Source organism: Rhodoplanes azumiensis (assembly GCF_042682915.1).
Lineage (GTDB): Bacteria > Pseudomonadota > Alphaproteobacteria > Rhizobiales > Xanthobacteraceae > Rhodoplanes > Rhodoplanes azumiensis.
In genome coordinates, this window is the sequence record NZ_JBHUIW010000012.1 from 1 (window position 1) to 57,671 (window position 57,671).

General features: G+C 69.9%; 38 protein-coding genes and 1 tRNA gene (1 of these 39 running past the window's edge). 25 read left to right on the forward strand and 14 right to left on the reverse strand.

Translation table 11 applies throughout. The annotated features are described in order from the left end of the window. Positions 1-108: 108 nt before the first annotated feature. The 6 genes from rpoC to ACFSOX_RS11765 all read right to left on the reverse strand — a co-directional run bounded on the left by rpoC (position 109) and on the right by ACFSOX_RS11765 (position 12,960). Complete coding sequence (rpoC, locus tag ACFSOX_RS11740) at positions 109-4,302, reverse strand: DNA-directed RNA polymerase subunit beta' (RefSeq protein ID WP_378478000.1); 4,194 nt, start codon at positions 4,300-4,302, stop codon at positions 109-111. A 168-nt stretch (positions 4,303-4,470) separates the two neighbouring features. Then, the gene (gene rpoB, locus ACFSOX_RS11745; RefSeq protein WP_378478001.1) at positions 4,471-8,592 is read right to left on the reverse strand and encodes a DNA-directed RNA polymerase subunit beta; all 4,122 of its coding nucleotides are present in this window, start codon (positions 8,590-8,592) and stop codon (positions 4,471-4,473) included. 293 nt (positions 8,593-8,885) lie between these two features. Next, positions 8,886-9,260, reverse strand: a complete 375-nt coding sequence (gene rplL, locus ACFSOX_RS11750; RefSeq protein ID WP_272777753.1) for a 50S ribosomal protein L7/L12 — start codon at positions 9,258-9,260, stop codon at positions 8,886-8,888. A gap of 45 nt (positions 9,261-9,305) precedes the next feature. Next, the gene (rplJ, locus tag ACFSOX_RS11755; protein WP_378478108.1) at positions 9,306-9,821 is read right to left on the reverse strand and encodes a 50S ribosomal protein L10; all 516 of its coding nucleotides are present in this window, start codon (positions 9,819-9,821) and stop codon (positions 9,306-9,308) included. A 956-nt stretch (positions 9,822-10,777) separates the two neighbouring features. Then, entirely contained in the window at positions 10,778-12,241 is a 1,464-nt protein-coding gene (locus tag ACFSOX_RS11760) for an ATP-binding protein (RefSeq protein WP_378478002.1), read from the reverse strand. Beyond that, positions 12,238-12,960 (reverse strand): response regulator, encoded by a 723-nt coding sequence (locus tag ACFSOX_RS11765; RefSeq protein WP_378478003.1) that lies wholly within the window; start codon positions 12,958-12,960, stop codon positions 12,238-12,240. Before ACFSOX_RS11765 ends, ACFSOX_RS11760 begins: the two co-directional genes overlap by 4 nt. A gap of 456 nt (positions 12,961-13,416) precedes the next feature. Here ACFSOX_RS11765 and ACFSOX_RS11770 point away from each other — a divergent pair, with 456 nt between their 5' ends. The 11 genes from ACFSOX_RS11770 to ACFSOX_RS11820 all read left to right on the forward strand — a co-directional run bounded on the left by ACFSOX_RS11770 (position 13,417) and on the right by ACFSOX_RS11820 (position 32,626). Beyond that, a complete protein-coding gene (locus ACFSOX_RS11770; RefSeq protein ID WP_378478004.1) occupies positions 13,417-14,394 on the forward strand; it encodes a GDP-mannose 4,6-dehydratase in 978 nt (325 codons plus the stop codon). A 159-nt stretch (positions 14,395-14,553) separates the two neighbouring features. Next, the gene (locus tag ACFSOX_RS11775) at positions 14,554-15,450 is read left to right on the forward strand and encodes a polyphosphate kinase 2 family protein (RefSeq protein WP_378478005.1); all 897 of its coding nucleotides are present in this window, start codon (positions 14,554-14,556) and stop codon (positions 15,448-15,450) included. Between the two features lie 177 nt (positions 15,451-15,627). Next, a complete protein-coding gene (locus ACFSOX_RS11780; RefSeq protein ID WP_378478006.1) occupies positions 15,628-17,832 on the forward strand; it encodes a tetratricopeptide repeat protein in 2,205 nt (734 codons plus the stop codon). A 188-nt stretch (positions 17,833-18,020) separates the two neighbouring features. Continuing rightward, a complete protein-coding gene (locus ACFSOX_RS11785; protein ID WP_378478007.1) occupies positions 18,021-20,246 on the forward strand; it encodes a tetratricopeptide repeat protein in 2,226 nt (741 codons plus the stop codon). A gap of 240 nt (positions 20,247-20,486) precedes the next feature. Then, a complete protein-coding gene (locus ACFSOX_RS11790; protein ID WP_378478008.1) occupies positions 20,487-25,340 on the forward strand; it encodes a S8 family serine peptidase in 4,854 nt (1,617 codons plus the stop codon). Positions 25,341-25,455: 115 nt separating this feature from the next. After that, positions 25,456-27,339 (forward strand): ShlB/FhaC/HecB family hemolysin secretion/activation protein, encoded by a 1,884-nt coding sequence (locus ACFSOX_RS11795; protein ID WP_378478009.1) that lies wholly within the window; start codon positions 25,456-25,458, stop codon positions 27,337-27,339. A 21-nt stretch (positions 27,340-27,360) separates the two neighbouring features. Next, positions 27,361-27,999: an invasion associated locus B family protein gene (locus tag ACFSOX_RS11800; RefSeq protein WP_378478010.1), complete on the forward strand. Its 639-nt coding sequence runs from the start codon at positions 27,361-27,363 to the stop codon at positions 27,997-27,999. Between the two features lie 203 nt (positions 28,000-28,202). Beyond that, a complete protein-coding gene (locus ACFSOX_RS11805; RefSeq protein WP_378478011.1) occupies positions 28,203-29,888 on the forward strand; it encodes a peptide chain release factor 3 in 1,686 nt (561 codons plus the stop codon). 80 nt (positions 29,889-29,968) lie between these two features. Further along, positions 29,969-30,202 carry a DUF433 domain-containing protein gene (locus tag ACFSOX_RS11810; protein ID WP_378478012.1) on the forward strand — a complete coding sequence of 78 codons (234 nt, stop codon included), beginning with the start codon at positions 29,969-29,971 and terminating at the stop codon, positions 30,200-30,202. Then, a complete protein-coding gene (locus ACFSOX_RS11815) occupies positions 30,180-30,581 on the forward strand; it encodes a DUF5615 family PIN-like protein (protein WP_378478013.1) in 402 nt (133 codons plus the stop codon). The genes ACFSOX_RS11810 and ACFSOX_RS11815 overlap by 23 nt, the downstream gene beginning before the upstream one ends. 116 nt (positions 30,582-30,697) lie before the next feature. Beyond that, positions 30,698-32,626, forward strand: a complete 1,929-nt coding sequence (locus ACFSOX_RS11820; protein WP_378478014.1) for an FUSC family protein — start codon at positions 30,698-30,700, stop codon at positions 32,624-32,626. 7 nt (positions 32,627-32,633) lie between these two features. Here the strand turns inward: ACFSOX_RS11820 and ACFSOX_RS11825 are convergent, their stop codons facing one another. After that, positions 32,634-33,122, reverse strand: a complete 489-nt coding sequence (locus ACFSOX_RS11825; RefSeq protein ID WP_378478015.1) for a hypothetical protein — start codon at positions 33,120-33,122, stop codon at positions 32,634-32,636. A 104-nt stretch (positions 33,123-33,226) separates the two neighbouring features. Further along, complete coding sequence (gene tpiA / locus ACFSOX_RS11830; protein ID WP_378478016.1) at positions 33,227-33,979, reverse strand: triose-phosphate isomerase; 753 nt, start codon at positions 33,977-33,979, stop codon at positions 33,227-33,229. Positions 33,980-34,322: 343 nt separating this feature from the next. On the opposite strand from tpiA, the gene ACFSOX_RS11835 reads away from it, so the two are divergent. The 10 genes from ACFSOX_RS11835 to uvrA all read left to right on the forward strand — a co-directional run bounded on the left by ACFSOX_RS11835 (position 34,323) and on the right by uvrA (position 47,878). Continuing rightward, a complete protein-coding gene (locus tag ACFSOX_RS11835) occupies positions 34,323-36,230 on the forward strand; it encodes a SurA N-terminal domain-containing protein (protein WP_378478017.1) in 1,908 nt (635 codons plus the stop codon). A 26-nt stretch (positions 36,231-36,256) separates the two neighbouring features. Then, on the forward strand, positions 36,257-37,789 hold the full coding sequence (trpE, locus tag ACFSOX_RS11840) for an anthranilate synthase component I (RefSeq protein ID WP_378478018.1): 1,533 nt from the start codon (positions 36,257-36,259) through the stop codon (positions 37,787-37,789). 156 nt (positions 37,790-37,945) lie between these two features. Beyond that, positions 37,946-38,188, forward strand: coding sequence for an AbrB/MazE/SpoVT family DNA-binding domain-containing protein (locus ACFSOX_RS11845; protein WP_378478019.1), 243 nt, complete (start codon positions 37,946-37,948; stop codon positions 38,186-38,188). 911 nt (positions 38,189-39,099) lie between these two features. Next, complete coding sequence (locus ACFSOX_RS11850) at positions 39,100-39,720, forward strand: anthranilate synthase component II (protein ID WP_378478020.1); 621 nt, start codon at positions 39,100-39,102, stop codon at positions 39,718-39,720. 8 nt (positions 39,721-39,728) lie between these two features. After that, on the forward strand, positions 39,729-40,742 hold the full coding sequence (trpD, locus tag ACFSOX_RS11855) for an anthranilate phosphoribosyltransferase (protein WP_378478021.1): 1,014 nt from the start codon (positions 39,729-39,731) through the stop codon (positions 40,740-40,742). Positions 40,743-40,788: 46 nt separating this feature from the next. Further along, entirely contained in the window at positions 40,789-41,604 is an 816-nt protein-coding gene (gene trpC, locus ACFSOX_RS11860; RefSeq protein WP_378478022.1) for an indole-3-glycerol phosphate synthase TrpC, read from the forward strand. A gap of 47 nt (positions 41,605-41,651) precedes the next feature. Then, positions 41,652-42,194, forward strand: a complete 543-nt coding sequence (moaC, locus tag ACFSOX_RS11865; protein WP_378478023.1) for a cyclic pyranopterin monophosphate synthase MoaC — start codon at positions 41,652-41,654, stop codon at positions 42,192-42,194. Further along, positions 42,194-43,411 carry a molybdopterin molybdotransferase MoeA gene (locus ACFSOX_RS11870; RefSeq protein ID WP_378478024.1) on the forward strand — a complete coding sequence of 406 codons (1,218 nt, stop codon included), beginning with the start codon at positions 42,194-42,196 and terminating at the stop codon, positions 43,409-43,411. Before moaC ends, ACFSOX_RS11870 begins: the two co-directional genes overlap by 1 nt. A 243-nt stretch (positions 43,412-43,654) precedes the next feature. Further along, a complete protein-coding gene (gene lexA, locus ACFSOX_RS11875; protein ID WP_378478025.1) occupies positions 43,655-44,371 on the forward strand; it encodes a transcriptional repressor LexA in 717 nt (238 codons plus the stop codon). A gap of 507 nt (positions 44,372-44,878) precedes the next feature. Then, positions 44,879-47,878 (forward strand): excinuclease ABC subunit UvrA, encoded by a 3,000-nt coding sequence (gene uvrA / locus ACFSOX_RS11880; protein ID WP_378478026.1) that lies wholly within the window; start codon positions 44,879-44,881, stop codon positions 47,876-47,878. A 177-nt stretch (positions 47,879-48,055) separates the two neighbouring features. Here the strand turns inward: uvrA and ACFSOX_RS11885 are convergent, their stop codons facing one another. Then, complete coding sequence (locus ACFSOX_RS11885) at positions 48,056-48,601, reverse strand: REP-associated tyrosine transposase (RefSeq protein ID WP_378478027.1); 546 nt, start codon at positions 48,599-48,601, stop codon at positions 48,056-48,058. A 335-nt stretch (positions 48,602-48,936) separates the two neighbouring features. Between ACFSOX_RS11885 and gltA the strand changes: the two genes are divergently transcribed. The 4 genes from gltA (at position 48,937) to ACFSOX_RS11905 (ending at position 53,443) form a co-directional block, all read left to right on the forward strand. After that, on the forward strand, positions 48,937-50,241 hold the full coding sequence (gltA, locus tag ACFSOX_RS11890) for a citrate synthase (protein WP_378478028.1): 1,305 nt from the start codon (positions 48,937-48,939) through the stop codon (positions 50,239-50,241). A gap of 149 nt (positions 50,242-50,390) precedes the next feature. Continuing rightward, a tRNA-Thr gene (locus ACFSOX_RS11895) sits at positions 50,391-50,464 on the forward strand. 206 nt (positions 50,465-50,670) lie between these two features. Beyond that, positions 50,671-52,626 (forward strand): malto-oligosyltrehalose trehalohydrolase, encoded by a 1,956-nt coding sequence (gene treZ / locus ACFSOX_RS11900; protein ID WP_378478029.1) that lies wholly within the window; start codon positions 50,671-50,673, stop codon positions 52,624-52,626. A 100-nt stretch (positions 52,627-52,726) separates the two neighbouring features. Next, entirely contained in the window at positions 52,727-53,443 is a 717-nt protein-coding gene (locus ACFSOX_RS11905) for an MgtC/SapB family protein (RefSeq protein WP_378478109.1), read from the forward strand. 32 nt (positions 53,444-53,475) lie between these two features. Here ACFSOX_RS11905 and ACFSOX_RS11910 read toward each other — a convergent pair whose 3' ends face one another. The 5 genes from ACFSOX_RS11910 to ACFSOX_RS11930 form a co-directional block, all read right to left on the reverse strand. Continuing rightward, on the reverse strand, positions 53,476-54,819 hold the full coding sequence (locus tag ACFSOX_RS11910) for a sensor histidine kinase (protein ID WP_378478030.1): 1,344 nt from the start codon (positions 54,817-54,819) through the stop codon (positions 53,476-53,478). Between the two features lie 341 nt (positions 54,820-55,160). Further along, the gene (locus tag ACFSOX_RS11915; protein WP_378478031.1) at positions 55,161-55,457 is read right to left on the reverse strand and encodes a hypothetical protein; all 297 of its coding nucleotides are present in this window, start codon (positions 55,455-55,457) and stop codon (positions 55,161-55,163) included. Between the two features lie 269 nt (positions 55,458-55,726). Next, positions 55,727-56,524: an SDR family oxidoreductase gene (locus ACFSOX_RS11920; RefSeq protein WP_378478032.1), complete on the reverse strand. Its 798-nt coding sequence runs from the start codon at positions 56,522-56,524 to the stop codon at positions 55,727-55,729. Positions 56,525-56,591: 67 nt separating this feature from the next. Continuing rightward, on the reverse strand, positions 56,592-57,176 hold the full coding sequence (locus tag ACFSOX_RS11925) for a Tll0287-like domain-containing protein (protein ID WP_378478033.1): 585 nt from the start codon (positions 57,174-57,176) through the stop codon (positions 56,592-56,594). A 155-nt stretch (positions 57,177-57,331) separates the two neighbouring features. Further along, positions 57,332-57,671, reverse strand: the 3' portion of a protein-coding gene (locus tag ACFSOX_RS11930; protein WP_378478034.1) for a hypothetical protein. The gene runs 251 nt beyond the window's last position; the window shows 340 of its 591 coding nt (coding positions 252-591); the start codon falls outside the window, past its right edge — the gene reads right to left on this strand; the stop codon is at positions 57,332-57,334.

The window sequence follows — 57,671 nt, forward strand, 5'->3', positions numbered from 1 at the left end:
GCCTGTCCACAAATCCCCAGCTCCTAAACCACTCAAAATCTAATGGTTGCTACGAAGCAACAACGAAGTAAAAGAGCCGCCCCGAGGGGCGGCTCTTCGTCGCTTGTCCTACTCTGCGGCGGGCAGCGCCGCCGGCTGCTCCGGCGGCTTGTCCGACGACACTTTCTCGCGCTCCTCGAGGATCAGCGAGTCGCGCTTGCTGGCGATCTCGCGCAGCACGTTCATCTGCGCGCCGGTGCCGGCCGGGATCAGGCGACCGACGATGACGTTCTCCTTGAGCCCGTCCAACGTGTCCGCCTTGCCGGCGACCGCCGCCTCGGTGAGCACGCGGGTGGTCTCCTGGAACGACGCCGCCGAGATGAACGAGCGGGTCTGCAGCGAGGCCTTGGTGATGCCGAGCAGGACCGGATGCGCCTTCGCCTCCTTCTTGCCCTCCTCGCGGGCGCGGGCATTGACCTCGTCGAACTCGACCCAGTCGATCTGCTCGCCCTGGATGAGGTCGGTCTCGCCGGCGTCGTCCACCTCGACCTTCTGCAGCATCTGGCGAACGATCACCTCGATGTGCTTGTCGTTGATCTGCACGCCTTGCAGCCGGTAGACCTCCTGGATCTCGTTGACCAGATAGGCCGCCAGCTCCTCGACGCCCTTGACCGCCAGGATGTCGTGCGGGGCGGGATTGCCCTCGACGATGTAGTCGCCCTTCTCGATGAGGTCGCCGTCCTGCAGATGGACGTGCTTGCCCTTCGGGATCAGGTACTCGCGCGGCTCGACGTCCTTCTCGTTCGGCTCGATGGTGAGCCGGCGCTTGTTCTTGTAGTCGCGCCCGAACCGCACCGTGCCGGAGATCTCGGCGATGACCGCCGCCTCCTTCGGGCGCCGCGCCTCGAACAGCTCCGCCACCCGCGGCAGACCGCCGGTGATGTCGCGGGTCTTGGCGCTCTCGGTCGGCATGCGCGCGATGGCGTCGCCGGCCTTCACCTTGGTGCCGGGATCGACCGAGAGGATGCAATCGACGGCGAGCTGGTAGCGGGCGTCGCCGCCGCGCGCCAGCTTCATCACCTTGCCCTCGTCGTCCTTGATGACGATCGCGGGGCGCAAATCCTGGCCGCGGCCGGAGGCCCGCCAGTCGATGACCACGCGCTTGGCGATGCCGGTCGACTCGTCGAGCGTCTCGGACATCGACTGGCCTTCGACCAGATCCTCGAAGCCGATGGTGCCCTCCGCCTCGGTCAGGATCGGCCGGGTGTAGGGATCCCACTCGGCGATGCGCTGGCCGCGCTTGATCTTGTCGCCCTCGTCGACCTTGACGCGCGAGCCGTACTGGATGCGGTGGACGGCGCGCTCGGTGCCGTCCTGATCGACCACCACCACGGCCATGTTGCGGGCCATGGCGATCAGCTCGCCGTCCGAGTTCCGCGCCATGCTGCGGTTCTTGATCCGGATCGTGCCTTCGAAGTTCGACTCGATGAAGGACTGCTCCGAGATCTGCGCCGCACCGCCGATGTGGAACGTGCGCATGGTGAGCTGGGTGCCCGGCTCGCCGATCGACTGCGCCGCGATGACGCCGACCGCCTCGCCCATGTTGACCGGCGTGCCGCGGGCGAGATCGCGCCCGTAGCAGGCACCGCACACGCCCGAGGTGGTCTCGCAGGTGAGCACGGAGCGGATCTTCAGCTCCTGCACGCCGGCCGTCACGATCCTCTCGACGTCACGCTCGTCGAGGAGCGTGTTGCGCGCCACGATCAGCTCGCCCGACGACGGATCGCGAACGTCCTCGGCCACGGTGCGCCCGAGGATGCGGCTGCCGAGCGAGGCCACCACGGTGCCGGCGTCGATGATCGCCCGCACCTTGATGCCGCTCGTCGTGCCGCAGTCGTCGGTCGTGATGATGCAGTCCTGCGCGACGTCGACGAGACGGCGCGTCAGGTAGCCCGAGTTGGCGGTCTTGAGCGCCGTGTCGGCCAGGCCCTTGCGGGCGCCGTGGGTCGAGTTGAAGTACTCGAGAACCGAGAGGCCTTCCTTGAAGTTCGAGATGATCGGGCTCTCGATGATCTCGCCCGACGGCTTCGCCATCAGGCCGCGCATGCCGGCGAGCTGGCGCATCTGGGCGGGCGAACCGCGCGCTCCGGAATGGGCCATCATGTAGATCGAGTTGATCGGCACCTCGCGGCCCGTCGTCTCGTCCTTCCGGACCGCCGAGATCTCGCGCATCATCTCGTCGGCGATCTGCTCGGTGCACTTCGACCAGGCGTCGACGACCTTGTTGTACTTCTCGCCCTGGGTGATCAGGCCCTCGAGGAACTGCTGCTCGAAGTCCTTCGCCTCGGTGCGGGTCTTGTCGACGATCTCCCACTTCTTGCGCGGCACCACCATGTCGTCTTTGCCGAACGAGATGCCGGCCTTGAACGCGTGGTGGAAGCCGAGCGCCATGATGCGATCGCAGAAGATCACGGTCTCCTTCTGGCCGCAGTGCCGGTAGACCGTGTCGATCATGTTGGAGATCTCCTTCTTCGTCATCAGCTTGTTGACGACGTCGAAGGGAACCTTGCGGTGGCGCGGCAGCACCTGGGAGAGGAACACCCGACCCGGCGAGGTGTCGTACATGCGCACGACCTCGTCACCGTTCTCGTCGAGGCCGATCCAGCGGTACTTGATCTTGGTGTGCAGCGTGATCGCGCGCTCGCCGAGCGCGTGCTCGATCTCGGCCATGTTCGAGAAGGCCTTGCCCTGCCCCGGCTCGTTGTCGCGAAGGAGGGACAGGTAGTAGAGGCCGAGAACGATGTCCTGCGACGGCACGATGATGGGCGAGCCGTTTGCGGGGTGCAGGATGTTGTTCGTCGACATCATCAGCACACGCGCCTCGAGCTGCGACTCGAGCGACAGCGGCACGTGCACGGCCATCTGATCGCCGTCGAAGTCGGCGTTGAAGGCCGCGCAGACCAGCGGATGGAGCTGGATCGCCTTGCCCTCGATCAGCACCGGCTCGAACGCCTGGATGCCGAGGCGGTGCAGGGTCGGGGCGCGGTTCAACAGCACCGGATGCTCGCGGATGACCTCGTCCAGGATGTCCCAGACTTCCGGCTTCTCCTTCTCGACGAGCTTCTTGGCCTGCTTCACCGTGGTCGACAGACCCTTGGCGTCGAGCCGCGAGTAGATGAAGGGCTTGAACAGCTCGAGCGCCATCTTCTTGGGCAGGCCGCACTGATGCAGCTTGAGCTCGGGTCCGACGACGATCACCGAGCGGCCCGAATAGTCGACGCGCTTGCCGAGCAGGTTCTGGCGGAACCGGCCCTGCTTGCCCTTGAGCATGTCGGCGAGCGACTTCAGCGGGCGCTTGTTGGCACCCGTGATGACGCGGCCGCGGCGGCCGTTGTCGAACAGCGCGTCGACGGCTTCCTGCAGCATCCGCTTCTCGTTGCGGATGATGATGTCCGGCGCGCGCAGCTCGATCAGCCGCTTGAGGCGGTTGTTGCGGTTGATGACGCGGCGATAGAGATCGTTGAGGTCCGACGTCGCGAAGCGGCCGCCGTCGAGCGGGACGAGCGGGCGCAGATCCGGCGGGATAACCGGCACGACGGTGAGGATCATCCACTCCGGCTTGTTGCCGGACTGGGTGAAGGCCTCGATCAGCTTGAGCCGCTTGGCGAGCTTCTTCGGCTTCAGGTCGGAGGTCGACTCGGCGATCTCCTTGCGCAGATCCGCCGCGAGCTTGTCGAGGTCCATGCCCTTGAGCAACTCGCGGATCGCCTCGGCGCCGATCATCGCCGTGAAACTGTCCGCCCCGTACTCGTCCTGCGCCCGCAGATACTCCTCCTCGGAGAGCAGCTGCCGGTTCTGCAGGGGCGTGAGGCCGGGCTCGAGCACCACGTAGTACTCGAAATAGAGGATCCGCTCGAGATCCTTCAGGGTCATGTCGAGCAGCAGGCCGATGCGGCTCGGCAGCGACTTCAGGAACCAGATGTGCGCCACCGGCGCGGCGAGCTCGATGTGGCCCATCCGCTCGCGCCGGACGCGCGAGAGAGTCACCTCGACGCCGCACTTCTCGCAGATGATGCCCTTGTACTTCATGCGCTTGTACTTGCCGCACAAGCACTCGTAGTCCTTGATCGGACCGAAGATGCGGGCGCAGAACAGGCCGTCGCGTTCCGGCTTGAAGGTCCGGTAGTTGATGGTCTCCGGCTTCTTGATCTCGCCGTAGGACCACGACAGAATCTTTTCCGGGCTCGCGATCGAGATACGGATCTGGTCGAACACCTGGGCCGGCACCTGCGGCCCGAAAAGATTCATGACCTCTTGATTCATTGCTGTCTCCACACTTGGTGGGGTTCGACCGACGCCCGATCCGCGGATCGTTCCGCAACCGCCGTGTCGTTCCTTGGAAAACCGCCCGTGACCGAACGCACGCGGGCACCGCGCCGCGGCGGGGCCGCGGCGGCGGGAGGGCCGGGTGTCACCCGGCCCGCAGGACCGTCACTCGGCCGCCTCCGCGGAGTCGCTCGGGCCGCGCTGGTTCTTGGAATTGTGCAGGTCGACGTTGAGGCCGAGCGAGCGCATCTCCTTGACCAGCACGTTGAAGGACTCGGGGATGCCCGCCTCGAAGGTGTCGTCTCCGCGCACGATCGACTCGTAGGCCTTGGTGCGACCGGCGACGTCGTCGGACTTCACGGTGAGCATCTCCTGCAGCGTGTAGGCGGCCCCGTAGGCCTCCAGCGCCCAGACCTCCATTTCGCCGAAGCGCTGTCCGCCGAACTGCGCCTTGCCGCCCAGCGGCTGCTGGGTGACGAGCGAGTACGGGCCGATCGAGCGGGCGTGGATCTTGTCGTCGACCAGGTGGTGGAGCTTCAGCATGTAGATGTAGCCCACCGTCACCTTGCGGTCGAACTGATCGCCGGTGCGGCCGTCGTACAGCGTCACCTGCCCGGAGCAGTCGAGCCCGGCGAGGTTCAGCATGGTCTCGATGTCGTGCTCCTTGGCACCGTCGAACACCGGGGTGGCGATCGGCACGCCCTTGCGCAGGTTCGAGCCGAGCTCGACGAGCTCGCCCTCGCCCAGCGACTGGATGGTCTTGTCGTCGCCGTAGACCTTGTCGAGCGTCTCCTTGAGCGGCTTGAGATCGGCGCGCGCGTAATACGCGTCGATCGCCTCGCCGATGCGCTTGCCGAGGCCGGCGCAGGCCCAGCCCAGATGCGTCTCGAGGATCTGCCCGACATTCATGCGGCTCGGCACGCCGAGCGGGTTGAGCACGATGTCGACCGGCTGGCCGTCGGCCAGGAACGGCATATCCTCGGCGGGCACGATCTTGGACACCACGCCCTTGTTGCCATGACGGCCCGCCATCTTGTCGCCGGGCTGGATCTTGCGCTTCACCGCGACGAAGACCTTGACCATCTTCATCACGCCGGGCGGCAGCTCGTCGCCGCGCTGCAGCTTCTCGACCTTGTCGAGGAAGCGCTGCTCCAGGCCCTTCTTGCTCTCCTCGTAGGACTTCCGGATCGCCTCGATCTCGCTCATCAGCTTGTCGTCGGCAGTGGCGAACAGCCACCACTGCGACCGCGGATACTCGTCGAGCGAGGCGCGGACGATCTTGGTGTCCTTCTTGAAGCCCTTCGGGCCGGCGATGGCGGTCTTGCCGTCGAGCATCTCGGCGAGGCGGCCGTAGACGTTGCGGTCGAGGATCGCCTGCTCGTCGTCGCGGTCCTTGGCGAGCCGCTCGATCTCCTCGCGCTCGATGGCGAGCGCGCGCTCGTCCTTCTCGACGCCGTGGCGGTTGAATACCCGCACCTCGACGACCGTCCCCTGGACGCCGGGCGGCACCCGCAGGGAGGTGTCGCGCACGTCCGAGGCCTTCTCGCCGAAGATGGCGCGCAGGAGCTTCTCCTCCGGCGTCATCGGGCTCTCGCCCTTCGGCGTGATCTTGCCGACCAGGATGTCGCCGGCATGGACCTCGGCACCGATGTAGACGATGCCGGCCTCGTCGAGATTCTTGAGCGCCTCTTCCGAGACGTTCGGGATGTCGCGGGTGATCTCCTCCGGCCCGAGCTTGGTGTCGCGGGCCATCACCTCGAACTCTTCGATGTGGATCGACGTGAACACGTCGTCCTTCACGATCCGCTCGGAGAGCAGGATCGAGTCCTCGAAGTTGTAGCCGTTCCACGGCATGAACGCGACGAGCACGTTGCGGCCGAGCGCGAGCTCGCCGAGCTCGGTCGACGGACCGTCGGCGATGATGTCGCCCTTGGCCACCGAGTCGCCCACCTTCACCAACGGACGCTGGTTGATGCAGGTGTTCTGGTTCGAGCGCTGGAACTTCTGCAGCCGATAGATGTCGACGCCCGACTTGGTCGGGTCGAGATCCTCGGTGGCGCGCACCACGATACGGGTGGCGTCCACCTGGTCGATGACGCCGGTGCGGCGCGCCGCGATGGCGGCGCCCGAGTCCCGCGCGACGACGCCCTCCATGCCGGTGCCGACGAACGGCGCCTCGGCGCGCACCAGCGGCACGGCCTGCCGTTGCATGTTCGAGCCCATCAGGGCGCGGTTGGCGTCGTCGTTCTCGAGGAACGGGATCAGCGCCGCGGCGACCGAGACGAGCTGCTTGGGCGACACGTCCATGTAGTCGACGCGGTCCGGCGGCATCATCAGCACGTCGCCGGCGTGGCGGCAGACGATCAGATCCTCGGTGAACTTGCCGTCGGCGTCGACCGGCTGGTTGGCCTGGGCGACGTAGTAGCGCCCCTCCTCCATGGCCGACAGATAGATCACGTCGTCGGTGACCCGGCCGTCCTTGACGCGCCGGTAGGGCGTCTCGACGAAGCCGTACTTGTTCACCCGCGCATAGGTGGCGAGCGAGTTGATCAGGCCGATGTTCGGACCTTCCGGCGTCTCGATCGGGCAGATGCGGCCGTAATGGGTCGGGTGCACGTCGCGCACCTCGAAGCCGGCGCGCTCGCGGGTCAGACCGCCCGGGCCGAGCGCCGACAGGCGCCGCTTGTGGGTGATCTCCGAGAGCGGGTTCGTCTGGTCCATGAACTGCGAGAGCTGCGACGAGCCGAAGAACTCGCGCACCGCCGCCGCCGCCGGCTTGGCGTTGATCAGATCCTGCGGCATCACGGTGCCGATGTCGACCGAGCTCATCCGCTCCTTGATGGCGCGCTCCATGCGCAGGAGGCCGATGCGGTACTGGTTCTCCATCAGCTCGCCGACCGAGCGGACGCGGCGGTTGCCGAGATGGTCGATGTCGTCGATCTGGCCCTTGCCGTCGCGCAGATCCACCAGCGTCTTGATCACGCCGAGAATGTCTTCCTTGCGCAGCACCCGGATGGTGTCGGGGCACTGCAGGTCGAGGCGCATGTTCATCTTCACGCGGCCGACCGCCGACAGGTCGTAGCGCTCGCTGTCGAAGAACAGCGACTGGAACATCGCCTGCGCGGTGTCGAGCGTCGGCGGCTCGCCCGGGCGCATCACCCGATAGATGTCGAACAGGGCGTCCTCGCGCCGCATGTTCTTGTCGACGGCGAGCGTGTTGCGGATGTAGGCGCCGATGTTGACGTGGTCGATGTCGAGGACCGGGACGTCCTTGTAGCCGACCTCGGAGAGGAGCTTCAGGGTCTTCTCGGTGATCTCCTCGCCGGCCTCGACGTAGATCTCGCCCGTGTTGGCGTTGACGAGATCCTCGGCGATGTAGGAGCCGATCAGCTCGTCGTCGGTCATTCGCAGCGCCTTGAGACCCTTCTCCTGAAGGAGGCGCGCCTGACGGACCGTGATCTTCTTGCCGGCCTCGACCACCACCTTGCCGGTGTCGGCGTCGACGAGGTCGTTGATCGCCTTGTAGCCCTTCATCCGGTTGGCGTCGAAGGGCACGCGCCAACCGTCCTTGGTCTTCTTGTAGACGATCTGGCTGTAGAAGGTGTTGAGGATCTCCTCGCCGTCCATGCCGAGCGCGTACAGCAGCGACGTCACCGGAATCTTCCGGCGCCGGTCGATGCGCGCATAGACGATGTCCTTGGCGTCGAACTCGATGTCGAGCCAGGAGCCGCGATACGGGATGATGCGGGCCGCGAACAGGAGCTTGCCCGAGGAGTGGGTCTTGCCCTTGTCGTGGTCGAAGAACACGCCCGGCGAGCGGTGCATCTGGGAGACGATGACGCGCTCGGTGCCGTTGACGATGAAGGTGCCGTTGTTGGTCATGAGCGGGATGTCGCCCATGTAGACATCCTGCTCCTTGATGTCCTTGACCGACTTGGCGCCCGTCTCCTCGTCCACGTCGAACACGATCAGCCGCAGCGTCACCTTCAGCGGCGCGGCATAGGTCATGCCGCGCTGGCGGCACTCGTCCACGTCGTACTTGGGCGGCTCGAACTCGTAGCGCACGAACTCGAGCTGCGCCGTGTTCGAGAAATCGGAGATCGGGAACACCGACTTGAAGACGGCCTGCAGCCCTTCGTCCGGCCGCCCGCCTTTCGGTTCCTGGATCAGCAGAAACTGGTCGTAGGACGCCTTCTGAACCTCGATGAGGTTCGGCATCTCCGCCACTTCCTGAATCTTGCCGAAGAACTTGCGAACCCGCTTACGACCGGTGAACGTCTCTGCCATCGTGGCCTCTCGCTTCCTCCGACGGCCGAAATGGCCGCGGGGGGCTTCCGGGCTCTCGCGAGCGTTGCCGGAAGCGGCATGCCGGTGGGCTCTTCGCGACGTCTCCCGCGACTCGTCCGCGCGCCCGCCGTTAAGGTCGGGCGGCCCGGGCTTGCCCGGACCGCACAATCGTCATGTCGATCCGGGTGCGCCCTGGAGCGCGGCGCGACCCGGATCACGCAAACCTCGTGCCACCCGTGCGGACGGCGTCGATTCCGCAATATAGGAACGGAATCGATTGACAAAGCTCACGATTACTTGAGTTCGACCTTGGCGCCCACCTTCTCGAGGGTCGCCTTGATCTTCTCGGCCTCGTCCTTGTTGACGCCTTCCTTGACCGGCTTCGGGGCACCCTCGACCAGATCCTTGGCCTCCTTCAGGCCGAGACCGGTGAGCGCGCGCACCTCCTTGATGACCTCGATCTTCTTGTCACCGGCGGCGGCCAGGATGACGTTGAACTCGGTCTTCTCCTCGACCGGCGCCGCGGCGGCGGCGGCCGGGCCGGCCGCGACGGCCACGGCGGCGGCGGCGGACACGCCCCACTTCTCCTCGAGCAGCTTGGCCAGCTCGGCCGCCTCGAGCACGGTGAGGCTCGACAGGTCGTCAACGATCTTCTGCAGATCAGCCATTGCAGTCAGTCCTTGTTGGTTTCGACTAGTTCGGGTTGGCGAGCGTCACGCCTCGCCCTTGCTGGCATAGGCCTGAACCACCCGCGCGAGCTTGCCGGCCGGCGCGTTGACGAGCTGCGCCACCTTGGTCGCCGGGGCCTGCACGAGGCCGACGATCTTCGCGCGGAGTTCGTCGAGGGACGGCAGCGTGGCGAGAGCCTTGACGCCGTCGGGGTTCAGGGCGGTCTTCCCCATCGCTCCGCCGAGGATGACGAACTTGTCGTTCGCCTTGGCGAAGTCGGAGACGACCTTCGGCGCCGCGATCGGATCACCCGAGTAGGTGAGCACGGTCGGCCCCTTGAGGAGGGGCGCGACGACCGCCGCGTCGGTGCCATCAAGAGCGATCTTGGCGAGACGGTTCTTGGCGACCTTCACGGACGCACCAGCCTGCTTGGCCTGCTTGCGCAGGGTCTGCATCTGGGCGACGGTCAGGCCGGCATAGTGAGCCACGACCACGACGTTGGAGGCCTTGAAGACCTCGTTCAGCGTCATGACGAGCTCTTTCTTTGCCGCTCGATCCACGTCTTGCTCTCTCTGGTTGATGGCCGCGAGGGCCACCGGTTGCATCGACCGCCCCTTCCCCGCCTCTCGCGAAGCGGCACCGGGACGGCGCTTCTTGCCCTGTCCCCCTCGGGCGCGAGCGCGCCGTCGGGTCAACCCGAGTCGGAACCGTACGGGGTCTCCCCCGAAACCGATCTTCCCCGTCTGTGCAGGCCCTTGCAGCGGATCCTCTGAGCAGAGAAGCCGCTCGCGGAGCGGAATTAAGCGTCTGCCGTTGCCGTTGAAGCGCGGGCGGAAGCACCTGCAGTCTCGGACAGGACCGACCGTTCGAACGGAACGGCCGCGTGCCGCGGAGAGTTGGCGGATCCGTCCCCTGGTCCCTTCAGATCGATCCCGTCGGATGCCCAAAAGGAACAGAGTCCTGTACCGCCAGATTTTCCGAGAACACGCAAGGGCGCGCCGACAAAGGGCCGGCGCGCCAGTGGGGGCTATTTAACGAGTCGAATGTGGTTTGCCAAGCCCCTCGTCTCCGGTTCGCGACGGAACCGGACGGAGCCGTGTTCGAGGTGGACCTGGCGATCGCGACACGACTCGCTCGGCGGCGCGTCGCCGCGTGTCGCACCTGGCCGTCAGGGCCGGCCCGATCACCGACCTATACCCTGGGATTATGTATGGAGTGTAATCGCCGGCAGCATAGGCGGCGTCGGCGCCGAACCGCAGCGCGTACCCGCGCCGTGTCACGGCCCCGAGCGGGGGTCGATGAGAGGCGCGGGATGGCCGGGCGAGAGATATCGACAGACAGAAGGGGTCGGCCTCCGCCGGAGCAGGCGGCGGAGGCCGATCTGTCGACCCGCGCGTGGCCACGGGAACGCCGGAGGCGTATGGGCACGGTTTAGCACGCCACCTGTTGTCCCGGTGTTGCGGAAGTCGCTAGAATTGTTTCGGTGGCGTGCTTCGGCTCATGCTCGCGCGACGGCTCATGCTCGCACGACCTGGACCGACGACGGCTCGGGCGGTCCTTCCGCCGGCGTTCGATCGTCCTCCGATGCCGTGGCCGAGCCGCCGTTCGGGCCGTCTGCCCGGGCCCGCACGATCACGTCGCCCGGCAAGGTGATCCGGGCGAGCAGACCGTGTGGGCTCGCATCCAGCAGCGCAAGCGAGCCGCCATGCGCAGCCGCGACCACCTGGGCGATCGAGAGGCCGAGCCCGAACCCGGTGGTTCCGTCCATGCTGCGGGCGCTCTCGCCGCGGGCGAAGGGGCGCAGCATCGCGCTCTTCTGGGCATCCGGAAGCCCCGGGCCATCGTCTTCCACGTCGATCGCGACCCGGTCCGCCGCGAGGCTCAACCGGACTGTCGCCCGTCCGGCGTAACGAACCGCATTGTCGACGAGATTCGTCACCGCGCGCTGCAGCTCGTCGGGGTGCCCGAGGATCACGGCATGGTCCGGTCCCGAATAGGTCACGGCATGGCCGAGATCGGCGAACTGGTCGCAAACGGTGGTCAGGCTCGCGGTCAGGTCGACCATGACCGGCGCGCGCGCCGACTGCCCGCTGCGCATGAAGACGAGCAGCGACTCGACCATTCCGCGCATTTGATCGAGATCGGCCAGCGCCTGGGCCCGCAGGACGTCGTCCTCGATGAACTCGCTGCGCAGCCGCAGCCGGGTGATCGGGGTGCGCAGATCGTGGCCGACCGCCGCCAGCATTTGCGACCGTTCCTCGACCATCGCTTTAATTCGTGCGCGCATCCCATTGAGAGCACGAGCAGCCACCTGGATTTCCTGCGGCCCGCGCTCGGCCAGCGGAACGATCTCGCCGTCCGGCCGGAACGCCTCCGCCGCGCTGGCGAAGGCGCGCAGCGGCCGCGTGAGCGCGAGCGCGGCCCAGCCGCTCAGCACGGTGACGAGGCTCGCCAGGATGACGATCGTCACCTGCAGCGGGCCGAACGGCGGCCGCCACCGCGGCGGCACGGTCGCGGCCAGTGCCGTCCCGTCGCTCAGCCGCACCGTGATGCGTCGCGGGGCGCCCGGCTCGGCCGGCGCGATCGCCGAGGCGGTGACCCCGGCCGGCAAAGCGCGCAGCTCGCGATCGAGCCCCCAGGGCTCGGGCGGCGGCCGGCCCGGCGGAGGCGCGAGGCCGGGTGACGGCGCGATCCGGCCCGGCACCGGGGGCATCACCTCGCCCCGGGCGAGCCCGAACTGCGGGAACGCCGTCGCGGCCCGCGCGATCAGGGCGTCGCGGCCGTCCGGATCGGCCTCGGCGAGCCGCACGAGCGCGACGAGCTGCGCCGCCATGTCCTCGCGGGCTCGCCCGTCGTCGCGATCGCCGAAGAACAACAGCAGGGTCAGCAGGCCGTGGATCCCCAGGAGCGAGACCACCACCAGGCCGGCGATCTGGGTTCCGATGGAGAGCGGGAACAGCCGCCCGAGCGCGGGCCTCATGACGCGACGGCGACCTCCGGCGTGAACACGTAGCCGCCGGACCGGACCGTGCGGATGATCTCGGGGTGGTGCGGGTCGGCCTCGATCTTGCGCCGCAGCCGGCTGATCAGCACGTCGATCGAGCGCTCGAAGGCACCGGCGGCCCGCCCCTGGGTGAGATCGAGCAGCTGATCGCGCGACAGCACCCGGGCGGGGTGCTCGCACAACGCCTGCAGGAGGTCGAACTCGCCGCCCGTGATCGCCACCGCCCCGCCCTCGGGATTGGTGAGCTTGGCGAGCCCGCAATCGAGCCGCCAGCCCAGGAAGGTCAGCACGCGGGGGCGTCGGCCGGCGGGACCGCGCAGGATCGAGTCGCTGCGCCGGAGAACCGCCTTCACCCGGGCGAGCAGCTCGCGCGGGTTGAACGGCTTGGCCAGATAGTCGTCGGCGCCCATCTCGAGACCGACGATGCGGTCGACCTCCTCGCCGCGCGCCGACAGGATGATCACCGGCACGCCGGACGCGTCGCGCAGCCGGCGGCACAGGCTCAGCCCGTCCTCGCCCGGCAGCATGAGGTCGAGCACGACGAGGTCGATCCGGCTCGTCCCCATCACGCGGTCCATCTCGCGGCCGTCGCCGGCGAGCGACACGCGGCACTCGTTGGCGCGCAGGTAGCGCGCGACGAGTCGGCTGATCTCCTGGTCGTCCTCGACGACCAGGATATGCGGAGTCTCGGTCATTCGGCCCCCCGTTTGGTCCTCTCGCATACGCATGATCGGCCGGGTTCGGGCGCGATTTCTCGTTTCTGCTTGTTTCTGCGTCACCGTCCGCAATCTCCCGAAACAACTCGGCGGCGCGGCGATCGCCGACGGACGGTGCTGGACCATCCCGGGTGGCGTTCCGATACACCGGCACGCACGGGTTCGCCACCCGCGGCGAACGAGACCCCGCCCTGCCCGACGCCCCAGGCGACCCGGGACGCCCTGCCCGCGTCGCTCCCGGGGCACCCGCCCTCGCCCGACATCCGGACGGCCGGGAGGCGGAGCGCGCTGTTCCTGCGCGGACCGGTCTGTTACACCGGCGCCTTTCGTCGTGCCGAGTGGAGTCATGATCGCAGCCGCGGCCCTTCTCGTGTCCCGGCCCCGACGCGCCGGCGGCCGTTCGTCGTCGCGGCCCGGCAGGCCGTCCAGGTCCGCATGAGCCGGACCGCCTTGATCCTCGGCGTCTCGGGCCAGGACGGCAGCCTGCTCGCCGAGCGGCTGTCGGCCGAGGGCACGGTCGTGCACGGCACGTCGCGCGACGCCGCCGGTAACCCGTTCGCGAACCTCGCCCGGCTCGGCATCCGGGAGCGCGTCACGGTCCACACCTGCGTGCCGGAGAACGTCTCCGACGTCCGGCGCCTGCTGGAGAGGGTGCAACCGGACGAGGTCTACAACCTCTCCGCCCAGAGCTCGGTCGGCCGCTCCTTCGCGGCCCCGCGCGAAACGATCGACAGCATTCTCGGCGCCACGGTCGGCATCCTCGACGCGATCCGCGACGTCGCGGCGCCGATCCGCTTCTGCAATGCGGGTTCGGGCGACGCCTTCGGCGATACCGGCCCGGACGGCGCCGACGAGACGACGCCGCTGCGGCCGCACAGTCCCTACGCGATCGCCAAGGCGGCGGCCCAGCGGACGGTCGAGACCTATCGCGAGACGTTCGGCCTGTTCGCCGTCACGGCGATCCTGTTCAGCCACGAATCGCCGCTGCGATCCGAGCGTTTCGTCACCCGGAAGATCGTCCGGGGGGCCGCCCGCATCGCCGCCGGCGAGATTTCCGGGCCGTTGCGGCTCGGCAATCTCGACGTCACCCGCGACTGGGGCTGGGCCGCGGACTATGTCGACGCCATGCGGCTGATGGTGCGCGCCGAGGCGCCCGCGGATCTGGTCGTCGCCACCGGCCGCGCGGCGACCCTGCGGGATTTCGCGGCCGCCGCCTTCGGCGCCTTCGGGCTCGACTGGGAGGCGCATGTCGTGTCGGTCGACGCGCTCAAGCGGCCGTCCGACATCGCGTTCTCGGTCGGCCGGCCGGATCGGGCGCGCGCGACGCTCGGCTGGACCGCCGAAACCCGCATGCCCGAGCTCGTCCGACGGCTCGCCATGGCGACCGGGACCGGCGCGCGAGCCGAGCGGTGAGGCCGGAGAGGTCGGGCGTCGACGATCCGCGGGCCGATCGTCGGACCCGACCCTCCCGCACCCCTTTTTGCCCGACGCGTCCGGACGCGGTATCGATGCGGCGCCGTCCGGGCGCACGCCGCTCGCGCCCACACCGTCCCGCCTCCGGAGTGTCCGCGCATGCCCATGAGGGCCGCCGAGCTGATCGCCCCCTTCCGCGTCACCAAAGGCCGCAAGTTCGCGCTGTCCGACATCGCGCCCGACGACACGCTCGGCCTCGACATCGAGAAGGAGGAGGCCAAGCTGCACATCGCGGCCGGCGTCGAGAGGCTCTCGGAGATGCAGGAGAAGCTCTACGCCCAGGACCGCTGGTCGGTGCTGCTGATCTTCCAGGCGATGGACGCGGCCGGCAAGGACGGCGCCATCAAGCACGTGATGTCGGGCGTCAATCCGCAGGGCTGCCAGGTCACCTCGTTCAAGCAACCTTCGGCGCTCGAGCTCGACCACGACTACATGTGGCGTTGCCTGATCCATCTGCCGGAACGCGGCCGCATCGGCATCTTCAACCGCTCCTATTACGAGGAGGTGCTGGTCGCCCGCGTCCACGAGGCGGTGCTGGCCCGCCAGAAACTTCCTCCCCGGCTCGTCGGCAAGCACATCTTCACGGAGCGCCACGAGGACATCGCGAATTTCGAGCGCTACCTCGCCCGCAACGGCACGCTGATCCTGAAGTTCTTCCTGCACGTTTCGAAGAAGGAGCAGAAGCGGCGCTTCATCGAGCGGCTCGACGAGGCCGAGAAGAACTGGAAGTTCTCCGGCGCCGACATCGCCGAGCGCCAGCACTGGAAGGCGTATATGCGCGCCTACGAGGACATGATCCGGGCGACCGCCGCTCCGCACGCGCCGTGGTTCGTCGTGCCGTCCGACAACAAATGGTTCGCCCGACTGGTGATCGTGGCCGCGATCGTCGAGGCGATGGGAACGCTCGACCTCGCCTTCCCGACCTTGTCGAAGTCCGAGCGCGCCGGCCTCCTGAAGGCCCGCGCCGCCCTCATGCGCGAGAACCACGACCGCTGACGCCGGCAGCCCGCAGCCCGCAGCCCCCGCCCCCGGGTCGCCGCAGCATCGAACCGCGCGGCGGCGACGGCGCTCTAATTCTTGTCGGCTCTTGAAACATCCGACCGACAGGACGACACTTGGGTCGGCGCAGCCGCCGCCCGTGATCACGTCACGAGATGCGTTCGGGAGACCCGCATGCATCGACATCGTTTTGCTCTTTCGGTTCTCGCCGCCAGCACCCTTCTCGCCGCCGTGGTCGGCTCCTGCCCGGCACAGGCCCAGAGCAAGAGCGACGTCGCCGGCTGCCAGTCGAGCAATCTCGACACCCGGCTCGCCGCCTGCGGCCGCATCATCGCGCAGGGCAGCAAGGTCTCGGCCAAGAACCGCTCCGCAGCTCATAACAACCGCGGGCAGGTCTATAACGAGCGCGGCCAGTACGATCAGGCGATCCGCGAGCTCGACGAGTCGCTGCGGCTCGATCCGACCAACGGCGCCGCCTTCAACAATCGCGGCGTCGCCTTCTCGGGCAAGGGCGACAACCAGCGCGCCGTGCGGGACTTCGACGATGCGTTGCGGCTGGGGGCGCGGAGCGCCACGGTCTGGGGCAACCGCGCCTCCATCCATCGCAGCCTCGGCAACACCGACCAGGCGCTGCGCGACTATGACGAGGCGATCCGGCTCGACCCGAAATCCGCCCCGCTGCGCAACGCCCGCGGCAATGTCTGGTTCGACAAGAACGAGTACGATCGCGCGATCGCCGACTACGAGGAGGGATTGCGGCTCTCTCCCAAGGACGCCGTGATCGTCCACAACCGCGGCAACGCCTACCGTCACAAGGGCGAGCACGATCGCGCCATCGTCGACTTCGACACCGTGATCCGCCTGTCGCCGACCTACGTCGCCGCCTGGGTCAACCGCGGCCACAGCCACCATGCGCGCCACGAGTACACGGAGGCGATCCGCGATTTCGACGAGGCGATCCGGCTGGAGCCGCGGTCGGGGCCCTATTACGCCTATCGCGGACGCACCTATCGGCTCGCCGGCGACGTCGACCGAGCACTCCGTGATCTCGACGAGGCGATCCGCCTCAACCCGCGCGACGACGGCGCCTGGCACTTCCGGGCCGAGGCGCATCTCGCCCGCGGCGATCTCGACCGGGCGCTGTCCGATCTCGACAAGGAGATCGAGATCACTCCGAAGGACGCGGTCGCCTACAATCTCCGCGGCTTCGTCTACCGGCAGCGGGGCGACCTCGACCGCGCGCTGCGCGATTTCGACGAGGCGATCCGCCTGAGCCCGCGCAGCGCGACCGCGATCGGCAATCGTGGCGAGGCCTATCGGCTGAAGGGCGACCTCGGGCGCGCGCTCGCCGATCTCGACGAGGCATTACGGCTCTCGCCCGAGATGACGCCGGCCCTGACCAGCCGCGGCCTCGCCTTCGAAGCGCGCGGCGACCTCGCCCGCGCCAAGGAGAATTTCCGGGCGGCCCTGGCCGCTCCGGCGCGGACCTACCTCACCGGCGCGTGGGCCGTCGACACGGCGCGCGCCCGCCTCGCCGCGATCGAGAGCGGGACGACGGCGGCGACCCCGGCCGCGTCGTCCGTGACCCCGGCCGCGCCGGCGACCGTCGCCGCGGTCGCGCCGAGTCCATCCCCGGCTTCCCCACCCGTGTCGTCGCCGTCGACCGCCGCCCCGGTCGCCCGCGGGAGCCGCGTGGCGCTGGTCGTCGGCAACGGCGACTACCGCCATGCCACCGCCCTGCCCAATCCGGGCAACGACGCCCGCGACCTCGCGCGCTCGCTGCGCGGCCTCGGCTTCGACGTCGTCGAAGGCATCGACCTGGAGAAGCACGGCATGGAGCGGAAGATCCGCGAGTTCGGCCAGAAGCTCGACCGCGCCGACCTCGCCTTGTTCTTCTACGCGGGACACGGCTTGCAGGTCGCCGACAAGAACTACCTGGTGCCGATCGACGCCAAGCTGGAGCGGCCCGGCGACCTCGCGCTCGACACCATCACGATCGACGACGTGCTGGCCCAGATGGAGAGCGAGCGGCGCGTCAACCTCGTCTTCTTCGACGCCTGCCGCGACAACCCGCTGGCGCGCACGCTCGCCCGCTCGCTCGGCACCCGCTCGGCCTCGGTCGGCTCCGGCCTTGCCGCCATCCAGAGCGCGGTCGGCACCATGATCGTCTACGCCACCCAGCCCAAGAACGTCGCGCTCGACGGCGACGGCCGCAACAGTCCGTTCACGGCCGCCCTCCTCAAGCACATCGCCACCCCCGGCCTGGAGATCGGCGCCATGATGAAGCGGGTGCGCGCCGACGTCTACGAGGCGACGCGGCAGCGCCAGCTCCCGTGGGACCATTCCTCGCTGATCGGCGACGTCGTTCTGGCGCGATGACGGTCGCGCAGACGCGACGAGAGTGGCGCAGGCGCGACGAGAGTGGCGCAGGCCGTCGATCGAACCGATCGGCCCGCCCGGCCTACAAACCTCCGCCGGGGCTTGAATCCGGCGGGTGGCTCGCGGAATCTATGACGGTGGTCGAAAGCAAGACCCGCAGTGACAGCACGTTCTCCCGGGAGGATCCGATGCGCCGGCGTCTCGCGACATTCGCCGTTCTGGCCGCCGCGGCGGCCATCCTCGCCGCGCCGTTTCCCGCGCAAGCGCAAAGCCAGAAGGACTGGGCCGCCTGCCGCACCGGCGACCTCGACAAGCGGGTCACCGCCTGCAGCCGCATTCTCGACAGGGCCGGCAAGCTCACCGCCCGCGAGCGGTCCGAGGCCTACACGAACCGCGCCTATGTCTACAACGAGAAGGGCCAGCACACGCTGGCCATCAAGGATCTCGACGAGGCCCTGCGCGCCGATCCGACCAACGCGACCGCCTTCAACAATCGCGGCTACGCCTTCAATGCCAGCGGCAATCCCGATCGCGCCATCCGCGACTACGACGAGGCGCTGCGGCTCGACCCGAAGAAGGTCGTCGCGCTCGGCAATCGCGCCGTCGCCTGGCGCAAGAAGGGCGAATCCGAGAAGGCGCTCGCCGACTACGACGAGGCGATCCGGCTGAAGCCCGGCGCCGACGACTACTTCAACGCCCGCGGCAACGTCCATTTCGATCGCCGCGAGTGGGACAAAGCGATCGCCGACTACGACGAGGCGATCCGTCTGGCGCCGAAGAACGCCGTCTACCGCAGCAATCGCGGCAACGCGTACCGCAACAAGAACGACTACGATCGGGCGCTGCGCGATTTCGACGAGGCCCTGCGCCTGCAACCGAACTACGTCACCGCGATCATCAATCGCGGCCACACCTGGTACAACAAGTCCGACTGGGCGCGGGCCGTCGCCGAGTACGACGAGGCGATCCGGCTCGAGCCGCGCAGCGCGAGCTACTACAATTTCCGCGGCAACGCCTATCGCAACATGAAGGAGTTCGACCGCGCGATCCGCGACTACGACGAGGCGATCCGGCTCGACCCGCGCCACGCCGCCGCCCTGCAGGCCCGCGGCCGCACCTATCTGGGCCGCGGCGACTGGACCCGCGCCGTCGCCGATTTCGACGAGGCGATCCGCGTCACCCCGAACGACGCCGGCCTCTACTCCATCCGCGGCTTCGCGCTGCGCCAACGCGGCGATCTCGATCGCGCCATCGCCGACTTCGACGAGGCGATCAAGCGCAACGGCCGCGACGCCGTCGCCTTCGCCAGCCGCGGGGAGGCCTGGCGGCTGAAAGGCGATCTCGACCGCGCCCTGGTCGATATCGGCCAGGGGCTCGCGCTGGACGCGGCCCTGACGCCGGCACTGGCGAGCCGCGGCCTCGCGCTCGAGGCGCGCGGCGACCTCGTGCGTGCCCGCGACGACTACAAGGCCGTGCTGGCGGCGCCGCCGCGCACCTATCTGAGCGGCGACTGGGCCGTGCAGACGGCGCGCACCCGCCTCGCCGCCCTCGAGGCCGGTACGCCGGCGTCGGCGGGCTCGCCGACGCAGAGCGCGGCCACCCGTCCGTCCGCGCCACCCGTCCCGGCCGCGACCCCGGCCCCGGCGCCCTCCGGTGCCGTCGCGGTCGCCCCGGCCCCGCCGCCGCCGCCGGCCGCCGCCGAGCCGCCGGTCGGGCGCGGCACGCGGGTCGCGCTGGTGGTCGGCAACGGCGCCTATGTGCACGCGACGCCTCTGCCCAACCCGAGCAACGACGCCCGCGACCTCGCCCGCTCGCTGCGCGGCCTCGGCTTCGACGTCGTCGAGGGCATCGACCTCGGCAAGCACGCGATGGAGACGAAGATCCGCGAGTTCGGCAAGAAGCTCGACCACGCCGACCTCGCCTTGTTCTTCTACGCGGGACACGGCCTGCAGGTCGCCGACAAGAACTACCTGGTGCCGATCGACGCCAAGCTGGAGCGGCCCGGCGACCTCGCGCTCGACACCATCACGATCGACGACGTGCTGGCCCAGATGGAGAGCGAGCGCCGCGTCAACCTCGTGTTCCTCGACGCCTGCCGCGACAACCCTTTGGCGCGCTCGCTCGCCGCCTCGCTCGGCACCCGCTCGGCCTCGGTCGGCTCCGGCCTTGCCGCCATCCAAAGCGCGGTCGGCACCATGATCGTCTACGCCACCCAGCCGAAGAACGTCGCCCTCGACGGCGAAGGCCGCAACAGCCCGTTCACGGCCGCCCTCCTCAAGCACATCGCCACCCCCGGGCTGGAGATCGGCGCCCTGATGAAGCGGGTGCGCGCCGACGTCTACCAGGCGACCCGCCAGCGCCAGCTTCCATGGGACCATTCCTCGCTGATGGGCGACGTGGTGCTGGCCCGTTGACGGCGGTTTTCCGACATCATCCGGCGCCGAAATACCCATATTGCGTGTCACAGCGTTGCAGCGCAGCAACGATGCGGCAATTGCGCCACTCGGCGAGGGATTCGAGCGGGTTGTTACCGGGTTCCTCACCCGTTTCCTTGTTCCGCCGAATTCGTGTCTGCTAGTTTCCTAGACCGAAGGGTGCCCGGGGAGGCCGGGGCGGGCGCCCTTTCTGCCGACCATGGACGTCAGGAAGACCGCATGAGCCGACGACGCCTCCGCCTGGGCCCGTTCTCCGCGCCGCTCGCCGCCGCGCTGCTGGCAGCCTGCTGGCTGCCCGGGCAGGTGCTGGCGCAGGCGCTGCCGACCGGCGGCACCGTCACCAGCGGCACGGTCGGCATCACCCAGCCGAACGGCTCGACCCTGGTGATCAACCAGTCGAGCCCGACCGGCATCGTCCACTGGTCGACCTTCTCGATCGGCGCCGGCGGCACCGTGAACTTCAACAACGGCTCGGGCGCGACCCTCAACCGGGTCACCGGGAACGTCCCCTCCTCGATCGACGGCCTGCTGACCGGCACCGGCAGCGTGTTCCTGGTGAACCCCGCCGGCATCGCGGTCGGGCCGAACGGCGTCGTGCAGACCGGCGGCAGCTTCGTCGCCTCGACGCTCGACGTGAAGGACAGCGAGTTCCTGGCGCGCGGCACCATGACGTTCGACGGGCCGTCGACGGCCGCCGTGGTCAATCTCGGCCGCATCGGCTCGTCGACGGGCGACGTCGTGCTGATCGCCCGCACGGTGCAGAACGACGGCGTCATCGAGGCGCCGCAGGGCACCGCCGCCATGGCCTCGGGCCGCGAGGTGGTGCTCTCCGACGGCAGCCTCGGCAACGGCAAGGTCCAGGTGAAGGCGCCGGGCGGCGACGGCAAGGTGATCAACCGCGGCACCATCCGGGCCGCCGACGTCGAGCTGCGCGCCAACGGCGGCAACGTCTACGCCCTCGCCGGCAACACCGACAGCGTCATCAAGGCGACCGGCATCGCCAACAAGGGCGGCCGCATCTTCCTCACCGCCCAGGGCGGCACCGTGACGGCGACCCAGCGCATGGTGGCGCGCCGCGCCCCGACGACAACGACGACGGCCGGCGTCGCCACCTCGACCAGCCGCGGCGGCGACATCCTGATCGAGGCCGACGCGGTGTCGATCGCCGGCCACCTCGACGCCACCGGCGACGGCGCCGCGGGCGGCCGCATCGTGGTGACGGGCGGCACCGTGACGCTCGCGGCCGGCGCCCTGCTCGACGCCTCCGGCACGGCCGGTGGCACCGTGCTGGTCGGCGGCGACCGCGCCGGCGGCCGCGGCACGGTGAAGTACTCCGACACGCCGGTGCGCAACGCCGACCGGACGACGGTCGAGAGCGGCGCGACGATCCGAGCCGACGGCACGGCCGGCGCGGGCGGCAACATCGTGGTGTGGTCGGAGGGAACGACCACGGTCGCCGGCACGATCTCGGCGACCGGCACCACGGCCGGCGGCTTCATCGAGACCTCGGGCAAGACCCTGAGCTTCGCCGGCGCCTCGATCAACGCCGGCCAGGGCGGCACGTGGCTCCTGGATCCGGACGATCTGATCATCGACACCAACAATGTCGGCGCCATCGTCTCGGCCCTGAACGCCGGCACGAACGTGATTCAGGAGACCCCGCAGAGCGGAACCGGCGGTTATGGCGACATCACGGTCGCGACGAACATCGCCTGGAGCAGCAACGCGAGGCTGACACTCAGCGCCTACCGAAATATCGTGCTCGAGCCGGGTGTCGTGATCTCGAACTCGGGCGGCGGGCACCTCGTGCTGCGCGCCGATAATACTGGAACGGGCACCGGGACGGTTGTATTCACGCCGCCGGACACACAGAACCCGAATGCCATCCAAATGCCGGCCGTGATCACGTTCACGGCTGGCGGGTCGGTTTCGATCTACTACAATCCGAGCAGCTACAACTCACCCGAATCCTTTTCCAACGTAGTGGTCACCGGCGGCGGAACGCTCACCAGCTACATGTTGGTGAACAGCGCCGCCGACTTGGCGCGCATCGACGATACCCTGACCTCGCTCGCCGGCACCTACGCGCTTGGCCGCGACATCGAGGTGCCCTCAAACACTGAGTTCAACGGGATCAGCGGCACATTCACCGGGTTGTTTGACGGCAAGGACGACACAGGCACCGCTCATGTGATCTCGGGGCTTGATCTTTCCGGCCCCTCGTCGTTCGGCCCCTACGGCATGTTCGCCACGATCGGAGCGACCGGGACGATAAGAAACCTGACACTGGTCAACGCGACGGTGACTGCCGAGGCCGGCGAAACAGCCATCGGCATCCTGGCCGGGGTCAACGAGGGACTGATCTCCAACGTCCAGATTATTGGTGGCAGCGTCAACGCCGTCGACTATGGCGCCGTCGCCGCGGGTGGGCTGGTCGGACATAACTCCGGTCGGATCGAGAACTCCCAGGTGTTCGCCGCCGTCTCTGCGGGTCCGCATGGAAGTGCGGGCGGTCTCGTCGGCGAGAACACCGGGGTGATCTACAATTCGACAGCGCTCACAGTTGTGACCGTCTATGACAACAGCAAAGCTGGTGGGTTGGTCGGCATCAACACGGCATCGGGGCAGATCATCGATTCGGCCGGCTTCGGGGTGGTGATCGCCGGAGCGACCAGTCGTGCCGGCGGCCTCGTCGGCGACAATATCGGCATCATTACCGGTGGGGATGCATACGCGGCTACATCGGCCGGCCCGGGCTCGATGGTCGGCGGGTTGGCCGGGCGGAATACCGGCACGATCGAGGACGCATATGCGCTCGGTTACGTCGAGGGCTCGTCGTCAAGCGCGGTTGGCGGTTTGGTCGGTGTCAACGCCGGCAGCATCACCGATTCATTCTCGACAGCTACCACGACCGTCACCGGCTCGGACAATTTCGTTGGCGGTCTCGTCGGCATCAATGTCGGCGCGATCGACCGGTCGGCAGCTGCCGGCACGGTGGCAGGCGGACCGCTCGACGTTGTCGGCGGGTTGGTCGGCCTCAATGCGACCCAGGACGGTGGCACGACTGGATCCATCACCCGTTCCTACGCGACAGGCAGCGTTTCCGGCCAAGAGTACAGTGTAGTCGGCGGGCTGGTCGGCCAAAATGGCGGTGTCATCGACCAGACCTATGCAGCCGGGCCGGTCTCAACCGGGGCCGGTGGGCAGAGCGGTGGCCTCGTCGCCGTGAACGCCGTATCGTCCTCCTCCGCGACCGCAACCGAATTCGTCGGTGACCTCCTTGTCAGCGCCGGCCAGGTAAGCAGCAGCTACTGGGACACCCAAACGAGCGGCCAGAGCGGCAGCGCAGCCGGCACCGGGCTGACTACGGCGCAGCTCACCGGCGGCCTGCCGGACGGCTTCGATCCGACCGTGTGGACCTCGATCCCCGGCCAGTCCTACCCGTTCATCTTCGGCGGCCCGACCTACAATCCCGGAACCGGCACCGGCACCGACCCGACGCCGCCCCAGATCTACGACCCGACCGTCCTCACGACGCTGGTGTCGCTGCCGACCAACCCCCAGATCAACGGCCCGCCCGATCCGAACCAGACCAACATCACGCCGCCCGCCCCGCCGGCCGGCGGCGGCAACGGCTCGGGCAACGGCGGACGGGGCGGCCGCGGCGCCGGCGGTCCCGGCGGCAACAATCCGGGCGGCGGTCCGCCGCCCGGCCCGGGGCTCGACCGCACCCCGAGCGAGCAGCAGATGAGCGGCGTCCCGCCGATCGGCGAGACCCGGTTCATCCCCAACGAGATCGTGCTGCAAATTCCGGCCGGCGTGTCGCGCGACCAGGTCGAGGCCATCGCCCGCGCGCTCGGCGTCGAGATCGCCTCGGCCGAGACGATCGGGCTCACCGGCCGCACCCTCTACAAGTTCCAATTGAAGGCGGGGCAGGACATCCGCGCCCTGATCCGCCGGCTGGAGCAGAACCGCATCGTCTCCTCGGCGCAGCCGAACTACGTCTACACCCTGGCACAAGCGGGCGCCCCGGCGAGCGCGCCGGCCGCCGGTGGGACGACGGACCCGGCCGCCGACACCGGCACCGGGTCGATCCCGCCGAGCCCCGGCGGACCCGAGACGGCCGCCTCAGGGTCGAGCGATCTCGCCAGCGACCTCGCCGCCCGCACCACGCTGCCGACCGGCGACCCGGCCCAATACGTCATCCAGAAGCTCGGCCTCGGCGCCGTCCACAAGCGGGTGCGCGGCGCCAACGTGACGGTGGCGGTGATCGACTCCGAGATCGACCTGCGCCACCCCGACCTGCAGGGCGTCCCGGTCGAGCGCTTCGACGCGACCGGCGCACCCAGCCGGCCCCACACCCACGGCACCGGCATGGCGGGCGCCATCGCGTCGCGCACCCGGCTGCTCGGCGTCGCGCCCGGCATCCGGCTGCTCGCCGTCCGGGCCTTCTCGGAGACCGACAAGAGCGCCGAGGCGACCACCACCCAGGTGCTGAAGGGGCTCGACTGGGCGATCGCCAGGAACCCGCGGATCATCAACATGAGCTTCGCCGGGCCGCGCGACCTGATGACCGAGCGCCTGCTCGAGGCGGCGGCCAAGAAGGGCATCGTTCTGATCGCCGCCGCCGGCAATGCGGGGCCGAAGTCGCCCCCCCTCTACCCGGCGGCCGACCCCAACGTGATCGCCGTCTCGGCCACCGACACCGACGACAAGCCGTTCGCCCAGGCGAACCGCGGCAAGCACATCGCCGTCGCGGCGCCCGGCGTCGACGTCCTGGTGCCGTCGCCCGAGGGCGCCTACCAGCTCACGACGGGCACGTCGGTGGCGGCCGCCCATGTCAGCGGCGTCGCGGCGCTGCTGATCGAGGCGCGGCCGAGCCTGACGCCGGCCGAGGTGCGCGGCATTCTCACCCGGACGGCGAAGCCGCTCGGGCCTGGCAAGGACGTGCAGGTCGGCGCCGGGCTCATCGATCCGATCCGGTCGCTCGCCGGCGTCGTGCCGGCGGCGACCTCGCAGATCGCTCCGCCGCCGCTGCGGCCGGGCGTGATGCCGGCGATGCCGCTGCGCTGAGACGGACAAGACCCGCCGCGTCCGCGCGGCGGCGTGTTGATGCAAGTTCTCGAGGACCGGGGGCAAACCTCGGCCTCTTCGGATAAAATTTGTTGTTGCGTAAGGGCAGGCGGGAATGGGGACTGGAACGCGAACCGGCGTCTGGCCGGCGATCGAGCCGTTGCGGGGGACCGCACGGCCGCCGGCGCGACGACACCCGGCCGGGCGGCCGGGCGGCCTCGCGCGCGCCCTGCCGGCCACGGGCCTGACGGCCAGCGGCTTTGCGGCCGCCGGCGTCGCGGTCCTCGCTCTCCTCGTCGCGACCGCGCCGGCCGCCGCCCAGTATGTCGAGCGCAACCTGCCGCCCGCCCCGCCGCGCGGCGCCCCGGCGGTCGGCTATATCGCCCCCGATCTCCTCAAGGGCGAGGACGACACGCCGCTCGGCGCCACCCTCTCGGGCATCGTCCTGCTCGGCGCCAAGGACCAGCCGCTCGCCGCCCCCAAGCGGAAGGGCGTCGAGGTCGAGCGCATCCCGGCGATCGACCCCGCAGGGCTGCGCGCCCGCCTCTCCGCCCTGCTCGGCCGGCCGATCAGCCGCAAGTTGATCGCCGAGGTGCAGAAGACCATCTCGGCCGTCTACAAGGACGCCGGCCGCGCCTTCGTCTCGGTGACGATCCCGCCCCAGGAGATCACCGGCGGCACCCTCCAGGTCCGGGTCATCGAGTACAAGACCGGCCGTATCACGGTGTCGGGGGCCGAGCGCACCAGCCACGAGCATATCCGCACCCGGGTGCGGGTGACGCCGGGGGCGCCGATCGACAGCCGCCAGCTCGAGACCGACCTCGACTGGCTGAACCGCAATCCCTTCCGTCGGGTCGAGGCGGTGTTCGGCCCCGGCCGCGACCTCGCCGAGGCGGACCTGAGCCTGCGCACCACCGAGCAGGCGCGGCCCTGGCAGGTCTATGCCGGCTACGCCAACACCGGCACGCTCTATACCAGCCGCGACCGCTGGTTCGTCGGCACCAACGTGGCGCTGCCGGGCGACATCGTCGCCTCCTACCAGGCGACCGGCAGCCGCGACTTCTGGGTCGACGACGGCCATCCGATCAACGACCCCGAGACGGCCAAGTACCAGAGCCATGCGGGGCGGGCGATCGTGCCGCTGTGGCCGCGATCGAGCCTCGAGCTGATCGCCAACTACGTCCAGAGCAACGAGGAGCCGAACCTCTTCCTGCGCTATCGCACCCGCACGACCGAGTTCACGGCGCTCCACCGCAGCGCCGTGCAGAACGTGCTGCCGTGGGCGTTCGGCGACCTGCTGCTCGGCGTCGAGACCAAGCACCAGACCCGCGAATTGTACTTCGTCGGCATCCCGATCGCCGACTTCTCGACCGACGTGTTCCAATTGGTCGGCGGCTGGGCCGGCCGCTTCCGCGACCCGGTCGGCGTCAACGACCTCGACGTGCGGCTGAAGGCCAATCCGGGCCACATGCTGCCGGGCAACACGTCGGCGGCGTGGAGCCTGTTCACCAATGGCCGGGTCGACGACATCCACTACGCCTACGGCACGCTCGCCTATGTCCACACGACGCCGCTGCCCAAGGACTTCGTGCTGACCAACGAGCTGTTCGCCCTGATCTCCGGCGAGCCGCTGCCCGACACCGAGCGCATCTCGCTCGGCGGCGCCTTCACGGTGCGCGGCTACATGACCGAGGACCGCACCGTCGATCAGGCCGTGATCTCGCGCAACACGCTCTTCCTGCCCGGCTACTCGTTCGGCGAGGCGCTCAAGATCAAGGGCCTGAACGACAAGCTGGTGCCCTATGTGTTCTCCGACGTCGGCTGGGGCCGCGACATCTTCTTCGGCTACGAGACGACGCTCGCCTCGGTCGGCGCCGGCTTCGACGACACGGTCGGCCCGTTCCGGGCCAACATCGCGGCCGGCTACGCGCTGCTCGACGGCCCCCACACCCCGGCCGGCACCTGGCGCATCCATGCCCGCGTGACCGCCACTTACTGACCTCGCCCCCTGGAAGGACCGATGCCCCGCAGCCCCCTGCCCCGCCTCGCCCTGTCGCGCCTCGTCTCGTCGCGCCTTGCTTCGTCGCGCCTTGCTTCGTCGCAGGTCGCTGCCGCGCTGGTGATCGCCGCCTTCGCCGCCGCGACCCTCGCCGACGCCGCGCCCGCACTCGCCCAGGCTCCCGCGCCGAACGCCGCACCGGCCACCGGCGGCGGCGCGCCGACCCGCACCACCGCGACCTACGAGGACTGGACGGTGCGCTGCGAGACGCCACCGGGCGCCCAACAAAAGACCTGCGAGGTGTTCCAGGCCCAGCAGCAGCAGGGCCAGGCCGGTCCGGTGTCGCAGATCGCCATCGGCCGCGCCGGCAAGACCGGGCCGCACAAGCTGGTCGCGCAGATCCCCGTGAACGTCTGGCTCGCCACGGCGCCGCGTCTCTTGTGGGACGACAAGCAGGCGCCGATCGCGCTCGGCTTCAAGCGCTGCGTGCCGGGCGGCTGTTTCGCCGACGCCGACATTCCGGACGACCTCCTGCGCCGCATGAAGGCCAGGGCCGAGCCGGGCCGCCTCGAATACAAGGACGCCATCCAGCGCGACGTCGGCATCGCGGTCTCGTTCAAGGGTTTTTCTCAGGCGATCGACGCGCTGGCCAAGCAGTAGACCGGGCGGCACGGTCCGTCATTCCGGAGCGCCGCCCTCCGGTCCGGCCTCTGGCCGACCGGACGACTGGCGCCGCGGCGAACCCGGAATCCGGCGTCGCAAATCAGCATTCGCGGCTGGATTCCGGGTCCGGCGCGTTGCGCCGGCCCGGATTGACCACCCAGCCCTTGCCCCTGCGCCAATTCCCTGCCACATGGCGCGGCATGACCCAGCCGCTTCGTGATCCGGACCCGGCCCTCGCCGTGCCCGTCGCCGATTCGTCCGCCCTGCCCGACGCCGCGCCCGAGCTCGCCGTCTCGGGTTCGACCGCCTCGCCGCTGGCGAGCGAGGTCGAGCGCCGGCGCACCTTCGCCATCATCTCGCACCCGGATGCCGGCAAGACGACGCTGACCGAGAAGCTCCTCCTGTTCGGCGGCGCCATCAACCTGGCCGGCGAGGTCAAGGCCAAGAAGAACCGGCGCGACACCCGCTCCGACTGGATGTCGATCGAGCGCGAGCGCGGCATCTCGGTCGTCACCTCGGTGATGACGTTCGACTACCGCGACCGCGTGTTCAATCTCCTCGACACGCCCGGCCACGAGGACTTTTCCGAGGACACCTACCGCACCCTCACCGCGGTCGACTCCGCCGTGATGGTGATCGACGCCGCCAAGGGCATCGAGGCGCGCACCCGAAAGCTGTTCGAGGTGTGCCGGTTGCGCGACATCCCGATCGTCACCTTCATCAACAAGATGGACCGCGAGAGCCGCGATCCCTTCGAAATTCTCGACGAGATCGAGAAGACGCTGGCGCTCGACACCACGCCGATGACCTGGCCGATCGGCCGCGGCCGCGACTTCGTCGGAACCTTCGACATCGAGCGCGGCGGCGTGCGGCTGCTCGACGCCAAGGACGACTCCGGTCCGCCCGTGCCGATGGAGATGAGCGAGATCGCGGCCCTCAACGCCACGCTCGACGCCGATGCGATCGCGGCCGAGATGGAGCTCGTGACCGAGGCCTGTCCGCGCTTCGACCTCGCGGCGTTCCTGGAAGGGCATCTGACGCCGGTCTATTTCGGCAGCGCGCTGAAGAACTTCGGCGTCCGCGACCTGCTCGACGGCCTGCACCGCTTCGCGCCGCCGCCGCGGGCGCAGAACTCCGACGCCGGGCCGATCGACGCCGCCGATCCGCGCATGTCGGCCTTCGTGTTCAAGATCCAGGCGAACATGGATCCGAACCACCGCGACCGCATCGCTTTCGCCCGCCTGTGCTCGGGCAAGCTCACGCGCGGCATGAAGGCGAAGCTGGTGCGCACCGGCAAGCCGGTGACGCTGTCGACGCCGCACTTCTTCTTCGCCCAGGACCGCTCGCTCGCCGACGAGGCCTTCGCGGGCGACGTGGTCGGCATCCCGAACCACGGCACGCTGCGCATCGGCGACACGTTGACCGAAGGCCGCGACATCACCTTCGTCGGCGTGCCGAGTTTTGCTCCTGAAATCCTCCGGAGAGTCCGTCTTTCCGATGCGATGAAGGCCAAGAAGCTGAAGCAGGCGTTGCAAGAACTCGCCGAGGAAGGCGTCGTCCAGGTGTTCCGCCCGACCGACGGCTCGCCGGCGCTGGTCGGCGTCGTCGGCCCGCTGCAGCTCGACGTGCTCAAGGCGAGGCTCGCCGCCGAATACGGCCTGCCGGTCGAGTTCGAGCCGGCCGAGTTCCAACTCGCCCGCTGGATTTCGTCCGACGACAAGACGGCATTCGAAAGCTTCGTGGCGGCCAACCGCTCCGGCATCGCCGAGGATCTCGACGGCGACCTCGTCTACCTGGCCCGCAACGAGTTCTATCTCGGCTACACCCGCGAACGCGCCCCCGGCATCGCCTTCACGGACGTGAAGGAGACCCAGAAGGGGAAGTGAGGCGCGAGCAAGTACCGTTGTCCGGTCGAGTTGCCCCCGGCCCCGATGGGCGCGACAATGCAGCCATAGACGGGTCTCCCATGACCATGCGCATCACAATCGATCCCGGGCAGATGGGCGGCGTTCCGTGCATCCGCGGCCTCCGGATTCCGGCCGCGACCGTCGTCGGCATGCTGGCCGATGGCATGAGCCACGCCGAGATCCTGGCGGCGTTGCCGGATCTCGAGCCGGAGGACATCACCGAGGCCCTCAGGTTCGCGGCCGACGCCCTGCGGGAGCGTGAACTCCCGCTTGTCCCGGCATGCGGTTCCTGATCGACAATGCCTTGTCGCCAGCGGTGGCGGCCCATTTCGAACCGCCGGGCACGACGCGATCCATGTCCGCGATCTCGGCCTGCAGACGGCGAGCGACGAGCGCATCTTCGCCGCAGCGGCCGAACACGACCGCGTGCTGGTGTCCGCAGACACTGACTTCGGAACGCTTCTCGCTCTCCGTCGGGACCGCGGGCCGTCCGTCATCCTTTTCAGGCGCGGCACGGATCGCCGTCCCGATCGCCAAGCCAAGTTGCTGCTTGCCAATCTCCCACCGCTTTTGACGACGCTCGAAAGCGGCTGCGTCGTCGTCATCGAACGGTCGCGTGTTCGGTTCCGACCACTTCCGATCACCGGCGAACGCATCGACGACGGAGACTGATCGCCGGCCGCGTGCAGGCCGGCAATGCCGCCCCTGCGGGTTGCCATCCGGCGCCGGCCGGGGCACAACGGTGCCGCAGTGCAGCATTGCCGCCGCCTGCCGACCCCCGGACCCCTATGCTCGCGACCCTGAAACGCTGGTCGGGCCTCGACCGCGCCGCCCTCCTCCATGCCGCCGGCCTCGCCGGCTCCGCCTGGCTCGCCTTCACGATCGCCGCCGCTCTGTACATCCAGAACGCCTACTGGGCCGCCATGCCGGTCTTCGTGGTGGCGCAGGCCTCGCGCGGCCTCCTAATCGAGCGCGCCTTCTACCGGATGGTCGGCACCGGGCTCGGCGCGGCGCTCGGCTTCGCCATCGTTCGCATCGGACAGCCGGTGGCGGAGCTCGCGCTGCTCGCCGTCGTGGTCGCGATCGGGGCCGGGCTCACCCACATCCTGCGCGGCGTGCATTCCTACGGCACCTTCATGGTCGGGATGACGGCCGCCGTGGTCGTCTTCCCCTCGGTGCTGGCGCCCGAGCACGCGACCGAGATCGCCGTCGCCCGCGTGGAATGCACGTTCATCGGTGTGCTGGTCGTCACGCTGGTGATGGGGCTGATCACGCCGGGCTCGCGCCGCGACGCCTTCTACCGCCGCGCTCGAAAACTCGCCGCCGCGGCGGTGAGCTTCGCGGCGACCGCGATCGCGGGCGCGGCGGGACGCCCGTCGGCCGACGACGAGCGCGCCGTGCTGGCCGAGATCGCCGACGTCGATGCGCTCGCCGTGATGGTCTCGGCCGGCTCGGTCGAGGGTTATCGCCGGCTGCGCCACGTCAACGCGCTGGTGTCGGCCGCGATCGAGATCATGGCGGCCGGGCGCGACGCCGGCGCCCGGGTCCGCCGCGGCGGGACGCTGCCGGCCGGGCTGGCGGACCGATTGCAGGCGGTCGCCGCGGTGCTGCGCGAGCCGCCCGGCGGCACGGCCGTCCTGTCGCTCGGGCCGGAGCTCTCTTCAGGCCCGCCCGAGGTCGCCCGTATCGCCGCCGCGCTCGGCCAGATCCTCGGCGCCGACCGCGCCCTGTTCGCCGAGCCGGGCTCCGCCGACGCGGCCTCGTTCGGCGCCAAGGCGCGCTATCTCGCGCCCTATCGCGACTGGATCCTCGCCCGCGACACCGGACTCGCCGCCGGCTCCGCGACCTTCGCGGCCGGTCTCCTGGGCTGGTGGACCGGCTTCCCGGCGGCCGAGCTGACGGCGCTCGGCATCTGCATCTTCTCCATGGTGCTCGGCTCGATGCCGGCGCCACAGAAGATCGCGCCGCTCCTGTTCGGCGGCGTCGTGGCCGGCGTGCTGGCCGCGATCCTCTATCGGCTCGCGATCCAGCCCGCGGTGCCGACCGTCGGCGCGGTCGTCCTCTCGGTGCTGCCCTTCATGGTGGTGGGTGCGCTGTTCCGGGCGAGCCCGAAGACGGCGATCGCGGCCATGGACTTCAACATGTGCTTCCTGCTGGCGAGCCAGGCCGGACTGCCGGGCACCGCCGAGGTCGGCACCGTTCTGATCGACTCGTTCGCCCTGGTGATCGCCGCGGCGCTGACGAGCGGCGCCCACCTGGTCATGCCGCGCCGGTCCGAGATCCACGCCGCCGGCGCGGCCGGCTCGATCCGCTCGGACATCGCGGCCATGATCGTCCGCTTCGCGCCGAGCGCCCGGGCCGGGTGGAACCCGCACGCCTCGCGCCGCATGCTGCGCCTCCTCCTGCACCTTCGCCGCGCCGGCGATCTCGGCGCCGCCGCCCCGCAGGGCCTGCTCGCGGCGCTGAATCTCGGCCATGCGGTCATGGACCTGCAGACGCTCGCCCGTGACGAAAGCCGCCCGCCGGCGATGCGGTCGCGCGCCGAGAGCGCGCTGACGACGCTCGCCGGCTTCGCCGACGACCCCGAAGGCGTCGCCGACCGGCTGGAGCCGCTGGCGACGATCGCCGACGATCCCGCGCTCGCCCGCGCCACCGGCGCCGCCGCCGACGCGCTACGGGCCGGCGCCAGCCTGTTCCGGTTCGGGACAGGCGATTGAGCGGACGTCAGTACGGCGGGCGGGACAGGCGGCGGATGTTGTCCTCGACGCAGCGGCGCACCGGCACGAGCGCCTGCCGGGCGGCATCGTCGAAGCTGCCGCCGGTCAGCAGCGTGCGCATGGCGGCCGCCTCGGCCTCGAGGCCGGCGACGACCTTCTCGGCGACCATGCGGTGCGCCTCGCGGACCGCGGCGGGACCACCGCGGGCGAGCATGAGGGTGCGCATCGCGATGACGGCCTGGGCGCTGAACGAGAGTCCGGCGATGTCGAGGAATCGAGCGAGGGGGTCGGGAGTCACGGGGGATTCGGGGGAATTGGCGGTCTTCATGGCACGCCTCCGGCGCCGCAGGCCGGGGCAACGGCCGAGGTCGCGGCCGAGGCGAATGATCTCACGGAATTCGTAAGTTCCGGTAAAAGTGAGCAGGCAATCCGTCGGGACGGGGGGCTTGACGCGGGTCGCCCCGGGGCACGCCGAAGGCGCGAGCCCGGGATCCATTCGCCCGGTCTGTCGTGAGCCACTCGCACCGGGACTATGGCTCCCGGGCTCACGGACCTGCGGTCCCTGCCCCGGGATGACGGGCTCCGGCGATGGGCTTGCTCCTACCGATAGGCGCCGGCGATGCCCAAGAAGTCCGTCGCCTTGAGGCTGGCGCCGCCGACCAGGGCGCCGTCGACATTGGCGACCGCCATCAGCTCGGCGGCGTTGGACGGCTTCACCGAGCCGCCGTAGAGGACGCGCACGCCCTCCCCCTCGGCGCCGAACCGCGCCATCAGGCGATCACGGATGAAGCCGTGCGCCTCGGCGACGTCGGCCGCGGTCGGGGTGAGGCCGGTCCCGATCGCCCACACGGGCTCGTAGGCGACCACGAGATTCGTCGCCGTCGAGCCGTCCGGCAGCGAGCCGGCGAGCTGGACGCCCAGCACCTCCAGCGTCTTGCCGGCGACGCGCTCGTCCTTGGTCTCGCCGATGCAGACGATCGCGGTCAGGCCCGCCCGCCAAGCGGCCAGCGCCTTGGCGCGCACCTCGGCGTCGCTCTCCTCGTGGTAGGTGCGGCGCTCGGAGTGGCCGACGATCACGGCGGTCGCGCCGGCATCGGCCAGCATCTCGGCCGCGATGTCACCCGTGAAGGCACCGGACATTTCCGCGTGGCAGTCCTGCCCGCCGATGGCGACCGGGGTGCCGGCGGCGCGCGCCGCGAAGGCGGCGACGAGGGTCGCGGGCGGGCAGACCATCAGGTCGCACCGGCCGACGCCGGACGCCGCTGCGATCACGGCGTCGAGCTCCCCGATCGAAGCCTTCAGCCCGTTCATCTTCCAGTTGCCCGCCACCAGCGGGCGACGCTCAGCCGCCATCTCGTCCTCGCGATGCTCGACGGCCCGAATCGAAGGCGCGGCGCCGCGCGCCGGCCGGCCCGACCGAGGCCTCTCCGGGTCGCTCGGGTTATGCCACGATCGTCCCGGCGGTGCGACAAAATCCGTCGTGCCTCAGGCCTTTCGGCGAAGTTGCGGGGGTGCGGCGCCCCCCCTATGATGCGCGCCGCCGCCGACCGGCCGACGAGATCGTCCGGGGCGGCACTCCCCCTCGCGCACCGCCGGACGAGCCGGCGGGCGACGCGGCCGATCGACGGGGCCTTCTTCCTCGACCCGACCAGCGGATGTCGCGTGAAGGCGCCCCCAACCATTGCGAACAGGACAAATGCTCCGCGGTATCCGCAAGGCCTCATCCAACTGGCTCGGCAAGATCGTCATGGCGGCCGTCGTCGGCTTCCTGGTCATCAGCTTCGCGATCTGGGGGATCGGCGACATCTTCCGCGGCTTCGGCGTGTCGACGGTCGCGACCATCGGCAAGAGCGAGATCACCATCGAGCAGTTCCGTCAGGCCTACAACGACCGGCTGCAGCAGTACGGCCGCCAGCTCGGCCGACCGATCACGCCCGACCAGGCGCGCGCCGCCGGCCTCGACCGCCAGATCCTCACCTCGCTGATCGCCGAGGCCGTGCTCGACGAGCGGGCCCGCCAGCTCGGCCTCACCATCTCGGACGAGGAGGTGGTGCGCCAGATCATGCAGGATCCGGCGTTCCGCGGCCTCGACGGAAAGTTCGACCAGCAGCGTTTCGCCTATCTGATCCGCCAGGCCGGCTACAGCGAGCAACGCTTCATCGCCGAGCAACGGCGCGTGTCGCTGCGCCGCCAGCTCGCCGGCTCGGTCGGCGGCGAGGTCGCGGCACCGATGACCACGGCCGAGGCGATGGCCCGCTACGAGAACGAGGAGCGTTTCGTCGACTACGTCGTGCTCGACGCCGCCAAGGCGGGCGACATCCCCGGTCCGACCCCGGAGGAGCTGCAGGCCTATTACGACCAGCGCAAGTTCCTGTTCCGGGCCCCCGAATATCGCAAGGTGATGCTCCTCGAGCTGACGCCGGAGCAGATCGCCGGGACGATCGAGGTCAGCGACGAGGACGCCAAGAAGGCCTACGACGCCGCGCAGACCCGCTACACCGTGCCGGAGAAGCGGCAGGTGCAGCAGATCGCCTTCCCGACGCCCGAGGAGGCGAAGGCGGCCCAGGAGAAGCTCGCGGCCGGCACCACGTTCGAGGCGCTCGCGGCCGAGCGCAACGTCGCGCCCGCCGACCTCGATCTCGGCCTCGTGGCCAAGGCCGAGATGCTGGATCCGGCGATCGCCGAGGCGGCGTTCGGACTGCCCGAAGGCGGCGTCAGCGCGCCGGTCGCCGGCCGCTTCACCACGGCGATCCTACGCGTCACCAAGGTCGAGCCGGGCCACACCCGGCCGTTCGCCGAGCTCGAGGCGCAGATCAAGAAGGATCTCGCCGTCGACCGCGCCAAGGCGTCGCTCGCCGATCTGCGCGACAAGATCGAGGACGAGCTCGCCGCCGGCAGCCGCCTCGACGAGATCGGCGCCAAGCTCAAGCTCCCGGTGCGCATCATCGACGCGATCGACCGCTCCGGCCGCACCCCGGACGGGCAGACGGTCGCGCTGCCGACCGGCATCGACGTGCTCGGCCCCGCCTTCTCGACCCAGGTCGGCGTGGAGAACGAGGCGCTGTCGATCCCGGGCGGCGGCTCGCTGTGGTACGAGGTCGCCGGCATCACGCCGTCACGCGAGCGCCCGTTCGACGAGGTCAAGGACCGGGTCGCCGAGCGCTGGCGCAACGACGAGATCGGCAAGCGCCTGACCGCCAAGGCGAACCAGATCGTCGACGCGCTCAAGGCCGGCGGCTGGTTCGCCGATGTCGCGACCAAGGACGGCCTCAAGGTCGAGAGCGCGCCGGCGCTGAAACGCCGCGCCCGCGGGCCGCTGCCGGCCGACGTGGTCGAGCTGGTGTTCAAGACGCCGAAGGACGGCGTCGGCACGGCGGCGGGCTCCGGCCCGACCGAGCGCATCGTCTTCAAGGTGACGGACATCAAGCCGCCGCCCTTCGACGCCGGCAGCGCCGACGTCAAGAAGCTCGTCGAGCAGCTCCGCAACGCCTATGCGGACGACGTGATGGCGCAGTACGTCGCCCAGCTGCAGAACGAGCTGAACGTGAAGATCAATCAGACGGCGCTGGCGCAGGCCGTCGGACGGGGCTCGGCCGAGCCATAACGCGGCCGACGCGAGCGTGGCGTGACATGCAGATCGAACCGCAGGCGGACGCCTTCGTGGACGCCTATGGGCGTGGCATCGCCCAGGTCGTGTCCACGACCCTGGTGGCCGACCTGGAGACGCCGGTCTCGGCCTTCATCAAGGTCGCGGACGGCAAGCCGGCGAGCTTTCTCCTGGAGTCGGTCGAGGGCGGCGCGGTGCGCGGCCGCTACTCGATCATCGGGCTCGATCCGGACCTCGTCTTCCGGGTGCGCGACGGCAAGGCCGAGATCGTCCGGCCCGGGCGCGGCGCGCCCGACGGCCGGACGCCCGACACGGTGACGCCCTGCCTCGAGCCGCCGCTCGCGGCATTGCGCACGTTGATCGCCGAGAGCCGCATCGCGCTCCCGGACGCGCTGCCGCCGATGGCGGCCGGCGTGTTCGGCTATCTCGGCTACGACATGGTGCGGCAGATGGAGGAGATCGGGGAGCCCAACCCCGACCCGATCGGCATCCCGGACGCCGTGCTGCTGCGGCCGACCATCGTGATCGTGTTCGACGCCGTGAAGGACACCATCACGGTGGTGACGCCGGTGCGGCCCGATCCCGGCGTGCCGGCCCGCCTCGCGCATGCGCGCGCCGTCGAGCGGCTCACCGCCGTGGTCGACGCGCTCGACCGGCCGCTCCTCAAGGAGCAGGCCGTGACCGTCGCCGAGCTGCCCGACCAGCCGCCCGTCTCCAACACCACGCCGGACGCGTATGCCGACATGGTGCGGCGGGCCAAGGAGTACATCGCGGCCGGCGACATCTTCCAGGTCGTGCTGGCGCAGCGGTTCTCGACGCCCTTCGCGCTGCCGCCCTTCGCGCTCTATCGCGCGCTGCGCCGCGTGAACCCGGCGCCGTTCCTGTTCTTCATCGATCTCGGCGGCTATGCCGTGGTCGGCTCCAGCCCCGAGATCCTGGTGCGGGTGCGCGAGAACACCGTGACGATCCGCCCGATCGCCGGGACACGGCCGCGCGGAAGCACGCCGCACGAGGACAAGGCGCTGGAGGAGGAACTGCTCGCCGACCCGAAGGAGTGCGCCGAGCATCTGATGCTGCTCGATCTCGGCCGCAACGACGTCGGCCGGGTGGCGGCGATCGGCAGCGTGACGGTGACGGACCAGTTCTTCATCGAGCGCTACAGCCAGGTGATGCACATCGTCTCCAACGTCGAGGGGACGCTCGCGTCCTCGCACGATGCGCTCGACGCTTTGGCGGCGGGCTTCCCGGCCGGCACGGTCTCGGGCGCCCCGAAGGTGCGGGCCATGCAGATCATCGACGAGCTGGAGAAGGAGAAGCGCGGCCTCTATGCCGGCTGCGTCGGCTACTTCTCGGCCGCCGGCGAGATGGACTCGTGCATCGTGCTGCGCACCGCGCTGGTGAAGGACGGCACCATGTACGTCCAGGCCGGCGCCGGCATCGTCGCCGACTCGGATCCGGCCGCCGAGCAGCAGGAATGCGTGAACAAGGCCAAGGCCCTGTTCCGCGCCGCCGAGGAGGCGCGCCGGTTCGCCAGCGCGGCGAAACGCGGGCAGTAGCGGGGGGCATGCGCGCCCCAGCAATACCGATTAACCCTTTTAAACTAGTCGACCTCCCGTTTTGGCACATGGCCGTCATCACCGCTTTCCGGTTGCGCGGGAGCAGGCGGATCGGTAGGACGGCGACCTTTCCGACGTGGAATTGCGGAGGCCGTCGTGCAGGTCGCGAAGTGGGGTGACAGTCTGGCGGTTCGGCTGCCCAAGGAGGTCGTCGAGGTGCTGGGCCTGCGCGAGGGCTCGACCGTCGAGCTGCGCGTCGCCGGCCCCGCGACGTTCGAAATCTCCAGCGCCCCGACGATCGAGGAGATCCTCGCCCGCGCACTGCGGCTGCGCGGCGACCTCGCCGACGCCGGCGGCTTCGTCGAGGCGCCGGACGACCGCCAGGGCCGTCTGTTCTGAACATCGTCCTCTGGCGGGACGATGTTCCGGATCATTGTCTCTCCAGAGCGCCGCCCACTGGGGACCGCGGCGCTTGACAACACCGGATTGCATCAATAGACGATACTATCGAAGATTGAATTTGGTCGACTCGCATATGTGATGTATAGAGCTTCTCCGTTCACACGGGGAGATAAAAGCATGCTTGCAATGGCTGAAAATCGCAGAAAGCGCTATCGTCCGCACTTCAGTTTTATCGTTCTATCTTTTGGCTTCCTCGTATTTTATAATGTTATGTCCTGGCTTCCCGAAATCCACTTTCTGTCCGGCTTGCGCGTTGGTGACGTGAGGCTCGACTTGGCAGTTCCTGCCGCTGCGATCTCTTTCGCGATCTGGGCTAGCGTCGCTATAATCAAGCCGGCCGGATGCCATAATCGTATTCGATCATGATGCTCTTACAAAAGCTTTCCAACCTTTATATTGATAATCTGGGAAAATTTCTGATCACGGTTTCCCTACTCTGTGCGATTGGGCAAGCAGCGTTCTATGCCGTCAAGCAATATCCTGCAGATCTCCCGGGAATAATCCAGAAGACCACGGCCGGGGCGGGACTCGTCGTTGGCATAGCTTTGATCATTTGTGCTTTTGATGTGACGCTCCTTCAAAAGATAACGAATTTGGAAGGATATATCTTTATATCCGGAATTTGTTATATCTACCTTGCATATATCGGCCTTTTTCCGAGAAAGCCTGGTCTAGGCAATGGCGGTCCGGATCGGTCGAACGGACGAGCTTGACCTTCACCGACACTGGTCTCGGTGCTTGTCCCGGAGGCGATGATGTTTACCGGCCCGCGTCCGCTCGCGGCCGTCGCCGCCTTGACCCCCCTCCGCCGCGCGGTCTAAGACCCCGAGAGGGGGGCGGCCGGCGCCATGATCGTCCTGATCGACAACTACGACAGCTTCACCTTCAACCTGGTCCACTATCTCGGCGGGCTGGGGGCGGACGTGGCCGTCCATCGCAACGACAAGGTGACGGCCGACGCGGTGCTGGCGGCGGCGCCGGAGGCGATCGTGCTGTCGCCGGGCCCGTGCACGCCCAACGAGGCCGGCATCTGCCTCGAGCTGATCGACAAGGCCTCCGCCACCGTGCCGATGCTCGGCGTTTGTCTCGGTCACCAGGCGATGGGCCAGGCGTTCGGCGGCACCGTCGTGCGCGCGCCGGTGCCGGTGCACGGCAAGCTGTCCGAGATGTCGCATGCGGGCCAGGGCCTGTTCCGCGGCATCAACGGCCCGTTTCGGGCGACCCGCTATCACTCGCTGGTGGTCGAGCGCACCACCCTGCCCGACGACCTCGCCGTCACGGCCGAGACCGACGGGCTGATCATGGCCATGCAGCACAGGACGCGGCCCGTGCACGGGGTGCAGTTCCACCCCGAGAGCATCAAGTCCGAGCACGGCCATCTGATCCTGAAGAATTTCCTCGACATCGCCCGCGCCTTCAACGAGGCGGCGGGCCGGACCGACGGGCGCCCGGCGTCCCGGCCGCAGTGAGGCTTCAAATGGTCGAGCTGAAGACGCTGATCGCGCAGGTCGCCACGGGTGCGCCGCTGAGCCGCGAGCAGGCCGCCGCGGTGTTCGCCCGGATGATGTCGGGCGAGGCGACCCCGTCGCAGATGGGCGCGCTCCTGATGGCGCTGCGGGTGCGCGGCGAGACCGTCGAGGAGATCACCGGCGCCGTCACGGCGATGCGGTCCAAGATGCTCAAGGTCGAGGCGCCGCCGAATGCGGTCGACGTGGTCGGCACCGGCGGCGACGCCTCGGGCTCGTTCAACATCTCCACCTGCGCGGCCTTCGTGGTCGCCGGCGCGGGCGTGCCGGTGGCCAAGCACGGCAACCGCGCGCTCTCCTCCAAGTCGGGCGCCGCCGACGTGCTCGCCGCGCTCGGCGTGCGCATCGAGCTCTCGCCGGAGCAGATCGGCCGCTGCATCCGCGAGGCCGGCATCGGCTTCATGTTCGCGCCCGTGCATCACCCCGCGATGAAGCATGTCGGGCCGACCCGGGTGGAGCTCGGCACCCGCACGATCTTCAACCTGCTCGGGCCGCTGTCGAACCCGGCCGGCGTGAAGCGCCAGATGGTCGGCGTGTTCTCGCGCCACTGGGTCGAGCCGCTCGCCCATGTGCTGAAGAATCTCGGCTCCGAGCGCGCCCTGGTGGTGCACGGCTCGGACGGGCTCGACGAGATCACGACGGCAGGGCCGACCGCCGTCGCCGCACTGGAGAACGGCACCGTCACCACCTTCGAGATCACGCCCGAGGAGGTCGGTCTGCCGCGCGCCGTCCCGGAGGCGCTGCGCGGCGGCGACGCCGCCGCCAATGCGCTCGCGCTCAAGGGCGTGCTGGAGGGCCGCAAGGGACCGTACCGCGACGTCGCGATCTTCAACGCCGCCGCGGCGCTCGTCGTCGCCGGCAAGGCCGCGGACTTGGCGAGCGGCGTCGCGCTCGCGGCGCAGTCGATCGACACCGGCGCCGCCGAGGGCAGCCTCGGCCGGCTGATCGCCGTGTCGAACGCGTGAGACCGGACGTGACGCCCCGAAGACCCGAACGCGAGGCGTGAGCCCGATGGCCGACATCCTGCAGACGATCGAAGCCTACAAGCGCACCGAGATCGCCGCCGCCAAGAAGGCGCATCCTTGGGCCGCTGTCGCCGAGGTGGCGAAGGCGGCGACGCCGCCGCGCGGCTTCCTGCGCGCCGTCGAGCGTCGGCTCGCCCGCCAGCAACCCGCCCTGATCGCCGAGATCAAGAAGGCGAGCCCGTCACGCGGGCTGATCCGGGCCGACTTCGACCCGCCGGCGCTCGCCCGCGCCTACGAGGCGGGCGGCGCCACCTGCCTGTCGGTCCTGACCGACGGCCCGAGCTTCCAGGGCCGTCCCGACCATCTGATCGCGGCGCGCGCCGCGACGGCGCTGCCGGTGATCCGGAAGGACTTCCTCTACGACCCCTATCAGGTGGTCGAGGCGCGCGCGCTCGGCGCCGACTGCATCCTGATCATCATGGCGGCCGTCGACGATCGCACCGCCCGCGACCTGGAGGAGACCGCGGCCGAGCACGGCATGGACGCGCTGATCGAGGTCCACGACGAAACCGAGCTGGAGCGCGCCCTGAAGCTCTCCTCGCGGCTCCTCGGCATCAACAACCGCGACCTCAAGACCTTCGAGACGAAGCTCGAGGTCTCCGAGCGGCTCGCGCCGCTGGTGCCCAAGGACCGCGTGCTGGTCGGCGAGAGCGGCATCTTCACGCCCGCCGATCTCGCCCGTCTCGCCCGCGTCGGCATCTCGACCTATCTGATCGGCGAGAGCCTGATGCGTCAGGCCGACGTGACGGCGGCGACCCGTGCGCTCCTCGGCCGCGGCGCCGCCGCGCCCGCGGCCGAGTGATCGCGCCCGACGACCACACCGTTCCGCGAACCAACCCGGACCCCAGCATGACCGACGAGCCGCAGCTCACCCATATCGGCGCGCGCGGCGAGGCCCGCATGGTCGACGTCTCCGACAAGGCCTCGACGAAGCGCATCGCCGTCGCCGAAGGCCGCGTCGTGATGACGGCCGCGACGCTCGATCTCGTGCTGCGCGGCGACGCCAGGAAGGGCGACGTGCTCGGCGTCGCCCGCGTCGCCGGCATCATGGCGGCCAAGAAGACCCACGAGCTGATCCCGCTCTGCCATCCGCTGATGATCACCAAGGCCGAGGTGGAGATCACGCCCGAGCCCGCTCTGCCCGGCCTGCGCGTGACCGCGACCGTGCAGGTCGCCGGCCAGACCGGCGTCGAGATGGAGGCGCTCACCGCCGTCTCGGTCGCGTGCCTCACCATCTACGACATGGTCAAGGCGGTGGAGCGCGGCATGCGCATCGAGGGCGTGCGGCTCCTGGAGAAGCAGGGCGGCAAGTCCGGCCATTTTCGCGCCGACCAGCCCGGCACCGACCAGCCCGGCACCGACCAAGCCGTCGGCGACGGCGGAGACGCCTGATGGCGCCGCCCCTGTCGGTCGCCGACGCCCTCGCCCGGGTGCTGGAACGGGCCGTGCCGCTGCCGGCCGAGGACGTGCCGGTCGGCGACGCCCACGGCCGCGTGCTCGCCGCGGACTTGGCGGCGCTGCGCACCCAGCCGCCCGACGACGTCTCCGCCATGGACGGCTACGCGGTGCGGTTCACCGACGTGACGGCGCCCGGCGCCCGGCTGCGGGTGATCGGCGAGGTGCCGGCCGGGCGGCCGTTCGACGGCACGGTCGGCCAAGGCGAAGCGGCCCGCATCTTCACCGGGGGCGTGATGCCGGCCGGCGCCGACACCGTGGTCGTGCAGGAGAACGCCACCCGCGACGGCGACACCGTCACCTTCTCGGCCGCCGCGGGCATGCGCGGCCGCCACGTCCGCAGCCGTGGCCGCGACTTTTCGACCGGCACGGTTCTGCTCCGCGCGGGCCGCCGCCTGTCGATGCGCGACCTCGCACTCGCCGCCGCCATGAACCACCCGGCCGTGACGGTGCATCGGCGGCCCCGCGTCGGGCTGCTGGCGACCGGCGACGAGCTGGTGCCGCCCGGTACGCCTCCGGGGCCGGGACAAATCGTCTACTCGAACGGCTTCGCCATCGCGGCGCTGGCCCGCCACGAGGGCGCCGACACGCTCGATCTCGGCATCGTGCCGGACCGGCTGGACGACACCGTCGCGGCGATCCGCCGCGCCCGCGCCGAAAACGTCGACGTGCTGGTGACGACCGGCGGCGCCTCGGTCGGCGACTACGACCTCGTCCAGTCGGCGCTCGCGGCCGAGGGCATGCAGCTCGCCTTCTGGAAGATCGCCATGCGGCCCGGCCGGCCGCTGATGAGCGGACGGCTGGGCGACATCCACGTGCTCGGGCTGCCCGGCAATCCGGTGTCCGCCTTCGTCACCGCGGTCCTGTTTCTGGTGCCGCTGCTGCGCCGTCTGCAGGGCCGCGCCGACCTCGCGATCGCGGACGAGCCGGCGGTCGCCGGCGCCGACCTGAAGGCCAACGACGAGCGCGCCGATTTTCTGCGCGCGACGCTCTCGACCGACGCCGAGGGCCGCCTCGTCGCGACGCCGGTGACGGACCAGGACTCCTCGCTGCTCGCCCCGCTCGGCCTCGCCGACGGGCTGCTGATGCGGCCGCCGCACGCGCCCGCCGTCACGGCCGGCGGCCCCTGCCGCGTGATTCGTCTGCCGGCCTGACCGGCCGCGCCGCCGCGCCGATCGGACACGGTCGATCGGCCGGCGCAGCGCTCGCGTTCCCCCGGGTGCACGGTTTTGCTCGCCTGAACCAGGCCTTAGGGCTAACCAACATTCGCCGTGACCTGTCGATTCCCCCGGCCGGCATTAAAAGGTTGCGGAACACATGCCGAACAGATAGGGTATGTTCATGATTTGTTTAGGCGGCTGCGTTGCACTGCCTGAGCAAGCCCCGGGGGACGACGCATGTTGACGCGGAAGCAGTTCGAGCTGTTGCGGTTCATCCACGAACGCCTGAAGGAAAGCGGCGTGCCGCCGTCCTTCGACGAGATGAAGGACGCGCTCGACCTGCGCTCCAAGTCCGGCATCCACCGCCTGATCACGGCCCTGGAGGAGCGCGGCTTCATCCGCCGCCTGCCCAACCGGGCGCGCGCCATCGAGGTGATCAAGCTGCCCGAATCGGTCGGCCACGGCGTCATGGCGGGCGGCCGCGCCCGCGGCTTCACGCCGAGCGTCATCGAAGGCAATCTCGGCCGGGTTCGCCCGCCCGCCCCGCAGCCGCAGGACGAGGACACGGCCCGCCCGATCGCCGTGCCGGTGATGGGCCGGATCGCCGCCGGCACCCCCATCGAGGCGATCCAGACCAAGAGCTCGATCGTCAACGTGCCGCCCGAGCTGTTGAGCGCCGGCGACCATTTCGCCCTCGAGGTGCGTGGCGATTCGATGATCGACGCCGGCATCCTCGACGGCGACATCGCCCTGATCCGCCGCTCCGAGAACGCCGACACGGGCGACATCGTCGTCGCCCTGGTCGACGAGGAGGAGGCGACGCTCAAGCGCTTCCGCCGCCGCGGCGCCTCGATCGCGCTGGAGCCCGCCAACGCCTCCTACGAGGTGCGCATCCTTCCCCCCAACCGGGTGCGCATCCAGGGCAAGCTCGTCGGCCTGATGCGGCGGTACTGAGCCGCCCTGCGCCGGCCGCGCCGGCCGCGACGCGGAGGCCCGCATCGTCCGCCGGGGCGTCCCGTGCCGATCCGTGCCCATGCGGACGCTCGCGTCCGCATGTCGAGATGGGCCGTGGGCGGCCGCCTCGGGTGCGTCGCGGCGGTGGTGCGGCACGGGCGCGCCGAACGCCGGCGCGAGTTGGGGCACCGGGGGCACCGGCCCCGGCGGCCACCACCATGGATCCGCGCCGGCGCGGTGATCCGGCCCGCGTGCCATGATCGTACCGCAAAGCCGTCGGCAGGGTGCCGGGGACCGCCGGGAGCGCGCTTTTCGCTGGTGCTCGCCCGGCGTTCTTTCTACGTTCCGAGCCCGCCGCGGCCGCCCGCCGACCCGCGGCCGAGCCGTGACTCGGACCGTGACTCGGACCGTGACTTGGACCCTGACTCGGACCATGACCGCAAGGCCCGTGACCGCAAGGCCCGTGACCGCAAGATTCGTGACCGCACGCCGTTGTCTGGACTCCGTATGACCGATCGAAGCGAGACGTCGCGCTCCCGCCGCCCCGACGGGCGGTTGATCTCCATCCGGGGGGCGCGCGAGCACAATCTGAAGAACGTCGACGTCGACCTGCCGCGCGACAAGCTCGTCGTCTTCACCGGCCTGTCGGGCTCGGGCAAATCCTCGCTCGCCTTCGACACCATCTATGCCGAGGGCCAGCGCCGCTACGTCGAGTCGCTGTCGGCCTATGCGCGCCAGTTCCTCGAGATGATGCAGAAGCCGGACGTCGACCAGATCGACGGCCTCTCCCCCGCCATCTCGATCGAGCAGAAGACCACCTCCAAGAACCCGCGCTCGACGGTCGGCACCGTCACCGAGATCTACGACTACATGCGTCTCCTGTGGGCGCGCGTCGGCGTGCCCTACTCGCCGGCGACCGGTCTCCCGATCGAGAGCCAGACCGTGTCCCAGATGGTCGACCGGGTGATGGCGCTGCCGGAGGGGACGCGGCTCTATCTGCTGGCGCCGCTCGTGCGCGGCCGCAAGGGCGAGTACAAGAAGGAGCTGGCCGAGCTCCTCAAGAAGGGGTTCCAGCGGGTCAAGATCGACGGCGCCTTCCACGAGATCGCCTCGGCGCCGGCGCTCGACAAGAAGTTCAAGCACGACATCGACGTGGTGGTGGACCGCATCGTCGTACGTCCCGACATCGCGACGAGGCTCGCCGAATCCTTCGAGACCGCGCTGAAGCTCGCCGACGGCATCGCCGTGGTGGAGTTCGCGGACGACACCGCGGCCACCGCGGCGGCCAAGAGGACCGCCAAGATCCACGACCAGAGCGGGCCGGAGCGCCTGATCTTCTCCGAGAAATTCGCCTGCCCGGTGTCGGGCTTCACGATCTCCGAGATCGAGCCGCGGCTGTTCTCGTTCAACTCGCCGCACGGCGCCTGCCCGGCCTGTGGCGGCCTCGGCCTCGACCAGAAGATCGACCCGGATCTCGTGGTGCCGGACCGCGGCGTGTCGCTCAAGCGCGGGGCCGTCGCGCCGTGGGCGAAGTCGTCGTCGCCTTATTACGGGCAGACGCTGGAGGCGCTCGCCAAGCACTACCGCTTCACGCTCGACACGCCGTGGAAGGATCTGCCGAAACGCGCCCAGGACGCGATCCTGTTCGGCTCCGGCGAGGACGAGATCAAGTTCGTCTACGACGACGGCATGCGGGCCTACACGACCCACAAGCCGTTCGAGGGCGTGGTCAACAATCTGGAGCGGCGTTGGCGCGAGACCGACAGCGAGTGGGCGCGCGAGGAGATCTCGAAGTACTTCACGGCCATCCCGTGCGCATCGTGTGACGGCCACCGCCTCAAGCCCGAGGCCATGGCCGTGAAGGTCGACGGCCGGCATATCGGCGAGGTGTCGGCGATGTCGGTGCGAGGCGCCGGCGAATGGTTCTCCGCCCTGCCGAAGACCCTCGACGCCAAGCAGACCGAGATCGCGGCCCGCATCCTGAAGGAGATCCGCGAGCGCCTCGCCTTCCTCGACGATGTCGGCCTCGACTATCTGACGCTGGCGCGCGCCTCCGGCACGCTCTCGGGCGGCGAGAGCCAGCGCATCCGCCTCGCCTCGCAGATCGGCTCCGGCCTCACCGGCGTTCTGTACGTGCTGGACGAGCCGTCGATCGGCCTGCACCAGCGCGACAACGCGCGGCTGATCGAGACGCTGAAACGGCTGCGCGACCTCGGCAACACCGTGATCGTGGTCGAGCACGACGAGGACGCGATCCGCACCGCCGACTGGGTGCTCGACATCGGCCCCGGCGCCGGAATCCACGGCGGCGAGATCGTCTCGCAGGGCACGCCGGCCGAGCTGATGGCCGACCCGAAGTCGGTGACGGGCCAGTATCTCACCGGCGCGCGCTCGATCCCGATCCCGCCCCGCCGCCCGCCGGACCCCCGGCGGGTCGTGCGCGTCGTCGGGGCGCGCGGCAACAACTTGAAAAACGTCTCCGCCGACATCCCGCTCGGCCTGTTCACCTGCATCACCGGCGTCTCGGGCGGCGGCAAGTCGACGCTCTTGATCGACACCCTCTTCAAGGCGGTCGCCCGCAAGCTGCACGGCGCCGCCGAGGCCCCGGCCCCGCACGAGCGCATCGAGGGGCTGGAGCACATCGACAAGATCATCGACATCGACCAGTCGCCGATCGGCCGCACGCCGCGCTCGAACCCGGCGACCTACACGGGCGCGTTCACGCCGATCCGCGAGTGGTTCGCGGGGCTCCCCGAGGCGAAGGCGCGCGGCTACGAGCCCGGGCGCTTCTCGTTCAACGTCAAGGGCGGCCGCTGCGAGGCCTGCCAGGGCGACGGGGTGATCAAGATCGAGATGCACTTTTTGCCGGACGTCTACGTCACCTGCGACGTCTGCAAGGGCAAGCGCTACAATCGCGAGACGCTCGACGTCACCTTCAAGGGCAAGTCGATCGCCGACGTGCTCGACATGACGGTCGAGGAAGGCGCCGAGTTCTTCAAGGCCGTGCCGCGGGTGAGGGAAACCCTCAAGACGCTGCATCGCGTCGGGCTGGACTACATCAAGATCGGCCAGCAGGCGACGACGCTGTCGGGCGGCGAGGCGCAGCGCGTGAAGCTGGCGAAAGAGCTGTCGAAGCGCGCGACGGGCCGCACGCTCTACATCCTGGACGAGCCGACGACGGGCCTGCACTTCCAGGACGTCGAGAAGCTCTTGGAAGTGCTGCACGAGCTGGTCGCCCAGGGCAACACGGTCGCCGTGATCGAGCACAATCTCGAGGTGATCAAGACGGCCGACTGGATCATCGACCTCGGCCCCGAAGGCGGCGACGGCGGCGGCGAGATCGTCGCCATCGGCACGCCCGAGGACGTGATCAAGGAGAAGCGGAGCTACACGGGGCAGTTCTTGAAGCCGGTGCTGGAGCGGAAGCCGGTCTCGACCGGTGCGACAGCGGCCGGGCGCGGCGCGGGGAACGGGCGCCGAAGGAAGGGTGCGCAGGCGGCGGAGTGACCGACGCCCATTAAATAATCACCGATCCCCTTGCAGTATCTCCGATACCCTACCGGGATTCAGATTTAGGAAGCGTAGCCCGGGTCGTCGTAGGGCGGAATAGCGAAGCGTATTCCGCCGATCCGGCGCCTCGCTCGGCGCGAGGCCCTTCGGCGCAAAACGCTTCGCTATTGCGCCCTACGATCGCGGCTCGTCGCGTTCGCCGAACTTGCCCGTGGCATCCTCCTCGCCGGCCCAATCCTCCGGAAACACGCCGGCCCGGACGTCCCGGTGAAACGACGAAAACGGCCAGTCGACGACCCGCCGGACCAGGCCATGCTTCACCGGATTGATGTAGCAATACTCGACGTGGCGGGCGTAATCGCGCTCGTCGCGGATCAGGTGCTCCCAGAAGCGCCGCTGCCAGATGCCCCGCTCGCCGCGCGCGATGCCGACCGGGCTTCGACACTCGGTGGGCGCAAGCGCCTGGACGAAGCGGGTCTTGATCATCCGCCAGCGGATGGAGAAGTCGGCGTCGCCGGGCGGCAGGGTCCAGACCGCGTGCAGGTGGTCGGGCAAAACGACCGCGGCATCGATCTGGAAGGGATAGCGTCGGCGCGTCCATGCCGTCGCGCGGCGCAGCGGGTCGATATGGTCGACCAGCGCCGTGCTGCCGCGATCGAGCAGCGTCACGGTGAAAAACCAGCAGCCGCCCGGAACGAACGCGCGACGATAGTTCGGCATGAGGGGGACGGTACAGCCGCACGGAACCGTCCATCAAGGCTGCCGGCGCAATACGCTGCGCTATTGCGCCCTACGATTTCGCACCGCAGCATCGCCTGCGACACTCCGGCCTCCCACCTTGGCAGCGGCCCGCGGGCGGGTAAGATGCCGGCGTGCTTCGACCGGCGGACCGCGGGTGCCGTGCCGGCTTCGCCCGACTGGCGTCCGGCCCGGGCGGCCGGCTCTGCCGTTCGGGCCCGACCGTGATCGTCCGGACCGAACTCGTCCGGACCGCGTTTCGTCCCTACGTCCTTTCTTCCGTATCGCCGTCAACCGCGCAGGATGGACTTCCGAACATGGCCGCTGACCAGGGTGCGCACGCGCCGACCGGGACTCTCGAGATCGACGGCAAGACCTACAAGCTCCCGCTGCGGCACGGCACCGCCGGGCCCGACGTGGTCGACATCGGCAAGCTCTACGGCCAGGCCGGCCTGTTCACCTACGACCCCGGTTTCACCTCGACGGCGGCGTGCGAGTCGAAGATCACCTATGTGGACGGCGAGGCCGGCCACCTGCTCTATCGCGGCTACCCGGTCGAGGATCTGGTCGCCCGCGGCGATTTTCTGGAGACCTGCTATCTGCTGCTCTACGGCGAGCTGCCGACCGTCAAGCAGAAGCACGACTTCGACGACAAGGTCACGCGCCACACCATGGTGCACGAGCAGATGGTGCGCTTCTATCAGGGCTTTCGGCGCGACTCGCACCCGATGGCCGTGATGGTCGGCAGCGTCGGCGCGATGTCGGCGTTCTATCACGACTCCACCGACATCGCCGATCCGCACCAGCGCATGCTCGCCTGCATCCGCATGATCGCCAAGATGCCGACCATCGCGGCGATGGCGCACAAGTACACGACCGGCCAGCCCTTCGTGTACCCGAAGAACGACCTCTCCTATGCCGGCAACTTTTTGCGCATGTGCTTCTCGGTGCCGTTCGAGGAGTACAAGGTCAACGAGGTGCTGGCCCGCGCCATGGACAGGATCTTCATCCTGCACGCCGACAACGAGCAGGGTGCGTCGACCTCGACGGTGCGGCTCGCCGGCTCCTCGGGGGCGAACCCGTTCGCCTGCATCGCGGCCGGCGTCGCCTGCCTGTGGGGGCCGGCACACGGCGGCGCCAACGAGGCGGCGCTGAAGATGCTCACGGCGATCGGCACGCCCGAGCGCATCCCGGAGTTCATCGCTCGGGCGAAGAACCCCGACGATCCGTTCCGCCTGCTCGGCTTCGGCCACCGCGTCTACAAGAGCTACGATCCGCGCGCCGCATTGATGCGCGACATCTGCCGCGAGGTTCTGGCCGAGACCGGCGGCGACCCGCTGTTCGACGTGGCGCTCGAGCTCGAGCGCGCCGCCATGACGGACCAATATTTCGTCGAAAAGAAGCTGTTCCCCAATCTCGACTTCTATTCGGGCCTGACGCTGCGCGCCATGGGCTTCCCGCCGGCCATGTTCACGGCCGTGTTCTCGCTCGCCCGCACGGCCGGCTGGATCGCCCAGTGGATGGAGATGATCGCCGACCCGAGCCAGAAGATCGGCCGGCCCCGCCAGCTCTACACGGGCGCGACACGGCGCGAATACGTGCCGGTGGGCAGGCGCGGCTGAGGCGGCCGGAACCGGCCGGCTCCGGAGCGGCGTCCCGGTCGGCGGGCGACCGCGCCGGCCGCACCGCCCTCGACAAGACCGGCCGCGCCGCGCTATTGCGGACGCCGTGCCGGTCGCGACGATCTCCCGCAGGAGTGCTCGCTCGGGCCGCCCCCAAAGCATTGTGGTGATGCAGCGGTTTTGTAAACCGCAGAGCCTGGTTCGATTCCGGGTGGGGGCACCACGCCGGCGCGGCCACCGACACCGGACCGCGACCGCACCCGGCGTTCGCCACCGCGGATGGCCGGGAGCGAAACCCCGGGCGTGCCCGCGCCCCGCCGGCGGTCGGCCGGCCGCTGCCCGCCCGACCCGGCTCGTCCGCCACCCGTGGCGGAACGATGACACGGTGGGGCGTGTTGCAGATGCGCAACCACTGACGAAGCCGGGGTCATGTCCAGAACGTCCGTCCGCGACACCACCATCCGAGACGCCAGCCGCCGTGCCACCGCCACCCGCCCGGGGTCGGGGGGCAGCGCCGCGCCGACGAGCGCTCCGCCCACCGGGCGTTCCGCACCGTCGCCCGCCCGCCGGGCGACCCGGTTCGGGCCGGTCGTGGGGCCGGACGGCACCCGCTTCCGCCTGTGGGCACCGAAGCACGCGCAGATCACGCTCGACGTCGTCGACACCGACCGGCAAATCTCCATGACCCCGGTCGGCGACGGCTGGCACGAGACCGTCGTCGCCGACGCCGGGCCGGGCACGCGCTATCGCTTCGTGCTGCCGGACGGCCTCGCCGTGCCGGACCCGGGCTCGCGCTTCCAGCCGGACGACGTGCATGGGCCGAGCGAGGTGATCGATCCCGACGCTTACGCATGGACGACGCCGGGCTGGCGCGGCCGCCCGTGGGAGGAGGCCGTCGTCTACGAGCTGCATGTCGGCACCTTCACGCCCGAGGGCACGTTCCGGGCCGCGATCGAGAAGCTCGATCACCTCGTCGATCTCGGCGTCACGGCGATCGAGCTGATGCCGATCGCCGACTTCCCGGGCCGACGGAACTGGGGCTACGACGGCGTGCTGCCGTTCGCCCCGGATGCGAGCTACGGGCGCCCCGACGACCTGAAATCGCTGGTCGACGCCGCCCATGCGCGCGGCCTGATGGTGCTGCTCGACGTCGTCTACAATCACTTCGGGCCGGACGGGAACTACCTCGCCGCCTATGCGCCGATCTTCACCGAGCGGCACCACACGCCGTGGGGCGCCGCCGTGAACTTCGACGCCGAGGGCGCCGAGATGGTGCGCGCCCTGGTGATCGAGAACGTCCTCCACTGGATCGACGAGATGCGGCTCGACGGGCTGCGGCTCGACGCCGTCCACGCGATCCTCGACGACAGCGCCGAACATGTCCTGCACGAGATCGCGGCTGCCGTTCATGCGGCGACACCGGGCCGGCACGTCCACCTGATCCTCGAGAACGAGGAGAACGAGGCGCATCTGCTGGTCCGCGACACCGACGGCGCGCCCCGCCTCTACACGGCGCAATGGAACGACGACGTCCATCACGTGCTCCATTGCGCGGCGAGCGGCGAGACCACCGGCTACTATGCCGACTATCATGGCGACACCGACAAGCTCGGCCGCGCGCTGGCCGAAGGCTTCGCGTTCCAGGGCGAGGAGATGCCCTATCGCGGCTCGCCCCGGGGCGAGCCGTCGCGCGACCTGCCCGCCACGGCGTTCGTGTCGTTCATCCAGAATCACGACCAGGTCGGCAATCGCGCCTTCGGCGATCGCATCACCGCCTTCGCGCCCGCCGCGGCGGTGCGGGCGATCGCCACCGTCTATCTTCTGCTGCCGCAGGTGCCGATGCTGTTCATGGGCGAGGAATGGGGCGCCGCCGAGCCGTTCCCGTTCTTCTGCGATTTCGAGGAGCCGCTGGCGAGCGCGGTGCGCGAGGGGCGCCGCGCCGAATTCGCCCGCTTTCCCGAATTCCACGACCCGGCGCAGCGCGATCGCATCCCCGACCCGACCCTGCCGGCGACGTTCGAGGCCGCGAAGCTCGACTGGAGCGTCCTCCGTCGCGACGCGCACGTGCGCCGGCTCGCGCTCTATCGCGGTCTGCTGAACGTCCGCCGTCGCGAGATCGTGCCGCGGCTCGCCGGCACCGGCGCCGGTCGATACGCGGTGCGAGGCCCCGGCGCCGTGACGGTCGAATGGGATATGGGCGATGCCAAGCTGCGGCTGCTCGCCAACCTGTCGGCCGAGCCGCTCGGCCGGCTCGACCCGATCCCGGGCCGGACGCTGTGGTGCGAGGGCGAGAGCCGCTTGACCGAAGCCGACGGGGCGGCCCTGGCATTGGGCGCCTGGACAGTCGTCTGGATGCTCGACGAGACGCCGGAGGCCACGCCTTAGCCGATCGCTCGTCGGTGGTGCGTTTTGCGAATCTCGGCGTCGCGATAGAACGGCCGGAGCTTCAACGCGCGCCCCGAGCGGGCCGGAGGCCCGGATGAGCATCGCCGCGCTGTCGAACTTCGACCTGCCCCAGTTCGTCAACACGCTGGTCAGCCTGGGCACGGCCTTCGTGCTCGGCACGCTGATCGGTGCCGAGCGCCAGTGGCGGCAACGCAACGCCGGGCTGCGCACCGCCGTCCTGGTGGCGGTCGGCGCCGCCGCCTTCGTCGACATCGGGATGCGGCTCAACGGCAACGCCTCGGCCGTCCACGTGCTAGCCTATGTGGTGTCGGGCGTCGGCTTCCTCGGCGCCGGCGTGATCATGAAGGAAGGCCTCAACATCCGCGGCCTCAACACGGCGGCGACCCTGTGGGGCTCCGCCGCGACGGGCGGCGCGGCCGGCGCCGACCTGATCGGCGAGGCCGTCACCATCGCGGTGTTCGTGCTGATGGCCAACACGGCACTGCGACCGCTGGTCGATCTGATCAACCGCCAGCCGCTCGACGAGGCGACCACCGAGGCGACCTACGAGGTGCGCGTCACCGTCACGCCGGACGAGATGCCGGTGGTGCGGGCCGCCGTTCTCGACCAGCTCGACGCCAAGCGTTATGCGGTGCGCGGCTCCACGGTCGAGGAGCAGGCGGAGGAGACGCTCGAGCTCGCCGTGACGCTGGCCGGCTCGTCGGCCCGCCCGGCCGAGCTCGACGAGATCGTCGCCCGGGTCGAGCAGCTGCCCGGCGTCGAGCACGCCGGCTGGACGATGCGCACCGCCGACTGAGCGTGGCGACCGAGCGTGGCGGCCCGCCGACGCTACTCGCCGATCGGCACCCGGACCTCGAAGGCCGCGCCGACGTCCTGCGGCAGTTGCCGCAGCGTCCCGCCGAGGCGCTCGACGGCGCTCTCCGCCATCCGCAGCCCGAGGCCGCGCGCCCGGCTCGTCTCGAACCCGGCCGGCAGGCCCGGGCCGTCGTCGGTGACCACGACGACGAGTGCGCCGGCCTCACGGCTGCACCGGACCCGCACGCCGGGCCGCACGCTGCCGGCATGGGTCAGCGCATTGGCGACGAGCTCGGTCGCGGCGAAGGTCACGGCGAGCGCGACGTCGCTCGCGAGCCGCACCTCGGATGTGCCGACGATCTCCATGTCGGCCGGTCGACCGGCCAGCCCGATCATGTCGCCGATCAGCCGCCGCAGGGCGGCGCCGACCTCGACGCTGCCGTGCTCTTCGATACGGTGGAGCTGGTCGTGGATGCGCGTCACCGTTTCGATGCGTCGCTCGAGCGCGACGATCGCCACACGCGCCGCCTCGGGCTCCGCTGCGCGGCTGCAGACATGGGCCAGGCCGCCGACCATCTGCAGCACGCCCCGCATGCGCTGGTGGCCCTCGGACAGCAGCGCGACATTGCGTCGGTTGGCCTCGCGCAGCGCCCGCTCCGCAGCGGCCTCGGGACCGATGTCGCGGGCGATCGCGGCGACGCCGATCCAGGTTCCGTCGGCGAGATGCACGGGGCCGGTCGTCACGGCGATCTCGACACGACGGCCGTCCTTGGCGATGCCGCGCGTCGTGAACCGCGCCTGTTCCCGCGCGAGCAGCTTGCCGGCTCCGTCCCGCCCCGCGTCGTCCTCGAACAGAGTCGTCGCCGGCCGCCCGACGATCTCGTCGGCCGCGTAGCCGAACAGCCGCTCGGCGCCGGCGTTCCAATCCTCGACCATGCCGTCGCGGTCGAATCCGACGATCGCGTCGACGCTGTTGGTCACCACGGAGGCGAGGCGCGCGGCAGCCGCGGCATTGGCCTCGGCGCGGCGCCGGGCGCGGTCGTAGACACCCGTCGCCCACAGCACGAGGGCGCACAAGATCGCATAGGCGATCAGATTGCCGACCTCCCTGAAGGTCGGCGCCACGAACTGGAAATACGGCTCGACGAACGCCCATTGGGCGACGATCCCGCCGAGAACGCCCGCCACCAGGCCGGCGCCGAGACCGCCGGCGAGCGCGGCGACGACGACGGCCGGCAGGATCGCCGTGAAGGAGAGATCCGTCGAGAGCACCAGGCCGAGAAGTACCCGCAGGCCGGCCGCCATGGCGACCGCCGCCGCGCCGACGAACACGGCCCAGGCCACGGCGACGAAAGCCCTTCCGAGATCCCGGTGCATTCCGCAATCCCCGCGCCGAAAGAGCAGGCTGGGGAAATTCCTACCACAAGGACGCGAGTCGCCGCGACGACGGCGATCGAAGATCGTGACTTTTGTCCGAAAGCGAGCATGCGACGCCGATCGACGGCGCCGACCTGAACCCAGCCGGAACGTTCGGCCGAAGGACTGGCGCGGGGAACGTCGATCAGCCTGCGTCGGTGCGTCGGCCCTGAGCCCGTCGGCCGTCGGCCGTCCGCCGACCAGTAGACAGCGAGACGGCGCTCCGGAGCCGTCCGGCTCCGTGCGCCGTCTCGTGCTTCGGCCGCTCTGCTCCGGCCTGCGGGGACCGGAGGGCGGTCGGGTCACTGCCCGTAGGCGACGACCGGGATGTCGGAGGCCATCGGGCCGCGAAGGCTGTCGGGCCGCGGATCGTCGTTGAGGGCGACGGTCAGGTCCGGCGCGGCCTGCTGCTCGAAGGCGGCCTGGATGGTCGCCGCGTCGGCGGTCGGGCAGATCCAGGTCTCGCCGGTCGGCGCAGCCGCCATCCAGCGCTGCTCGATGAGCTGGCGAATGTCGAGGCTCTCGGCGGTCGCGACGCCCGCGACGGCGATGCCGGCGAGCCCGAGCAGAGCGGTGAGAATCGTGCGTTGAATCGTCATGTCCACCTCCCGTTGGAGCCGTCGCCGTCGATGCGGCGCGATGGCCGGACGACGTCGGCTTGGGTCCGTACAACACCCGGCCGGTCACGGACGTGGTGGACGACGGCGTGCCCCCCTCACCACCGAACCGGCTCCCGATACAACGGAAAAGACCGTCGTCGGTTCCCTGCGCGGCAACGGCATTCGTGGAGAAATGCTTAAATGCGCGGCCGATTCACACGCTCGTGATCGGAACGCACCGGGCCGGGGGTGGCGCGGCGCGCGCCGCCTCAGTAGCTCGCTTGGCCGCCGGAGAGGTCGAACACGGCGCCGCTGTTGTAGCTGCAGGCGTCGGAGCACAGCCACGCCACCAGCGCGGCGAACTCGGCGACCGTGCCGAGACGCTTCATCGGGCTGCGCTGAACCACGGCCTCGACGGCCGACGGCGGCATGGCGCGGAGGAACTCGGTGTCGACGGCGGCCCAGACGATGCAGTTCGCCCGCAGCGGCGTGTCGCCGAGCTCCTTGCCCAGCGCCTTGGTGAAGGCGACGATGCCGGCGCTGGCCGCCGAGAAGGCGGCGAGGCCGGCCCGGCCCTCCTTGGCGGCGAGCGAGGCGACCGTGACGATGCGGCCGCGCCCGACCCGGCGCATGTGCGGCACGACGGCGCGACAGACCTGGAACGCGCCGGTCAGCGTCACGTCGATCACTTGCCGCCACTCCGACTCGCTCACCGCGTCGACGGATTTCCGGGTGCCGCCGTAGCCGGCGGCGAGCACCAGGATGTCGATGCCGCCGGCCGCGACCGCCCGCGCCACCGCGGCGGCGATTTGGTGCGACGAGGTGACGTCGACCGCGATCGGCACGATGCCGTCGACCGCCACCGGGTCGACGTCCCAGGCCTCGACCACGGCGCCGGCATCGCGCAACCGCTCGGCGGCGCCGCGACCGAGCCCGCGCGCCCCACCCGTCACCACGGCCCGACGGCCGGAGAAGTCGTAAGACACCGAACCGGTCGCCGCGTCGGTCGCCGCACCCGTCGTCGCGCCGGTGACCGCCTTGCCGGCCGTGCTGGCTGCGTCCGTCATGGCATCCTCCGCCCGACCGGCGCCGCCACGACCGGCGGCCCGGCACGCGGTGCCATCATACGGCGGCTCAGGGCCGGCGCGCGAGCGTGAAGGCGCCCCGCATGTCGCCGGCCTTGAAGCCGGTGGCGGTGTCGTCGGGATAGAGGCGCTTCAGGGCGGCGACGACGTCCGGCTTCAGCGCGGATCCGTGGCAGCCGAGGCAGGGCTCGCCGGTCGGGATCGCCTTCATGAAGCGGAACACCGGCCCGTCGGCCGTGTCGACCGTCGCGCTGCGCGTCTGTGCGGCGACCGGCGCGCCGGCGGCGATGCGGTCCGCGAACATCTCCAGCGTCGCCCGCTCGAAATCGTCCGGCGCGGCGGCCGGGTTGCGCGGCTTCAGGCTGGTGCGGGCGATCCGCCAGCCGGTGCGCTGGCTGTGCTCGGCGGCGATCGCCGGCGCCTGCTCCTTGCAGAAGCCGATCGCGCCGACGAGGCCCGAGGTCTCGATGGCGCTCTTCACGGCGCCGAGCAGGGTCGCGCCGTAGTCGGCCGCGACCGTCGCGGCCTGCGCGGCGAGACGCGCCTCGCGCGCGGTGCGATCGCGCTCGGCGCCGACATAGAGCGCCGCGGCGCCGACGACGACGGCCCCGACGACGATGATCCTGAGCGACATGATCCGACCCTCCGTGCGACCGGACGGCAGGCGTCCGCGACCGAGGCCACGATGGCGGGCCACGCCGGCCCGGTCTGTGACGGAGTCACCGGCGGCCCCATGCGGGCGCCAACGGCGCCGCCGCGCAGCCGGCGACGTCCGGTCGGCTGCCGCGGTCAGGCGGCGCCGGCGTCGCGGGCCGGCGGATCGGCGTAGCGGGCCGCCGCCTCGCGCAGGATACGGGCGACCTGGCGGGCCCCCAGCGTGCGGGCGAGGTTCTGCGCGGCGACGTCGAGCAGCACCACGGCGCCGTCGCCGATGCCGTGTGCCTCGGCCTCCGCCTCCAGCCGCGCCACGCCGTCGCGCCAGAAGGCGTCGGTGCGCGCCCGCTCGGCGGCGACGACGTCGGCGATCGGCGCGCCCGTGTCGATCACCGCGGCCGGGGCGATCGGCGCCGGGTCGACATCGCTCCGCTGGGCCGACCGCGCGACGACGGCCTGCTTCGGCGTGTCGCGT

Coding starts and splice junctions, on each gene's coding strand:
- rpoC (WP_378478000.1), bottom strand. CDS start 4,302: ATGAATCAAGAGGTCATGAATCTTTTCGGGCCGCAGGTGCCGGCCCAG.
- rpoB (WP_378478001.1), bottom strand. CDS start 8,592: ATGGCAGAGACGTTCACCGGTCGTAAGCGGGTTCGCAAGTTCTTCGGC.
- rplL (WP_272777753.1), bottom strand. CDS start 9,260: ATGGCTGATCTGCAGAAGATCGTTGACGACCTGTCGAGCCTCACCGTG.
- ACFSOX_RS11760 (WP_378478002.1), bottom strand. CDS start 12,241: ATGAGGCCCGCGCTCGGGCGGCTGTTCCCGCTCTCCATCGGAACCCAG.
- ACFSOX_RS11765 (WP_378478003.1), bottom strand. CDS start 12,960: ATGACCGAGACTCCGCATATCCTGGTCGTCGAGGACGACCAGGAGATC.
- ACFSOX_RS11770 (WP_378478004.1), top strand. CDS start 13,417: ATGAGCCGGACCGCCTTGATCCTCGGCGTCTCGGGCCAGGACGGCAGC.
- ACFSOX_RS11775 (WP_378478005.1), top strand. CDS start 14,554: ATGCCCATGAGGGCCGCCGAGCTGATCGCCCCCTTCCGCGTCACCAAA.
- ACFSOX_RS11780 (WP_378478006.1), top strand. CDS start 15,628: ATGCATCGACATCGTTTTGCTCTTTCGGTTCTCGCCGCCAGCACCCTT.
- ACFSOX_RS11785 (WP_378478007.1), top strand. CDS start 18,021: ATGCGCCGGCGTCTCGCGACATTCGCCGTTCTGGCCGCCGCGGCGGCC.
- ACFSOX_RS11790 (WP_378478008.1), top strand. CDS start 20,487: ATGAGCCGACGACGCCTCCGCCTGGGCCCGTTCTCCGCGCCGCTCGCC.
- ACFSOX_RS11795 (WP_378478009.1), top strand. CDS start 25,456: ATGGGGACTGGAACGCGAACCGGCGTCTGGCCGGCGATCGAGCCGTTG.
- ACFSOX_RS11800 (WP_378478010.1), top strand. CDS start 27,361: ATGCCCCGCAGCCCCCTGCCCCGCCTCGCCCTGTCGCGCCTCGTCTCG.
- ACFSOX_RS11805 (WP_378478011.1), top strand. CDS start 28,203: ATGACCCAGCCGCTTCGTGATCCGGACCCGGCCCTCGCCGTGCCCGTC.
- ACFSOX_RS11810 (WP_378478012.1), top strand. CDS start 29,969: ATGACCATGCGCATCACAATCGATCCCGGGCAGATGGGCGGCGTTCCG.
- ACFSOX_RS11820 (WP_378478014.1), top strand. CDS start 30,698: ATGCTCGCGACCCTGAAACGCTGGTCGGGCCTCGACCGCGCCGCCCTC.
- ACFSOX_RS11825 (WP_378478015.1), bottom strand. CDS start 33,122: ATGGATCCCGGGCTCGCGCCTTCGGCGTGCCCCGGGGCGACCCGCGTC.
- tpiA (WP_378478016.1), bottom strand. CDS start 33,979: ATGGCGGCTGAGCGTCGCCCGCTGGTGGCGGGCAACTGGAAGATGAAC.
- ACFSOX_RS11835 (WP_378478017.1), top strand. CDS start 34,323: ATGCTCCGCGGTATCCGCAAGGCCTCATCCAACTGGCTCGGCAAGATC.
- trpE (WP_378478018.1), top strand. CDS start 36,257: ATGCAGATCGAACCGCAGGCGGACGCCTTCGTGGACGCCTATGGGCGT.
- ACFSOX_RS11850 (WP_378478020.1), top strand. CDS start 39,100: ATGATCGTCCTGATCGACAACTACGACAGCTTCACCTTCAACCTGGTC.
- trpD (WP_378478021.1), top strand. CDS start 39,729: ATGGTCGAGCTGAAGACGCTGATCGCGCAGGTCGCCACGGGTGCGCCG.
- trpC (WP_378478022.1), top strand. CDS start 40,789: ATGGCCGACATCCTGCAGACGATCGAAGCCTACAAGCGCACCGAGATC.
- moaC (WP_378478023.1), top strand. CDS start 41,652: ATGACCGACGAGCCGCAGCTCACCCATATCGGCGCGCGCGGCGAGGCC.
- ACFSOX_RS11870 (WP_378478024.1), top strand. CDS start 42,194: ATGGCGCCGCCCCTGTCGGTCGCCGACGCCCTCGCCCGGGTGCTGGAA.
- lexA (WP_378478025.1), top strand. CDS start 43,655: ATGTTGACGCGGAAGCAGTTCGAGCTGTTGCGGTTCATCCACGAACGC.
- uvrA (WP_378478026.1), top strand. CDS start 44,879: ATGACCGATCGAAGCGAGACGTCGCGCTCCCGCCGCCCCGACGGGCGG.
- ACFSOX_RS11885 (WP_378478027.1), bottom strand. CDS start 48,601: ATGCCGAACTATCGTCGCGCGTTCGTTCCGGGCGGCTGCTGGTTTTTC.
- gltA (WP_378478028.1), top strand. CDS start 48,937: ATGGCCGCTGACCAGGGTGCGCACGCGCCGACCGGGACTCTCGAGATC.
- treZ (WP_378478029.1), top strand. CDS start 50,671: ATGTCCAGAACGTCCGTCCGCGACACCACCATCCGAGACGCCAGCCGC.
- ACFSOX_RS11910 (WP_378478030.1), bottom strand. CDS start 54,819: ATGCACCGGGATCTCGGAAGGGCTTTCGTCGCCGTGGCCTGGGCCGTG.
- ACFSOX_RS11915 (WP_378478031.1), bottom strand. CDS start 55,457: ATGACGATTCAACGCACGATTCTCACCGCTCTGCTCGGGCTCGCCGGC.
- ACFSOX_RS11920 (WP_378478032.1), bottom strand. CDS start 56,524: ATGACGGACGCAGCCAGCACGGCCGGCAAGGCGGTCACCGGCGCGACG.
- ACFSOX_RS11925 (WP_378478033.1), bottom strand. CDS start 57,176: ATGTCGCTCAGGATCATCGTCGTCGGGGCCGTCGTCGTCGGCGCCGCG.